Origin of the sequence: Tamlana sp. s12, assembly GCF_016767215.1 — a bacterium.
GTDB lineage: Bacteria > Bacteroidota > Bacteroidia > Flavobacteriales > Flavobacteriaceae > Pseudotamlana > Pseudotamlana agarivorans.
Genome location: NZ_CP068547.1, coordinates 3171931 through 3229601 on the forward strand (window position 1 = coordinate 3171931; position 57671 = coordinate 3229601).

Consider the following 57671-nt stretch of genomic DNA (forward strand, 5'->3'; position numbering starts at 1 on the left):
ACGCATACGAATATGCTCTTTCCAATCTAATGAACGAATATTGTCTTCGGTGTAGTTAGAGTTTTCTGCCATTAATAAGAGGTGTGGTTAAGATAGGATGCTAATATAGCACATGCAATTAAAAAATAAAATAGCATTGCAACAAAGTAATTAACAATGAAAACATTTTTCATTGTTAATTACCTCTATTTACTCACTTCCCTTTCTTTAAGGATACTATTAATATTCCTGCAATAACTACCAACGCACCAAACCACTGTAAACCCGTTAAAATTTCATTTAAAAAGATTGCCGCTAATATGATTGTTGAAATTGGCCCTATTCCCGCCACAATAGCAAAGTTTGAAGAGCTAATCATTTTAATTGACGCAGAGACTAAAAACGAAGGTATTACGGTTGCAAACATGGCTATTACAAATCCTAAGACATAAACTTGCCATGAAAAACTAAACAAATCCACTTCTGAAACCAAACTGTAATGCACAAATACACAAATGCACGACACAATCATAGCGTAAGCGGTAAACTGCACCACGCCAAATTTCGGAATTAACCAGCCGCTACCTACTAAATAAGTGGCATATGTAATCGCACTAAGCAATACAAAAGCCGCACCTATGAAGGTTTCAGTTCCTGATAAAGTTACTTCATCCCAAAACGTTATCACAACGCCTAAGTAAGTTAAAGCGATAGCCATAGCTTGAATTTTAGTAATAGGCCTTTTTAAAAACACACGGTTTAAAATTAAAACGATAGTAGGGTATAAAAACAAAATAATACGCTCTAAGCTGGCCTTAATATACTTTAGTCCGACAAAATCAAAATAACTCGCCAAATAATAGCCCACCACACCGAAGAAACACAACCATAAATAGTCCTTCTTCACCAAAGTGGCCTCAGTGTTTTTATTTCTATAAGCGATAGCAATACCTACATAAATTGGAAAAGAAAACAGCATTCTTAACAACAGAATACTTATCGTATCGACATTATAGCCATAAGCTAATTTAACCATAACCGCTTTTGATGAAAATAGGACGACCCCTAAAATACCAATAAGCACTCCGTACCAAAATTGTTTTTTTGTTGTTTCCATACAACGAAAATAACTACCTAGAGTTTTTGAAATTATAGGAAATTTCTGAAAATACGATGTTCAAGAATAAATAAAGAGTACTTGAAGTTATATACCCTAAAACAAGAAACGCAGTAAAATTGTTAAATCCTTAAATAAATAACAGCTGCATGATGAATCGCCGTGAATTATTCCAAAAAATAATGCGACATCTCTGGCGTCGATGTTGATTTTTCAAATACAAACCCAAGCATATTTAAAACATATCAAACGCATCCGAGACATCGCATTCGAGCAAAAGTATTTCTTTTAATTTTTAGACTAACTTCAATAATATTTGATTAAAAAAACACTTCTATTTGACTAATACTTTCTTTTCAAAACTACTTTTAGGAGCCTCACAAAGGGAACATTCATAAGTATCCTCTAATTTTTCAAAAGGGGTGTTAGGCGCAATATCTTGTGTAACATCGCCATAAACCTCATTATACACTGTTAAACATTCCGAACATTGATAAACCTCCTCTTCGCTACGTTCCTTTTTAATAACGCTCACCTCTTCCTCTTCACGTTCGGTTCCTAATTGTTCGAAGTACAACTGACTTAATTCCATTAACAGTCCTGGTAATTCCACCTTATCCACATCTTGAACATGCATGATATATTGTTGCGTGTTCGGATCGAAATTCTTAGCATATAATAAATTATAGGTATCTCTAATTTTAAAATCTCCTATAATATCTGGTTGTTTGTTTTTTTCAATAACAATGGAGGTAAAATTATAGGTATCACTTTCGTAACTTGTAATTCCGAAAGTGAGTCCGTAGGTACTAATATCATTTTGGTCGAAATTAGTTACCAAGTATTTTTTAAGATTTAAGGCTTCTCTATCGTTCACTGGTAAGTGCCAGTTCATTTCCAGCATAGAATGACGCACATTGATTCCGAACTTCCCTAAAAACTTTTCCCATTGTAATTTCGCTTTCAACGGAATACCTTTTACGATAAAGGATTTCCATGGTGTGATCGAGATTTTACCAATCTTATTTTCCGAACACAGCTCACACATCGCCTTAAGGAATTTTAAATCATAGCGATTATTTCTCCAATACAAGCCTAACCAATAACGATCGGTACCAATACGGTTCATCCCTTCATAATAAGGGAAAGGATAGAAAGGCACTTCTAACGGCTTGTCAACTGTTCTATTATTCGTATCGACAGCATCACTTACCAAATCGAAAACCGTTTCAATGGTTTCAGGCTCCTCTTGTAATATATTTTCAATGGCGATTTCAATTTTATCCATATCCCAGCTATAAATAAGCGCAGGATACATCAATGTTTTTTTCCAACCTGGAAGTCTAACATATAAATACCAATAATCTTCATGATCGGAAGCGATAAAATTCACATTTCCAGTAAATAAAGGCACCAGTCGCTGTCTAGGGTCGGTAATATTAACCCTTAGTTTTAATTTATGCTTAAACTGCTCTAAAATATACAGATAACGGTCACTTGTTAACCAAGAGGTGCTAGGTAATATTTCGGCCGACACATAAGATGAAGCGATATTCTGGATACCATCGCGTTTTGGTTTTATAAACTGGATTTTACTAAACTGATCGAATTTACTTTCATCAATTTGCTCTGGAAAAATAATATCTTGGCGAGAACCAAATGAAATCGCATCTAAGCCTAAACTTTCGGCTGCTTCACAAATATATTTTAACTCACCTGGAGACAACACACCTCCATTTATCTTAATTCTGTATGGTTCTTCCATTATGCTAACACTTTTGAATTATGAAGTATTTCACGCACTTCTGTTTTACAACTTCCACAACCTAATCCAGCACCTGTTTTACTACACAACTCAGTAAAGTCGGTACACCCTTTTGCAATAGCCTCTTCGATGTTTCCTTCACCTACTTGACTACAAGAACAAACTAATTTACCTACAACAGGCGTATCGTTTGAAGCCCCTCTAAGTAAGGTATTACGCTTATCAGCCATTTCGATTTTGCTCTCGATCATGGTTTTAAACTCAGCAAATTCATTTTTATCGCCCATTAAAACCGCACCAACTAATAAATCGTCTTTCACAATACACTTCTTGTAGTAGCGCTTTTTAATATCTGTAAAGATGATTTCTTCATAGCTTTCATCATTTTCTGGCACACTAATATCACCTATGCTACAAAGGTTTAAATCGTTGAATTTTAAGATATTCATTAACACCGAACCGTTATATGCGCAGCTAATATCACCGGCAATAAAGTTGGCTAGAATACCCGCTTGCTCTTCGGCTGCCGAAGTAATACCAAACAATTGGTTATTGTATTCGGCAATTTCTCCAATGGCAAAAATATCTTTGTAAGAAGACTCTAAATGCTGATTTACTTTAACCCCACGACTACAAGAAATGCCGTTTGCTCTTGCCATTTCCACGTTAGGAATGGTTCCTATAGCATATACAATAGCATTCGCTGTAATGAATTTTCCACTTTTTAAAGTGATGTTTAATTCACCTGTATCTTCATCATCGAAAACGGTACTTACTTCATTATCAAAGTAAATTTGAATACCACGTTCTTGTACATCTAGAGCTAATAACTTACTTGAAACTTTGTCTAACTGACGTTCCATAAGTCGAGAAGCACGTTGGATAATGGTAATTTTAGCGTTTTTATGCTTCATGGCAGCTGCCAGCTCTAAACCTAATAATCCACCTCCTACGATAACCACATGTTGTTCTTCTGGTGGTAAATTGGTAGCATCTAAATAGGCTTTAAACCTATCGGCATCACTTTTATTACGCATGGTAAAACGTCCAGGTAAATCGATTTGAACATCTTTAGGAATAAAAGCTCTACTACCGGTTGCTAATATTAACTTATCGAAACTATGGATTTCATTGTTACTATCGGTAACCTGTTTATTTTCTTTATCTATTTTAGAAATTGACGTTTCTGGATGTAAATGAATATTTAGCTTACCAAGTTCTAATTCTTTAATTTTAAGCAACTGTTCCCAAGTCAACTCTTCGGTAACATATTCTGGTAACAAAACCCTATTGTAAAACAAATTAGGCTCTTTGGAGAATACATGAATTTCATCAACCTCATTATATTCTCTATAATTTTGAACAAAACGGAATGCCGCTGCTCCAGCCCCTACGATAATAATTTTTTCTACAGGCTTTTTATATTTTGAAACCGCTACACGGGTAAATTTAAAATCTGGTTCTTTAGATGTCGGATCGACATGCGTATTGGTTAAATTATTGGCACGATTTAAATCACTTTGTAATTGTTTACCCCAGTGCATCGGTAAGAAAACAACACCCTTTTTAATGGTATCTGTAATTTTTGCACGCACACGAACTTCACCATTTTCACCTTTAATTTCGGTGATATCACCATCTTTAATTTTATTCAAGAAGGCATCAACAGGGTTGATTTCTAAAACAGGTGTTGGGTAATGTGTTTTTAAACGAGAAACCTTTCCGGTTTTCGTCATGGTATGCCATTGATCACGTACACGCCCTGTGGTTAGAATTAACGGATAATCGTCGTTAGGCTGAACCGACGTATTTTCAATGGTGCTAGGTATATTGAATTGTGCCTTTTTTGAAGGCGTGTAAAACTTTTTATCTTCAAACAAACGCGGTGTTCCTGGATGTCTGTATTCTGGAACTGGCCACTGAAAAGTACCTTCATTTTTTAATCGATCGTAATTCAGGAAAGATACATCGATATTCGTGCCTTTGGTCATCGATGCATATTCATCATAGATTTCGCTGGCATTATTAAAATTGAAACCCCTGAAGCCCATACGCTGTGCGAAATCACAAAAGATTTCCACATCTGGTCTAGCTTCACCTGGTGCATCAATTTCTTTAGGCAGGTATGAAATACGCCTTTCAGAATTCGTCATAGTACCTTCCTTCTCAAGCCATGCTGCTGCAGGAAGTACTAAATCAGCAAAATCTACGGTATCCGATTTATGAGATATATCCTGAACCACAACAAACTTCGCGTTTTTCATGGCACGTTCAATACGATTTGAATTCGGTAGACTCACTAACGGATTAGTACAAGCAATCCAAATGGCTTTTAATTTTCCACTTTCAAGAGCGTCAAACATTTCGGTAGCAGTAAGTCCTGGTTTCGGATTAATTTGATCAACCCCCCAAAACTGAGCCACTTCACGACGATGCTCTTCATTCATTAAATCCTTATGGACTGCCAATAAATTAGCCATCCCTCCTACTTCACGACCACCCATTGCGTTTGGCTGACCTGTAAGTGAAAATGGCCCTGCACCTGGCTTTCCAACCTGACCTGTAATAAGCGATAAGTTTAATAAAGACACGTTTTTATCGGTTCCTACCACACTTTGATTAAGCCCCATGGCCCACATGCTGATAAAACCTTTTGAAAGTCCGATGTACTTGGCAGCCTTTCTAATGTCATCTTCAGAAACTCCACATAAGCTTGAGGCTTTTCGTAATGAGGTTTGGAAAATTAAATCTTTATACTCGGCAAAACCATCGGTATACTGAGCTATAAACTTTTCATCAATTAAACCACTTTTATAAAGGCATCTGGCAATAGCATTGTATAAAATAACATCTGTACCAGGTAACAATTGTAAGTGTAGATCGGCAAAATTAGCAGAATCTGTTTTACGCGGATCAACCACTATAATTTTTACATCGGGATTGTCCTCTTTGCGCTTTTCAATACGTCTAAAAAGTATTGGATGACACCAAGCAGGATTCGCACCAGATATTAAAAACGTATCAGCCAACTCAATATCGGCATACGAAATAGGCACACTATCTTCACCAAAAGTTTTCTTATAACCCACTACGGCCGAACTCATACAAAGTCTGGAGTTGGTATCGATGTTATTGGTACCTAAAAAGCCTTTAGTAAGCTTGTTAGCGATATAATATTCTTCTGTTAAACTCTGTCCAGAAACATAAAAAGCTACACTATCTGGACCGTGTTTTTTTATAATAGATTTGAAAACGCTTGCTGCACGATCAAGGGCATCATCCCAACTCACACGCTCTCTTGGGTGCGATCGGCTCCAGCGCATTTCTGGGTATAAAATTCTATCGGAGGTGTCGTTAGCGACGTAGTGCAAATTCATACCTTTTGAACAAAGCATGCCACGGTTAACAGGATGATCCTTATCACCCTCAACAAGCACCTTGTTATTACTGTCTTTTTTAACAATAATTCCGCAGCCTACACCACAATATGAACACGTTGTTTTTACTTCGTTTTTAATCATTCAGACAAAGATTTTATACTAAATAATAATTTTTAATTTCAGAAAACAAATACTGAATTCATTATTCTGAATACCTATAAAAAAGACACTTTATCTTATTATTTTAATAAAATAAACCATCAATTTTACCGGTTTACATCGCCACTGTTAAATTGCGTTTAAACAATTTCCAAAAAATGGCTTTCATTTTTTTAAGAGCATTGTCATTGATAAAGAAAACTACCGCAGCCACAACCACTATATGGCCCCAATTATGAAATAACCATTAGACACCGCGGTAGCATACACTACCTTTTAAGTAGTCTTTATCACTATTAACTAATCAAATACAAAAATCCGTTTCGTTAATCTTAACACTTTCAATTTTTCAGATTTAACAAGATGTTTTGATTTAAAAAGCCTAAATCACAAACTCTGTTATCGTAAAATTAAGTATAAATACTTAATTTAAAGCATCAAAATTAAGTAATCTGAAAAATTTGTAAGATTAACAATTTAAGAATACTCGTTTTACGGATTTTATAATATTCGTCTAATAATTATTTAAGTTTTATCATTATATCAAAAAGCAACCTACTAAAGCACTATATAACAAACACTTAATAAAACTTAAACGTTTACTCCATTTCCTTTTCAAACTTATCCACCAGTTGAGGCGTTGCTTTATCGGCCATTTTTTGCACCACTCTATGCATCCAAATTAAACAGATAGCTGATAAGAATAACATTAATATCCAACAACTTGACCACAACCCAGTACCTTCCAATAAGTACCCGAATAAAATTGGGCAAACGAAACCACCTAGTCCACCAAGCACACCGACCATACCGCCTACAACACCAACTTCTTCAGGAAAATAGTCAGGAATATGCTTATAAACGGCAGCCTTACCAATACCCCAAATAGAACCTATAATTATCGCAATAATCGCATATATCCATAAATTAGCTTGAAAGAAAATATGTGTATTCCCTTTAGCAATTAGCTGCTTCTTTTTAACCTCATCACCCTTCTGAACAAGTACTTCTTGCCAAGACTCCTTCACAGGAAAAATATGAAAACCTTCATCGACGTTGGCAAGTTTGTCCGTTTTACTTTTCACAGGATATTTAATGCCATTAACTTCGATATAAGTTGCGCTAACATCTGTAACTGTCCCTGCTGATTTAGCCATAATCCCTTTTCCAGCTGCATATATATCCATTTTAGGAACGATTAAAATCGCACTAAAAATTAAAGAAGACCCTAGTACCCAATACATCACTTTTCTAGCACCCACGCGATCGGATAACCAACCACCAAAAGCTCTAATCACCCCAGAAGGCAAACTAAAACATGATGCTAAAAGTCCGGCCGTAGCTAAATCTAAAGCATAAACATTAGTATAATAAGGCACTAACCACCCCGCAAAAGATACAAAGCATCCAAAAACTAAGAAATAATATAATCCGAAACGCCACACTCTAATACTTTTAAGCGGCGCCATCATTCCTTTTAAGCTCTTAGTACTTGAAGCAGGCTTCTTATTTTTAGTCGTTAAGAAAAATATAACCGCCATAAGCACCAATACTCCAGCATAAATTTTAGGCATTTCTCTCCAACCATCTAAATTGGTTTTACCATCGGTTAAGTAATCCAAAAGTTTAGGTCCTACTAAAGTTGTTATCGCTGCACCTGCATTACCAGCACCAAAGATCCCTAGGGCAACACCTTGTCTTTCCTTAGGAAACCATATGGATGAAAATGCAATACCTACGGCAAAACTAGCACCTGCAATTCCAAAACCTAAACTACATAAAGCAAAAGACCAAAAATCGTTAGCATAAGACAACAAATACATAGGAACCGCACACAATAACAATAAACCTGTAAACACAGGCTTCCCGCCTAGTTTATCCGTTAAAACTCCGGCTGGTAATCTGAATATAGCACCCGTTAAAACAGGAATCCCTATTAACCATCCTATTTCAACACCAGACCAATTGAAAACTTGATTGTCTACTAAAAATGTAACCAATATGCCATTTAACAGCCAGGCTGCAAAGCAAAAAGTAAAGGCTAAAGTATTTATAAAGAGTATTTTATTTGCACCTTTAGTTGTATTCATTTCAATAATAGTTTAAAATTAATAATACAGATATAACTAATTCTCGAAACAAAATTAAGTATAAATACTTAATTTTAAACATCTAAAACTACGTAATTAAACAAAAATATGAGTTTGATAATTTAAGTTTAATGATATTGAAGAATCATTAAAAGAAAAGGGAAATTTTAATTGAAATTATCGATTTTAGTAGTTTCCATCAAAAGAATCATTAGTAATTAAGACGCAACCTTTTTTGAAAATCTTCATCTACTAAACAAATACTTAAAATGAAATACAAATATAGTTTCCTACTGCTTCTTTTAATTCTGATCAATTGCGAAAAATCAAATGAACCATTGATTTCTGAAGAGACGTTGATAGTCGGTAAATGGGAACTAACCGAAGCATATATAAGTGCTGGCGGCCCCCAATACTGGATAGATGTTGAAAACGGCCATGACATTAATTTTTTGGAAAACGGAACATTTACCTCTAGTAGATTTACCGAATGTACTACTGGAAACTTTTCAATAAATGAAAACAAATTACTTCTGAAATATAACTGCCAGGATTTTCATAGTGAATCTGAAAACGAACAAGGCTATATAACTTATGATTTGGAATTTTATTCTGATTACTTTATCGTTTCACCCACGAGCGGCCCCATTTGCAATGAAGGTTGCAGTTATAAATATCAAAAAAAATAACTTTTTCCAACCATATATCACTAAGTAATCACTAATGTGTAGTTAGCAGCTTTAAACTACCAAGAAAACAGGCATCGCTTTCCATTTTTAAAAAGTACACCCGAAACTTATACTAAATCGAATTCCTTAGCCTTATTGCTAAGTTCCATCAAATTTTTGACCTCTAACTTTTTCATCAAGTTAAAACGATGTACCTCAGCGGTACGTTTGCTGATTTGAAGTTCTTCAGCAATATCCTTATTATTTTTAAGTTGCAATACTAAATTAAGTATTTGCTTTTCACGCTTGGTTAGTTTAAACGGATCTTTTACAACCTTTTTTTCTGGAACCACTGCAGCGCTCGTGTTGCCGTTAACAAAGTTATTCATAATGATGGCAGACACATCACCAGTAAAATACTTACCACCAGACGCCACATTATTCAGCGCTTTTATAAACTCTTCTTTACTGGCTCCTTTTAACAGGTAACCATCGGCTCCAGCCTGAATAGCTTTTAACACATATTCCTCGGAATCGTGCATAGATAATACTAAAGTACGAACATCAGGGTATGTTTTACTGATAACACCAACCACTTCAATACCGTTCATTTCAGGCATTCTAATATCAACAATTAGCACATGTGGTTTAGTCTCTGCAACAATCTCCAAAGCTTCCTTTCCATTTGAAGCTTCAGCAACAACTTTTACTCCAGATTGATCTTCTAAAAGTGCTCTTATTCCATCTCTAACCAAAACATGATCATCGGCAAGCACAACATTAATAATATCCATAACCTTTAATTATAGCACAAAAGTAATAAAATTAAGTAAAACTACGTATTTATCCTTTTAGTGCTGTTATTTGAATTTCAATTTTCATTTTATCATCGGCCAAACCCGCTGAAATCATAGTTGCTGCAGGTTTTATGTCGCCAAAATACTTATTTAAAACGGGCCAACAGGCTTTAAAATCTTCTGCTACAGGCAATATATACGTAACTCGAACCGTATCTTTCAAACTAGCCCCTGCTTCCTCTAGTGCTTTTATGATATTCACAAAACATTGTTCGGTTTGCTCAACAACATCATCACTAATACGCATCGTTTCATAATTATATCCTGTAGTTCCCGAAACGAACACCCAACCATTCTGAACAACCGCCCTAGAATAGCCTATCTTATTTTCGAAATCGGAGTTTGAACTGATTAATCGTCGTTCCATATCTTTATACCTTTAAAGCATTAAAAAGTAAGCCTTATTTCTCCTTCAATGGAATATTTAGGGTTACACGTGTACCTTTACCTGGTTCAGAATTTATAAAAAATCGACCGTTAATGTATTTAATACGTTCTCTCATAAAGGTCATACCCATACCTCCATCACCATTTTTAATATTTTTAACCTTACTCGGATTGAAACCAATACCGTTATCATCAATAACAATACTCAAAATATCTTCACTATGGGATAATGATACCAGAATATGTGAGGTTTCAGCGTATTTAATCGCATTATTAATAGCCTCTTGGGTAATACGGTAAATATTAATTTCGGTTAAAGAATCTAAACGCTGATTAAAATCGGTTTTATTAAACAGCATAATTTGTTTTCCTGTAAGCTTAGCCAATTCTTGAGTTAACTTCGTAATGGCTGGTACGATACCATGATCGGTTAATTCTGGCGGTGTTAAATTAAAGGTTGCCGTTCTAATACCTTTAATAATATCGGAAGCGAGTACTTTGAGGTTTTCAACTTTAGCCGTGGCTTTTTCCACATCAGTGGTATCAATACTTTCTAAATTATATTTTAACCCCGTAAGCATTTGCCCTATGCCGTCATGTACATCTTTAGCGATTCGGTTTTGCTCCTTTTCTTGATTTTCAATAATCTTACTAGAAATGATTTTTTGCTGATTCATTTTCTCCTCGAAACTAGCCGCAGTAAGTCGGTCGATTTCAAGTTGCGCTTCTTTTCTATCGGTGATTTCGGAAGCGATAATGAGCAACTCCGATTTGTCTTCGGTAGGACTATATGGAATGATGGCCATTTCCAACCATACATCTTTTCCAGCTTTGGTTGTCGCTTTTACTTCACCCTGCCAACCTGTTTTTTTATACTTTACAACCAACTCTTCAATTAGTAATTGCTCGTTTTCAACGGTTGACAACACTTTCCAAAACAAGCCTAAATCGTTAAGTTTAGAATAGGTAAATAAGCGTGAAAACTTATTACCCATATGTACGATTTGGCCATTTTGTAAAATACGCGCAAATAATAAGGTATCGTCCATGGCGCGACTTAAAGCACGCAATTCCTTAATGGATTTTTCTTTAGCCAAACTAAGCTCATCGGCATCAAAAGCCATTTTCTTAGCACGTTTTTCAGCATACAATAACTCAGAAAGCGTGGATCTCACAGATTTCGCTGCAGGCCAGAAAATGAATAAAAATTCCGCCAACAATATAAGTAAAGTCAAAGCTGTAAGCCATGATTCTAGTCTACGCAGCCAAGAGACTTTTTTCTCAGCCTCAAGATCGTACTGATTTACGATATCGTCCATCATCAAGAGAAAATCACCTTCATTGTCTCTTACAATGTTCACCTCGGCATTTAAAGCAGCTAAATTTAAGTCAGGTGACTGTTCAATTTCCGAAATAATGGTTTGCGTAGCGAAACTCATTTTATCAAAAACGGGATTCAGTACAGCAAAACGAGCTCTTACATCGGCCGAATTGGTATCAGGAAGACCTAGGCTATCATTACCATTTTGAAGGGCATGATGCGAAAGCTCCCAAACATTAAGCGTTTCCTTTATTCTATTTTTTAAGGCTATCCGCTCTTCAAGCGATTTTTCTGAAGTGAGTGACACGACGTTTTTAGTCAGTTTCTGACTTAACATACGTTGTCGCCCTGCAACATTTATAACCGAAGAATCTGTTTCCTGATTAGAAAGGTGATTACGAATTAGAATTTGACTAACAATGACAGAGACCGCGATGGCACTTAAAGCAATAATATAAAGCCGGCTTAATTTATCAAACGTACTTTGGTCTAATGAATTTCCGTGCTTCGTCATATATTACATCTTATGAAATTGCTTTTTTAACGAGTTCAAGACTTTTCTCTGAATAAGGTAACTTCAGTGCGGCTTGATGTCCGTCCTCCGACATTTTAATCCAAGTTTTCTGAAGAATATCTATAATTTTCTCGTCGTCATGTTTCGCTGCGAATTCTTCGAAATAATAATCTAAAAACACCAAGCAGATGGTATCTTCTAGAATTTGAGTTTCTTCATTCTTTTTAATGAGCTTTTTATTTATTAATAAAGACACTCTATCAATAAATTGTTGATCGTAGCCTACTTGCTCTAAAATTTCAGCAGTAATTTCGGCGTGCATTTTCTTTAAAGTTTCACGCCATTTTAAATACCCCACACGATCCATAGGGTACTCATCTCTTGCTATTTTCCAGCGGCAAATGTGTTGTGCTCTTGCCGCGATTTGAAGTGCCTTTGAAGCATTAGGGTTAAATTGCAGTAACTTCCTTGTCATACGCTGTGAATACAGCAATTCTTTAGGGTAGTCTATACCTGCAACTTGGTATGTATTAGTATCTTCGGCGTTTTTTTTATCTATTAAAGCTATTGCGGTTTCAAATCTTGTAGGCTTCATATGTATATATTGTATTACTTTCCATTATTCTGAAAAGCCAATATACACATTTTCTCCTTCAATTTTTACTGGATAAGTAGCAATAGCATCCATATCTCCATTTAAATTTTCGCCATTCTCTAATGAGAAAGTTTTTTTATGCAATGGACAAGCTACTTTTGGAATTCCTTTATCATCTCCAATCATACCTCGTGATAAAACCATTTCCATTTTATGCGGACAAACATTTTGGCAAGCATACCATTTGTCCATTTTTGCGAAATTGAAAACAGCTATTTGCTTGTCTTTATATTTCACACAAGCCCCTCCATCTTGAGGAAAATCGTTTACCGATGCGGCTTTAAACCAAACCTTGACATCTTCTACTTTGGTTGTTGCGTATTTATCTAAAACTAATTCCATACTTACTTAAATTTTTATTACTATTAATTCCAAGGTTCTGGCATTTTTTGATCTCTCATAGGGACAAAAACCAAGTTATCATCTTCGTCTTCACTATTTACAAAGTGATTGAAACGTTTCATCATTTCAGGATCATTAACCGCTTGTGTCCATTCGCACTCAAACTTATTAACAAGGGTTTCCATTTCTTTTTCTAAATCTTCAGCAATCCCTAATTTATCGTCTATAATCACTTCTTTTAAGTAATCCATACCACCTTCTAATCGCTCTTGCCATGCAGCAGTACGTTGTAAAGGTTTAGCTGTTCTCATATAGAACATTAAGTATCTATCTAAATATTTAATAACAGTTTCATTATCGATTTGCTCAGCTAAAAGTTCGGCGTGACGCGGCGTTGCTCCTCCGTTTCCACCTACGTATAGATTCCAACCTCCGTCAACAGCGATAAGTCCGAAATCTTTTCCACGCGCCTCAGCACATTCACGAATACATCCAGAAACTCCACCTTTAATTTTATGAGGCGCACGAATACCTCGATATCTGTTTTCTAATTCGATACCAAAACTTACACTTTCATCCATACCATAACGACACCATGTAGATCCTACACATGTTTTTACTGTACGTAACGATTTACCGTAAGCATGACCACTCTCGAAACCATGACTAATTAATTCTTTCCAGATTAATGGTAACTGTTTTAATGTTGCACCAAATAAATCGATACGCACACCACCTGTTACTTTAGTATATAAATCGTATTTCTTAGCAATCTGTCCAAGAGCAATAAGTTTATCTGGAGTAATTTCTCCTCCTGGCACACGTGGTACAACAGAATAGGTTCCGTTACGTTGAATGTTGGCTAAGAATCTATCGTTAGAATCTTGAATAGCGTATTCTTTATTAGCCGTATCGGCATGAATAGAAGCCATTAACGATGCTACTAGAGGCTTACAAAGCTCACATCCGCAACCTGTTCCATGGTTATCTATAACTTCGTTAAAAGTTCTATAGCCTTTAATTTTAATAATATCGTATAATTCTTGTCTTCCTAATTCGAAGTGCTCACAAATGGTATCTTTAACTTCAATACCAAGCGATTTTAAGGTGGCATCGGTAAGATCTTTAACCATTGGCTTACAACCTCCACAACCAGTTCCTGCTTTAGTACAAGACACCACATCTCCTAAATCTTTAGCCTCGCCACTTTCAATAACACCACAAATCTGTCCTTTTGTAACACTTTCACAAGAACATATTTGAGCCTCGTCTGGTAAATCCATCACATCACCAAAAGCGCCACCACCTTCGGTAGCTGGTAAGATTAATTGCGCAGGATCTTCTGGAATAGCCATACCATTTAGGTAGATTTGGTGTAACATGCTATAATCTGAAGCATCACCAACTAAAATCCCTCCTAAAAGTGATTTCCCGTCTAGGCTAACGTTAATACGTTTATATAAATACTGTGTTTTATTTTCAAAAATAATGGAATGTCCTTTAGATGGTGGCATAAACGGCTCACCGAAACTCGCTACATCTACACCAATTAACTTTAATTTGGTAGACATGTCAATATCTGCAGGCATTAATTTTTCGGTATTCCCGATAATTTGATTTACAGCAACCTCAGCCATATCGTAACCAGGCGCAACCAAACCGTAAATCATTTGATTGTACAAAGCGATTTCACCAATGGCATAAATATTAGGATCTGACGTTTGCATTTTGTTGTCAACAACAATGCCGCCACGAACACCCATTTCTAAACCACAGGTTTTTCCTAGCTCATCTCTTGGTCGAATACCTGCCGAAATAACAAGCATATCCACATCTAGAACATCATCTTCGCCAAATTCCATTCCTGTGATACGATCATCACCTAAAATCTGATTGGTTGCTTTACTTAAGTGTATATTTAAACCAATAGACTCCAATTTAAGTTGCAGTACTTGACTACTTCTCAAATCTAATTGTCTTGGCATTAATTTATTTGCAAACTCTACAATATGTGGCTCTAAGCCCATATCTTTCACCGCTTTACCAGCCTCTAAACCTAATAAACCACCACCTAGAACAGCTGCTCTAGCATTTGGATTTTCAGCTTTAATTTTAGCAGCGTAAGACAACATGCCTTCTAAATCCTCGATGGTTCTGTATACAAAAACCCCTTTTTTCTCTACCCCTCTAATTGGCGGTACAAAAGGTGCAGACCCTGTTGCTAAAACTAAATAATCATAAGAAAATACGCGATCACTTACCGTAGTAATTGTTTTTTTCCCTCTACTTATATCTACGACACGCTCGCTAGTTACTAACTCGATACCGTTTTCCTCATACCATGATCTAGGAGCCATCTCTAAAGCTTCGGCGTCTTGGTTTTCAAAAAACTCACTTAAGTGAACTCGATCGTAAGCAGGTCTTGGCTCTTCTCCAAAAACCGTGATCTTAAAGTCTTTACTTTCTTGGGTTGCTACAAATTTTTCACAAAACTTATAACCAACCATTCCGTTTCCAACTACAATTATTTGTTTCATAATTACGTATTTGAAAACAAAACTAAGTATTTATACTTATTTTACACTGTGTTTTTCTAAGAAATTTTCGTAGAAAGCCGATTATTGTCGATTTCTCAAATTGATTTACGATTAATTGCTTTTTAAGAAAATTAAAGGATGAGTTTTAATGAAAACCCTAAAGAATCTCAATTGTAACACGGATGCTCTTGGATGCGGGCGTTTTGGCCGTATGCGCAAAACTATCTAGCGGCACCAATACATTCGTTTCTGGAAAATAAGTAGCACAGCAGTTTTTAGGAATATCGTAACCAACAACTTTAAAACTACGTACTTTTCTAGTTATTCCATTGAATTCAGACTTCAAATTAACCACCTGATGCTCGGTTAATCCGCGTTCTTGCATGTCTTCACGGTTCATAAACACAACACGACGGTCGTTAAACACACCACGGTAACGATCATCTAAACCATAAATTGTGGTATTAAATTGATCATGACTACGTATGGTCATCATTACCAATTCATCGTGCTTTAACTTCCAGTCTGGCATTTTATTAATGGAAAAGTTAGCTTTTCCTGTAGAAGTATTAAATTTTCTAACCCGCGCTCCATTAGGTAAATAAAATCCTGAAGGATTATTTAAGCGCTTATTATAACTATCGAAACCAGAAACTACCTCTTCAATATCGTTTCTCACCAAAGTATAGTCGTCTTTATACGCTAACCAATTAATTTTAGAGCGTTCCTTTAAAGTGGCGTTTGCGATACCACAAACTACAGCCACTTCACTTAACAGATCCTTAGAGCAGGGTTCTAGAACACCTTTAGTTGAAGACACCACACCCATAGAGTTTTCGACACTTTGAATTTGAAGCCCCGATTTCTGATAATCCTTTTCGGTATGTCCTAAACAAGGAAATATGAGTGCCTCCTTTCCTGTTACTAAATGAGAGCGGTTAAGCTTGGTACTAACATGCACTGTTAAGTTGCAGTTTTCTAACGCTTTCGCGGAATATAGAGTATCGGGTACCGCCGAAATAAAATTACCACCCAAACCAAAAAACACTTTGGCCTTTTTCTCGTACATGGCTTTTATGGCCTCGATAACCGAATAACCGTGTTTGGCGCTAGGTTTAAATCCGTATTTATCTTCAATTTTATCTAAAAACGCCTGTGGCGCGGCTTCAAAAATCCCAACCGTTCTATCGCCCTGAACATTTGAATGTCCACGAACAGGACAGGTTCCTGCGCCTTCCTTACCAATGCTTCCTTTTAAAAGCAGAAGATTAACAACTTCACGTATATTATCAACTGCATTTTCATGTTGTGTTAAGCCCATAGCCCAACAAATAATGATTTTCTTTTTGTTTAAAACCAAATCAAAAACCTGATTAAAAATATCTAACGACACCCCTGAAGCCGCTAAACAAGCTTCAAAATTGTAAGTTTTTAAATCTGCTATAAAAGCATCATATCCATGGGTAAATTCATTTATAAATTCCCTATCGAATACACCACCTTGACTCTCTTCAGCTTGTAACAACTTTAATAGTATGGCTTTAAAAAAAGCCACATCACCGTTAATGGTAATTGGCACAAATACATCGGCAATTTGTGTTCCGCCGGTTAATAATTTTATAGGGTTTTGCGGATTGGTAAACCTAACTAATCCTGCTTCTGGTAGCGGATTGATAGCCACCACTTTTCCGCGGTTATTTTTACATTTCTCTAAAGCGGTTAACATTCTCGGGTGGTTTGTTCCTGGGTTTTGCCCCACGACTAGCACCAATTCTGCCTTGTATAAATCGTCTAAAGTTACCGAGCCCTTTCCTATGCCTAAGGTTTCAGACAAGGCGCTGCCACTCGCTTCATGACACATATTTGAGCAATCGGGCAAATTAGAAGTTCCAAACTCTCGAACGAACAATTGGTATAAAAAAGCCGCTTCATTAGTCGTTCTTCCCGAGGTATAAAAGACTGCTTCATCTGGAGAATCTAAAGCATTTAAATGCGCACCAACCTTATTAAAAGCATCTTCCCAGGAAATCGACTGATAATGAGTGGCACCTTCAGCCAGAAACATCGGTTCCGCTAATCGTCCAGATTTTCCGATTTCAAAATCGCTCCATGTGGCTAATGAATCAACGCTGTGTTTCTTAAAAAAATCGGCGCCAATAGTTTTATTCTGAGCTTCTTCAGCTATAGCTTTTAATCCGTTTTCACAAAATTCGCCTAATGAAGACCTATCATCATCCGGATCTGGCCATGCACACCCCGGACAATCGAAGCCACCTTTCTGATTCATTTTTCGCGCCAACACAAAAGTATCTTTAAGATTCATGTACTTTGATGTTTGCTTAAAGGCTGCTACTATACCTCCAAAACCCACACTGTTTACTGGTGGTTTTGTGGTTTTAAGGGTTTTAGACTCCTCTGGCGTCAATGCTTTTTCTTCCGCAGATAAACTCATTTTTCTTGTATTTAACTCAAATATCGTTTTTTTTAAATGAATATTATAACAGTAATGAATGGACTTCGTTATCATCAAAAATTATTGTACTAAATTGTACACCTATTTCCTTTCTTTTACATGAAAAAAAGAATTACTTTAAAAGATATCGCTAAAAACTTTAATGTCTCGATAGCCACAGTTTCTAAAGCGCTAAAAGACAGCCATGAGATTAGTCCGAATACTAAATCTAAAATAAAAGAATACGCCAAACTCCATCACTATAAACCTAATGTAACAGCATTAAATCTATTAAATAAAAACACTAAAACTATAGGCGTGGTCATACCAAACATCATGAATACTTTTTTTGCCAAAGTGTTTATGGGTATCGAGCACATTGCTTCCCAAAAAGGCTATCAATTGGTATCGTGTATTTCTAACGAGTCTTACGAAAAAGAAGTAAAAACCATCGATTTATTAAAGCACGGTCATCTAGATGGTATTATCATTTCTTTAGCTGAAGAAACTCAGGTAAAACAGAATGTCACCCACTTAAAAAACACGCTAAATGAAGGTGTGCCAATCGTGATGTTCGATCGTGTTTCGGATGAATTAGAATGTGACAAGGTGATTGTTAACGATTTAGAAGGCGCCTATCACGCTACCTGTCATCTTATAAAATCAGGCTGTAAAAAAGTGGCCCTCGTTTCGGTTATCGATAATTTGAGTGTTGGCAAACTACGTGTTGAAGGCTACAAAAAAGCATTAAAAACTTTTAATATACCTATTGAAGAACGCTTAATTGTACGCATAGGGCATCATGAAGATTTTGATACCATCATGAAAATTATTTTAGCTGATAAATCTATTGATGGTTTGCTATGTTTAGAAGAAAGTGCCGCTGTTAATGTGCTGCACTTGGTAAAACGCATGACGTATAAAATTCCTGAAGAATTATCTATCGCCTGTTTTACAAACGGAAAACTCCTGCAACACCTCTCTCCTTCCATTTCAGCTATTAGTCAGCATGGCAAATACATTGGCGAAACGGCTGCTAAAATGCTTATTGATCGTATTGAAAATGAAGACCAACCGAAACCTTATGAAACCAAAATTATTAAAACAAGTTTAATTGAACGCGAAAGCACCAAGCCATTGGATTAACTATGCTGCTTTTTGAATTCGCTCGGGTTTACCCCCTTGTACTTTTTAAATAGACGGTTAAAATGACTAGCATCCACAAAACCAAGTTTTTCAGCGATTCCACTAATACTCAAGTTTGGCTGCTTCAACAAACGTACAGCCATATCTATTTTCGTTTGAATAACGTACTGCTGCACTGAAATCCCGATGTGTTTCTTTAAAAATAAACTCACATAATTTGGTGACATATAAAAAGCCTCGGCGATAGTTTTAATGCTAATCATCTCTTTATTTAATACATTTTGCCTGATATAGGTCAGGATGTTTTCTATTTTTTCTTCATCTGAAACTAATTCTAATGAGCTAGTTTCCAAACTCGATTTTAAATTACGAGATAAAACGACCATTAAAGCACCAAACAATTCTGATAACACATAACGATTATAAAGCATGCTACTATTTATTTCATGCTTGATTAACTGGTACAATCCATTAATTTGGATTTTATCTGATTCATAACGCACTATGCTTTCGGCTATAATATTTGAATGAAAAATAACAGTTTCTAAATTTTTGCGCCAATACCTACTGGTTGAAAAGGATGATTTCTCAAGAAACAACTGCTCTGTGAATTTGATGATACCAAAGGTTGTGGCTTCTGAAATAATAAATTCATGCTCATCCTTAGGCGTTAAAAAGAAAACATCACCCGATTGATAATCCACAATATTATCATTTAACAAATGTTGCCCCTTACCTTTTAGCACTATCGTAAGTTCAAAAAAAAGATGCTTATGCCTGGGGTACCCCCATTCACTAACGGCTTCAAATTCAATAACATCTAAATCCTTTGTGATATAAAAACGCTGTACCATATTACTATATAATTATACAAATATACAATGGATTTATACAACATTAACTTTTAACTCTCCCTGTACCTTTGTCATATCATTTAAAACTTAAACCATGATTAATAAAACTGACATATTAGAAGCTTACAAATTTAGACATGCCTGTAAGTTATTTGACACCAATAAAAAAGTGAGTGATGACGATATGAATTTCATACTTAAAACTGGCGTGTTATCTCCAAGTTCTTTTGGTTTTGAGCCTTGGCATTTTGTTGTCGTTCAAGATCCTGAATTAAGAAACAAATTAAAAGAAAGCGCATGGGGAGCCACCGCAAAGTTAGATACTGCAAGTCATTTTGTTTTAGGGCTAACTATGAGAGCACCTTTAACAAAATACGACAGCAGCTATATTAAAGAGTTTATGAGAGACATTCAAGAATTACCCGAGAATGTAATTGAACAAAAAGGCAGCATGTATGAGGCCTTTCAAAAAAGTGATTTTGATTTATCTGACGACAGAAAACTTTTCGATTGGGCTTCAAAGCAGTGTTATATTCCTTTGGCAAATATGATGACAAGCGCCGCTATGATTGGCATTGACTCTTGTCCTATTGAAGGGTTTAATCAATCTATAAGTGAAAAAATATTAAAAGAAGATTTAGGGATAGATACGAATTTATACGGATTATCTTATATGGTCGCTTTTGGCTACCGTGTAAATGAACCGCGAGAAAAAACCAGAAGGACTCTAGAAAACGTTGTAACATTTATATAACAAACCATGAAAAGAATAACACACATTACATTAGCGACAACCCTTATTTGTTTACTAGCATTGACTTCATGCAATAACAATGCATCTAAAGAAACAGTTATGAAAAATACAGCAACAAACACAAAAACATATTGGCCAAATGACGCCCAGTTGGTCATTTCATTTTCTATGCAATTTGAAACCGGTGGTCAACCCGAAGGTGCCGAAAGTCCGTTTTCTGGAAACCCATTACCTAAAGGCAATCCTGATATGCCTGCCGAAAGTTGGTTTAGATATGGTGCCAAAGAAGGCGTTTACCGCATGTTAAATCTTTGGAAAAAACACGATATAAAAGTGACTTCTCATGTGGTTGGTGAAGCGGCTATAAAATACCCTGAAGTCGCCAAAGCTATTGCCGATGGCGGTCATGAAATAGCGGCCCACGGCATCTCGTGGAGCGATCAATGGGATATGAGTTATGAAGATGAATTAGAATTCATAAAAAAAGGCATCGATACCGTTGAAGCCATTACGGGGCAACGCGGCATTGGTTACAATGCCAATTGGCTAAGAAGAGGACCAAATACCCTTAAAGTTTTACAAGATTTAGGGTTCCTATATCACATAGACGATTTAAGTCGCGACGAACCATTTATTACTAAAGTACGCGGTAAAAACTTTGTGGTGATGCCCTACACCTTAAGAAATAACGATATTGTAAATATAGAAGGAAAACAATGGAGTCCCGATCAGTTTTTGGCGCAACTAAAGACTGAATTCGACCAATTATATGAAGAAGGCAGTACAAGAAGACGCATGATGAGTGTAAGTTTACACGACAGAATTGGAGGCGCACCAGCCGTGGTTCATGTGGTTGATGCCTTTATTAAATATGCAAAATCTCATTCTGGTGTTGTTTTTATGCGAAAAGATGCCATTGCAAACATGGTAAAAAACGACCCAAACACGCCTATTGATAATTCTGAAATCGAATTTAATAAGTAATAAAAGAGTTCCAATCCGTTCATTTTATAAGCTAAATGATTAATTTAGAATGTAGATAACAATTTCTAATTTAATTAAAACATTATAAATCATGAATCATAAAAAACGATATAAAATCATTCTTGTTACCATGTGGGTTATTTATTTAGCCTATGAAGCCTATTTATATTTCGTCTGGGCTCCAAAAGAAGTTGGTGCTATTATTAGAGTTGATTTATTCATTTTATGGCCCGTACTTTTTTTCGTAAGCATATATCTACTGTATAAAATATTCAAAAAATAACATGTCTCATACAATCAATTTATTTTCAGCATACCAATCGAAAGATTTAGATTTAAAAAACCGCTTTTTAATGGCTCCCATGACACGTTCTAGAGCTTCCCAACCTGGTGATATGCCTAATGCCTTGATGGCTGAATATTACGGACAAAGAGCTGAAGCTGGCATTATTATAACGGAAGCCACTCAAGTTTCTTTACAAGGAAAAGGTTACGCCAACACTCCAGGTATTTATACCCAAGAACAAATTGAAGGTTGGAAATTAATAACCGATGCAGTTCATAAAAAAGGCAGTAAAATATTTTTACAATTGTGGCATGTAGGACGGGTTTCTAGCTCGAAAGTTAATGGCCTACAACCCATTGCGCCTTCTGCCAAAATAGCCAAGGAAACTAATGTATATATTTTTGATGGCGCACCAAACGGAGATGCTACGTTTGTGCCGGTTGAAGCACCTAGAGCCATGACCAAAGCAGACATAAATCAGGTGATTGAAGCATTTAAAATAGGCGCAAAAAATGCCATTGAAGCTGGTTTTGATGGTGTTGAAATTCACGGTGCAAATGGTTATTTAATCGATCAGTTTTTAAGAAGTAATTCCAATGAAAGAACCGATGAATATGGCGGAAGCAAAGAAAATCGTGTGCGATTATTAACCCAAATCACTCAGGCAGTAGCCGATACCGTAGGACCAGAAAAAACAGGGGTTCGACTATCACCTTTCATCAGTTTTAAGGATATGAACGACCCTGAAATATTGGAGACCATTAAAATCGCTTCTAAAGCCTTAGAAAAAATTGGTGTGACATACATTCATTTATGTGAAGCCGATTGGGATGACGCTCCAGAAATCCCCGCTGATTTCAGAGTCACCTTACGTGAAAATTTCACGAATACCATTATAGCCACAGGAAACAAAACGCCAGAGCAAGCTAATGCCTTATTAGGAGAAAACTTGGTAGATTTAGTAGGTTTTGGAAGGAACTTTTTAACCAACCCCGATTATCCTAAACGTGTAAAACTAAATGCAAAATTAAATACCATAAGTGATACACATACCCTATTTGGTGGCGGTACAGCTCGAGGGTATACCGATTATCCATTTTTGTAGGCAAAAAAATTAAACCTCTCAGTTATTTACCACCGAAATACCGCTGGTATAAAGTGATATAGTCTTGTTTAGTGTCTATATCCAAATTTTCAAAGGGCATATTAATCGACTGTACAAAAGGCTTATGATTTTTTATAAAATGATGTGCGCCGTTTTGAGAAGATAATTCGGCTAAGCCTTTAAAATAACAGGCATCAAACAGGGCGGGCACCCCTTTTTTACCATCCTTGTATGTAGAAGTCAAAATACATTTTTGATGAGGTTTAAAATTTTCAATCATCATATTTATATATTCTGAGCTCACTAAAGGTTGATCAGCTAATAGAAATAGTGCAGCTTGGTAGGCTTTATTTTCTTTCAGAAGATATTGAGCAGCACAGACTATAGATTGACTTAGTCCTGCTTGCCAATTTTGATTGTGTAAAACAGTAATAGGAAAGTCACTGATGGTATGATGAACAGCCTCAAAATGCGCCCCTAGAACCACCATGACTTCTGAAGAAGACGTACTAAGGGCTTGTTGCACCACATGTGTAATAAGACTCCCATCACCCCATGACAATAGTTGCTTTGGACTTCCCATTCTTGAAGCTTCCCCTGCGGCTAAAACAACGATGGCTATATTTGAATCTGACTGAAGCAAAGCCTTATTTTTCTTGATGGATACGCCCCTGTTTTTCACTCAAGGACATGGGATGTTTATTCCTGGTGATAGCTAAAATTTCTGAAACAATAGACACAGCAATTTCTTGAGGCGTTTCAGAGCCTATATTTAACCCTGCGGGACCATGAACTAAATCCAAAAATTCGGTATCCAACTCAAGACAGTAAGTCATGAGTTGCGATAACAAATCTTCTCGCCGTCTGGCTGGACCTAACACACCGATATAATTAGGATGACATTTTGAAAGTGCTACTAAATACCTTAAATCGTAGGCGAAATTGTGAGTCATAAGCACAACAGCTGTTTGTTGATCTACCAAACTAAAATCTACCGTTTCTGGTGTTGTTGTCCATAACGTTTCCGCACCAGGAAATTCTTTTAATGATTTAGCTTCTTTTATATTAGATACAATAATGACCTCCCACCCTGTTAACGCAGCATATTTACACAATTGTACAGCATCGTGTTCGGCACCAATAATAATCAGCTTAAAACATGGCGGCATGGTTTGACTAAATATTGATTTATTATCTAGTTTCTGATTTTCCAAATGAGGGTTTAAAGGATACAATTCATTATCTATATGAACCACAGTTCCGAAGGCCTTTGACATTTTCACCTCTTTTTCGTAATACGATTTTAGCTGAAAAGACTTTCTAAGCATTAAACAGGTTTTAAAAACACTTTCAAAAGAAACGTGCGGTTCAAATGGCTCAATTAAAATATACAAAACACCTTCACAGCCTAGGCGGTATCTACCATCATAGGTCATTATTTTTGCTTCACCTGTTTTAAAAACAGATTCGGCTTGCAATACAATTTCTTTTTCAACACAACCACCACTTACCGCTCCTGTTAGCGTGCCATTTTCAGTAATAAGCATTCTAACCCCAGGCCTGCGATAAGAAGAACCATCTAAATCTACAACAGAAGCTAACACCGATTTTAATCTGCGTTTCTTCGCCTCGACAGCTGCTTTTACGATATTTTTAAATTCGTGAGTCATAAAATGCTTTCCGTTAATTAGCTCAATGCCTTTTCTTCCTCATTAAAATGTTTCATAATGGGGAACTTATAAATTCGTTTTCCTGTTGCGGCATATATGGCGTTAGAAACCGCAGCGCCTATTGGCGGCAAAGTAGGTTCGCCTAGTCCCGTTGGTGCCATATCGCTTTCAACAAAATGCACATCAACTTTTGGCGTTTGCACCATTCTTATTAATTGGTAGTTATTAAAATTATTGGATTGTGGCACGCCGTCTTTAATCGATAAATCGGCGTACATAGCATGCCCAAGACCATCAATCACCCCGCCTTTAGCTTGTTGCAAAGCCCCAGTAGGATTCACCACAATGCCGCAATCTACAGCGCAAGTTACTTTTTTAACTATCGGATTGCCATGTTCTAGAACAATTTCAGCTATTTCGGCAACATGGGTGTTATGACTATAATACACTGAAAAACCTTGGTAAACACCTGGTTTTGTTTGTCCCCATTTTGCTTTTTCGGCAACCAATTTTATAACACCCTCTAAACGCTCCGGACTGTATTGAATACGCTCGTCTGTGGTGCCTTTTACGTTTTGAATTAAATTTAAGTGTAACTGAATGCGATCTATGTTCAACTCCTGAGCCAATTCATCGAAAAAACTCTGTTCAGCACTTGCCAAAAAATTCGTGTATGGGGCTCGCCATGCCCCGGTGGTAATACTGTTTTTATAGGTTGCACTATCCACTTGATAATTTTCTATGGCGCCAGCTGGAAAAAAATCGGCAATAATACCATACATACTGCCATTAGCACAGGCCTCTTTAAGGTGATAGCCTGTAATTTTTCCATTTTTAATGGCTGCAGCAATGCGATATTTCACCGCAGGTCTGTATACTCCCGTGGTCATATCGGTTTCTCTAGCAGATACCATTTTTATGGGTTTTCGAACAGCATCGGCAATTTCGGCCACTTCAAAAACAAAATCTGTATAAAGCCTTCTTCCAAAACCTCCGCCAATACGTGTCATATTAACCTCTACAGTTTCCAAATCCCGCACCAATAGTTGAGCGATACTTTTTGCTGCCTCTTCAGGCGTTTGCGTAGGTCCAATGAGGCGTACTTTTTCATCGGTAACGTGTGCAAAAAAATTCATAGGTTCAAGACAGTTGTGTGGTAAGTATGGTGCCTCATAGGTACGTTCTATCACTTTATCTGCTTCCGCGAAAGCTTTTTTAACATCACCATCTGATCTTCTGGTATTGAATTTATTACCTTCTAACAAGGCTAACAATTTAGCGTCGTAATCTTCGGTACTTTCTAAAGGCGACTCCTCTACCCAATTGGCTTTAATTGCTTTTAAACCACGAAAGGCATCCCAAGTGGTATTAGCAATAACCACGACTTTATCACTGCTGCTTAATTGTGCTGCCCAACTCTTATGTCCGGCCGCTTTGTAAGCCCTATATTTTTCCCCAATAGTAATTACATCGACAACACCGGGCAAACTTTTAGCTTCAGAAGCATCATAAGATTCCAATTTTTGACCGAATGCCGGTGGCCTTAAAACCGAGGCGTAAAGCATGCCATCTTCGGAATAATCCATACCATACAAAGGCTTCCCAACTACAATTTTATCGACATCAACATTCCCTTTGCCTTTACCTATAATATTAAAATCTTTAGGATCTTTTAAGCTAACATTTTCTGGAATCTCTAAGGTTGCTGCAAGTTTTACGACATCACCGTAACCTAATGTATCGCCTGTTCGATTGGAAATAACCCCCAATCTAGCGGTACATTCCTCGGGGGAAATCTGCCACTCCTTTGCTGCGGCATTAATGAGCATTTGTTTAGCTGTAGCGCCCGTTTGTCTTAATGGCTCCCAAGAACTCCTTATAGATTGGCTACCACCAGCAACCTGTCGCGTGTAATTTTTTGTATCTAGAGGCGCTTGTTCAACATAAACGTTTTCCCAGTCCACATCCAATTCTTCAGCAATAATCATAGGCATGGAGGTTTTAACCCCCTGACCGATTTCAGGGTTTGGAGAAAATATGGTAACGATACCTTCATCGGAAATTTTAATGAAGGCATTAAAATCGTTAAAGTGAATTTTACTGATATCAACAGGCACCTCAACATCTGTTTTGCATGCTTGAAACAAATTAAAACCAATTAACATACCTCCGCTAGCTAATGCTGAAGATTTTAAAAAAGCCCTTCTACTAAATACTTTTTTGTTTGAAGTTTTCATGTTTTTAGAACTGGTTTAGTTTATTGTTTTGAAGCTAACTTAACAGCTTCTTCAATGTTATTATAAGCTGCACAACGGCAAATATTACCATGCATAGCGTTTCTTATTTCTTCATCTGTGGGATTCGGATTTTTTTGTAAAAAAGCAGAAGCTGTCATAATTTGTCCAGCCTGACAGTAGCCACATTGCGGTACATCCATGGTTTTCCATGCTTGCTGAACGGGATGATCACCATCTTTGGAGAGGCCTTCAATGGTTGTAATTTCTACATTTACAGCAAAAGGCACCTCTAACAAACAGCTACGTGTTGCCGTACCATTAATGTGTACCGTACAAGCGCCACACTGCCCAATACCGCAGCCAAACTTGGTGCCGATAAGTTTTAAGTGATCTCTTAAAACCCACAAAAGTGGCGTATCCGGCTCCGCTTCAACGGTATAGGTTTTACTATTTATTTTTAACTGATAGGTTGGCATTTTTCTTTTTTGTTTGAAGTTAGTAAAAATTACAGTCTCAGAAAGGCTAACTTATAACATTAACAAGTGCCCAACTGTAATAAAATTAACCAAAGACCAACCTATTTTACCATAGTTTGCACAAACTCCAATGCCCGTTTTTCGTTGTAATACACATTTTTTTTAGAAATAAACCCCACATGCCCGCCATATTTAGGCATTTCTAAATGTAGAAACGGATTGTTTTTAGCTTCTTTAACGGGGTAACACTCATGAGAAAGAAACGAGTCGTTTAACGCATTTATAATAAGCGTTGGTGTTTTTATTTTGGGAAGAAATTGCAAACTGCTCGCTTGCTCGTAATAATCTAATCCGTTTTTAAAACCATGAGCGTTTGAAGTGTATATGTTATCAAAATCGAACAAGGTTTTTATGCTTTCAATCTGCTCCAAACTTAAATCTTCTTGGAAGCGTTTTTGCTTATTTTTTAAGGCTTTGGAAAGGTGTTTCAAAAACCTATCATGATATAATTTATTCTTGATGGTATGCAATTCTTTCGCAGAACCATATAAATAGCATGGTGCAGAAACAGCAATGGCCGCTTTAATTTCTTGAGGAACCGCTTCGCGCTCACCCAAATATTTAAGAATCATGTTTGCCCCTAAACTGATGCCTTTTAAATAAACGTCGGTATACTTTTCTTGATTTAAAACATGTGAAATCACATCTACCAAATCTTCTGTAGCTCCCGAATGGTAACTTCTAAATTTTAAATTGGTTTCACCACTACAACCTCTAAAATTCACACAAACAGCATCGATACCATTTTCATTAAAAAGCTTTGCAGCCCCCGTCATATAAGGTCTGTTTCCACTACCTTCCAACCCGTGAAGCAAAATGATGAGTTTATTAGTTTTCTCCGTAGCATAACTCCAATCTAAGTCTAGAAAATCACCATCACTTAAAGTTATGCGTTCCCGCTCCTGTGTTAATTGTACACGACGAAATAACCCAGAATACACCGTTGAAACGAAACCGTTTTTAAACAGAAATGAAGGCTTGTATGTGGATTCGATTACGGGCATGTTGGATATAAGATATAAGTAAAATTAACTTTTTATTACTAACTATGAAACTCTTCAACTTTTAACTGTTAACTGTTAACTAAGAAACTATTCAACTTTGAAACTTTGTAGCTCTGTAGCTCCAATATTAGCTAATTCAGGAATGACATTTAAAGATTCCTCCTTTCGTCGGAATGACAATGCGTTTTCAAACAAACTTTTAACTAGTGACTGTTGACTAAGAAACTATCCAACTTTGAAGCTTTGAAGCTTTGAAACTTTGAAACTTTGAAACTTTGAGTCTTTATAACCTTTTAACTTTCCACTTCCAAATCAACAAACTTAAAATGCGTTCCATCAAAAAGGCCTTTGTCGCTTAATTTTAACGACGGAATTACCAATAATGCCATAAAGGAGAGCGTCATATACGGTGCATTTAAGGTGCTGCCTAATTGTTTGGCCATTTTATCGAGTTCGGCATAGTATTTACCTACCGTTTGGCCGTCTTGATCGCTTATAATACCAGCCACAGGGAGTGGTAAAATTTTTGAATTTGAATTAGAAACAGCACAAACACCACCTTTATGTTCAATAATTAAATTAACGGCTTTGCAAATCGCCTCATCACTAACACCAACCGCAACAATATTATGGGAATCATGCCCCACTGAAGCTGCAATAGCGCCTTCCTTTAAATTAAAATTTTTAATAAAAGCCAAAGCTGGAGGCTGATTTTGGTAACGGTTGACAACCGCCATTTTTAGAACATCTTTATCTGTATTTGAAACTAAATTTCCGTTTTCAATAGTTACAGATTCTATAATTTCATTCGTGATTAACTGCCCTTCTAAAGCTTCAATAACACGTATTTCTTTAGCAGAAGACATCACTTTAAACTCTGAAACCTCTTTTAAATCGCAATTGAAGTTATTCAAGTTTTCAAATGAAACTGGTGAAATTAATGATCTGCCTTCATCAAATACCAAAGTCCCATCGATATAAGTTTGGAGGGTTTTAAAATTCACCAAATCTTCAACAACGATACAATCGGCTGCTTCACCAACTTTCAAAGTACCCACATCTAGTTTATAATGTTTAACCGGATTTATGCAGGCCATTTGTAAAATCTTAAACAGATCGATATCCTTTTTCACTGCCCGAGCACACAACTGATTGATATGACCAAGCATCAAATCATCGGGATGTTTATCATCGCTACAAAACATCATATTTTCAAAATGTTCTGGCACCAAATCGATTAATGCATCGAAATTTTTTGCAGCACTACCCTCACGAATTAGGATTTTCATTCCTTTTTGAAGCTTTTCAAGGCCTTCTTCATAGGTAAAACTTTCATGATCGGTTGAAATTCCAGCGTTGATGTATTTGGTTAATTTATCTCCAACCAGTCCTGGCGCATGGCCATCAATAGGTTTATTAAAATGCTTTGCCCAGGCAATTTTTTTAAGTACTTCTTCATCATCAAAAATCACCCCTGGGTAATTCATCATTTCGGCTAAATATTTTATATCCTCTAGCTCTAAAAGTTTTTTGATGTCTTCAGAATCAATTTCAGCACCAGCCGATTCAAAACTGGTAGCTGGCACACAAGATGGTGCTCCGAAATTAAATTTTAAGGGTACTTTTTCACCATTTTCAATCATGAACTCCACGCCTTCAACACCTAAAACATTAGCGATTTCATGTGGATCGGAAACCGTAGCTACCGTACCGTGAGCGACAGCCATTTTTGCAAATTCGCTAGGCACTAACATGGAACTTTCAATATGAATATGAGCATCTACAAATCCAGGAAGTATATAATGATTCACCTCATGATCCTTTTCAACTATAGAAACAATTTTTCCAGATTCGAAGGTTATTTCCCCTTTAAAAATTCGTTTTTGATGGATGTCGACAATCTGCCCTTGTAGTTTCAAAATGATTTAGTTTTTAATTTCTATTTTTAAAATGGATGAGGTGTTTAAGGTCACTTTAAAGCGGTTATCGGCGCGTTTATTGACTACCCAAACAATAGCGTCTCCACTGCACAACAACCAGACATTTTCTTTATCTAGCAAAGACATTTTTTCGTCTTTAAAATACTTACTCAATTTCTTTTTGCCCTTCATTCCCAAGGGATAAAACACATCGCCTTCCTGTTTTTTTCTTAAGGTTAAAGGATATTTCAATAGGTTTTGATCAACATAAATCACTTCTGGTGAGGTTTCCAGCACCGCATCAACCTGACTAAAAACCAAAGTTCCAAAAGGCGTTTCCTTAGTCCGTTCTTCTTCGGAAATTGAAATATTTTCGCTTGCATCTTGCTCTATCTCACTCAGCAGTAAATGATCCCTATTTTTAATTAAGCGGTATGTATTTGATAGCACTTGTTTTCCTGTTTCGGCATCCAGCAGGTTTAAAATATCGTCCCAGGCTGTGAAACCAAAATCTTTAAAAGTTTCATACAAAAACGCTTTAGGTTGTGCCTTTTTTTTGAATTCTGAAATTTTAAATTTTACGGTGGTATCGTCAATATTCTCAATCGTTTTACTCAGAAAATCATTTATAGACTCATCTATAATATCGGAAGCACCTTGTAAATTATGAAGCGTATTTTCAAAACTATTTAACAAACTCGGATTGATTTCTTTTAAAATAGGAATCACCTCATGGCGTAGTTTATTCCTAAGGTATTTTACTGATGCATTACTACTATCGTCGCGCCAAGCGATCTGGTTTTCCTCGGCAAAATCGTGTATCTGAGCACTCGAAAACTTCAATAAGGGTCTTACAAACTTTTGGTTGACTTCGGGAATACCTGTTAAACCTTCAATACCAGTTCCTCTAGTGAAATTAATTAAAAAAGTTTCCAGATTATCATCGGCATGATGGGCAGTTAAAATATAGTCGAAACCCAATTGTTCCGACAATTCATTAAACCAATTATAGCGCAATTCACGAGCTGCCATTTGCATGGAACGCTTTTCATCTTTGGCGTACTTTTCAGTATCAAAATGCTGTACAAAAACCTCCAAATTTAGCTTATCTGCCAATTGTTTCACAAAAGATTCATCGGCATCGCTTTCTTTTCCGCGCAAGTTAAAATTACAATGCGCCATAGTAATATTTAGGCCTGATTTATCACATAAATGTGTTAAAACCACACTATCTATACCTCCTGAAATGGCGATAAGCAGCTTCTTCTCTTTTAAAAAATGAAAATGATTTTCAATGTGTTTTTTGAATCCTTCTAACATAACACCAAATATACAATTAGTATGGTTATTTGTTTAACCGCATTGAAGATGAATATGCGTTAATCGATATGCCAGAGCGATATTTTTATAATCAGTAGCATTAAAATTTAATGGCTGTTCGAGTCCAAATTACAGAGCGTTTAGCCATTCAAGATTTCTTTTGTCCATGGCTTCTTGAGAAATTAGCTTCCCATTTTTGATATCCTGTTCACTCATTTCCAGCTTATTTTTTTGCGCTTCAATCAATTCAATAATATCAGATTCCGAAGTACTAGAAGTAATTAACTTGTCAAGAGCGACTAAAAAATCTTTATTTTTAATAGATAGTATTTTGTCTATCAATCCGTTTCGTATGTTATCTACAGTTGCCATTTTCCTTGAATTTAAGTTATAAGTATCCGAAAATTTGCCCGTTTTTCCTAATGTTCCCAACCGCGAAAGACATTTAATGGGTTTTGTTATCTTTTTCCAAAGCCTCTCGCATCGCCTTAGCTTTTATCAAGCACTCTTCATATTCACGAAGGGCGTCACTTTTAGCTGTAATCGCACTTCCCACCGAATAAGACACATAGCCATTACTTTGGTTATAAAGAATACTTCGAATAACCACATTAAAGTCGAAATCGTTTTGCGGGGTAAAATAACCAATCGCTCCAGAATAGACGCCGCGTTTGGTTTCTTCGAGGTTTTCAATGATTTTCATGGCTGATATTTTTGGAGCCCCCGTCATACTTCCCATTGGAAAGCTACTCTTAATAATATCAACTGGGTGCGTGGTGGCTTCAACCGTTGAAGTTACCGTAGAAATCATTTGATGAACTTGCTCGAAAGTATAAATCTCACACAGTTCTTCAACCTTTACACTGCCTTTTATGGCGGTTTTAGATAAATCGTTGCGCACCAAATCGACAATCATAATATTCTCGCTGCGTTCCTTTTCGTCTTTAGACAAATCGCTTTTTAGCTGTTCGTCTTTTTCCTGATCCTTAGAACGTTTAGCCGTTCCTTTTATAGGTTGTGAAATGACATGTACTCCATCCTTTTTCAAATAACGTTCAGGCGAGGCACTTAGCACAAACTTATCGTTCATTTTAATGAAAGACGCAAAAGGTGGTTTGGAGATGCTATTTAATTTTTTATAAGTTTCTAAAGGATTGATTTGCGTGTTTTCGGCATAAAACTCCTGACAAAAATTAGCTTCATAAATAGCACCGTGCTTAATATGTTTTAGCATGGCATTCACTTTTTCGCAGTATGCATCTTTATGAATACGTAATTTTATTTTGAGGGCTTCAGATGCCTTGTCCTGACTCTTGTCTTCAAATTTATGAATCGCTTTTATATCGGTTTCAAGCTCGTCATCAACTGCTTTTAAATACTGAATTTCAACTGATTCACCTTTAAAGAGAAACAGTTTTTTAGGTTGAAAAAAGTATAAATCTGGGAATCCTAAGCCGTCGTAGTTTTCAGATTGGAGTACTTCAACATCATTTTTTAAATCGTAAGTTAAATACCCAAAGATCCAGTCTTTAGTTAAAGTCTGATATTCCTTTAGTTTTTCAAAAGCCTGAAAATAATCGGTTTGAATACAAGTAAAGGCATCAACTGCTAAAACCGCATCGTATTTTGAATATTTTTCATCATACTGATTAGAATCTAGCCAGACCAAGTCGTCGTATTGCAAACTCCACTGCAAGGCTTTTTCCTTAAATGAAGCGACATCATCTAAATGATAAATTTGTTTTGTTCTCAAGCTTAAAATTTATGCTGTAAAGTTACTTAGAATACTTAAAAAATTGCAAGATTTGTAACTTAGTTTAAATAATCTGTCATGTTTACATTAGAAAATGAATACCTGGAAATCGCTGTAAAAAAAACAGGTGCCGAATTATGTCTAATACGCTCTAAAAAACATCAAACTGATTTTATGTGGGATGCGAACCCTGAGGTTTGGTACAGTTATGCGCCCAATTTATTTCCGATTATTGGCGCCTTAAAAGATGGTACATATATGTTTGAAGGGCAATCATTCCAGCTACCAAAACACGGGTTAGTTAGAAACAACCCTGATGTAACGCTACATAAACAATCTGAGAACAGCTTAACTTTTAAACTGGGTTACAGCGAAAAATCGTTAAAAATCTATCCGTTTAAGTTTGAATTCTATCTCACCTACACTTTAGAGGAAAACAAAATAACACTTACGCACGAGGTTAAGAACGTGGACTCCAAACCCATATATTTCTCGCTTGGCGGACACCCTGCTTTTAAATGTCCTGTTTTTGAAAATGAAGATTACCAAAATTATACCTTAGAATTTGAACAAGAAGAAAACACCAAAACCCATGTGATAAACATGGAAAACGGACTGATTTCTTCTGAAACTAAAACCATATTCAACAACACAAAAACACTACAGCTAACTCATGATTTGTTTCGTGCCGATGCCCTTGTTTTTAAAGATTTAAAATCGAAAAAAGTAGCCTTACACAGTAAGAATCACGGCTCCATTTTAACGGTTAACTACCCTGACTATCCGTATTTAGGTATTTGGGCAAAACCTACGGGCGACTATGTATGCATCGAACCATGGCTAGGCATTGCAGACCATGAAAACACCAATCAGGATTTTAAATCCAAAGAAGGGATTATAAAACTGGAAGCCCAGAAGTCTTACTTAGCAAGCTATTCAATTGAAATTGCCACAACGCATTTAACATAAATAGAATAATAAGCGTAACTTTGCCAGCTAAATAGTACGCTAAAACCTTGTTTGGTTGGCACAATAATTACGGAAACCTTCTTTTTATGGCAAATTTTCAAGATTTAAACTTAAACACACCATTATATAATGCCCTTGATGATTTAGGTTTTACAACCCCTACGCCCATCCAAGAGCAAGCCTTTAATGTGGTGGCTTCAGGAAAAGATGTGATTGGTATTGCACAAACAGGTACAGGAAAAACCTTTGCCTACATGCTACCTATTTTAAAGAACTTAAAATATTCCAGACAAGAAAATCCGAGGGTTTTAGTTTTAGTCCCTACCCGTGAATTGGTTGTACAGGTGGTTGAAGAAATTGAAAAACTTTCCAAATACATTAATAATCGTGTGCTTGGGGTTTATGGCGGTACCAACATTAACACGCAAAAACAAGCCATTGCCGAAGGTTTAGACATATTAGTAGCCACGCCAGGCCGTTTATACGATTTAGCTTTGAGTCGTGTGTTACAACTTAAATCCATTCAGAAATTAGTTATTGATGAAGTGGATGTGATGTTAGACTTAGGGTTTAGACACCAATTAATTAATATTTTCGATATTCTTCCAGAACGCCGACAAAACATTATGTTTTCGGCAACTATGACTCAGGATGTGGATTTATTAATTAATGATTTCTTTAAAAATCCAGAACGTGTATCCATTGCTGTTTCTGGAACACCACTAGAAAACATTAATCAAGTACGTTTCAAGGTGCCTAACTTTTACACAAAAGTGAACCTGCTTACAAACTTACTGCAAGACACCGAGCAGTATAACAAAGTGCTTATTTTTGTAGCATTTAAACGTATGGCAGACCGTTTATTTGAGCAATTAGACGAGTTTTTCAAAGAAGAATTATGCGTGATTCACTCTAACAAAACACAAAATTACCGTTTACGAAGCATCGAACAGTTTAGAGAAGGTCACAACCGTATTTTAATTGCTACCGATGTGATGGCTCGTGGATTGGATATTGATAATGTATCCCATGTTATTAATTTTGACACCCCAGAATATCCTGAAAACTATATGCACCGTATTGGTAGAACCGGTCGTGCTGAACGTTTGGGTGAAGCTTTAGTTTTTACAACTGAAAAAGACCAGGATGCTATTGAAGGGATTGAAAGTTTAATGAAAATGCAAATTCCTGTATTGGAAATGCCTGAGGAAGTGAAAATTTCAACAGAACTAATTGAGGAAGAACGTCCGCAAATAAAAGAGCGTAACAACCCTACAAAGCGTAAAGACGAGGATGTCCCTGGACCAGCTTTCCATGAGAAATCAGCTAAAAACTCTAAAGAAAATTTAGGTGGTTCTTATAAGTTTAAAATCGCTGCTAAATACAAAAAGCCTAAAACTAGAGGCGATAAAAATTACAATAAGCGCAATAAGAAAAAGTAATTTTTCCCTTTATTTATTGTAATTTTAATCATCCTTTTCTAATTAACTAGAGAAGTCAGATTATGTTACAAAAAATAAAACATAGCTTAATGTATGTCAGATTCTGAAAAGTTTGCTAAAACTGCCCATTTACTTTTAGAAATCGCATCCCTCTTAATGGTTTCTGGAGCTAACACCAGTAGAATCCAAAGAAGTATTAATCGTTTTGCCGCTGCTTTAAACTTTACGGTTCATACATGGATTCATCAAAAAACCATTATTATGACCTTAACGGATGAGTCCTCTAAAGTTAGCGACACCAGAGTATTCAATTTACCTCCGCATGCCATAAACTTTAAAACCATTTCGGAAATTAGTAAAGCCAGTTGGAAAGCACAGCGCGAAGACTGGGACATCGACAAAATAACAACTGAAATTGAACGCATTAAAGGCTTAGACAAATACCCCAACATTGTCGTTCTAATTGCTGTAAGTTTTGCTGTAGCTGGGTTTTGCAATATTTTTAAAGGCGATTACCTTAATATGACCGTCGCTTTTGTGAGCGCTTTTATAGGGCTATTTGTTTCACAACAAGTACATAAAAGACATTACAATTTATACGTTCGTATATTTTTGGCTTCACTCACGGCTTCGTTAGTGGCTTCATTGGGTATTGTATATGATATTGGGGCTAATCCACAAACTGCTTTGGCCACTTCCATCCTATTTTTAATTCCGGGAGTGCCTCTAATCAATTCGTTTACAGATTTATTAGAAAACAATATTTTGAATGGACTGGCTCGTTTTGCTGTTGGATTGATGATTGTTTTAGCCATTGCTACAGGTTTGTTTTTGGCCATGTCTATTTTTTCAATAAACCGCGTTTAAAGTATGACTGAAGTTTTATTACATTTATTAGAAGTTTCCTTTTGGTCTGGCATAGCCGCTGTAGGTTTTGGTATTTTGTTTAACGTACCCAAACAAACCATTTTAAGCATTTTTATCTTGGGGTTTTTAGCCGGTTTAATCAAATTTAGCATTTTACACCACGGTCATCATATTGCATTGGCTAGTTTGGCCGCTGCTTCATTTGTAGGATGGGCAAGCATTCCTATCGCCCATAAAATTCATCATCCGCCAGTAGTTTTCTCTATTCCTACCATGATTCCCATGATTCCCGGTTATTTTGCCTATGAAACCATTTTATCTTTAATGAATTTTGTGTTTGTAGAAACCGATCCCGAAAAGCGCCTTTTACTCATAGACGCCATGTTCTCTCACGGATTTAAAATGATTTATGTATTAATGGGATTAACTTTTGGTGTGGCGTTGCCTCTATTAGTTATGAATAAAGGGAGTATTAAACAGTTGAGATAAGGCTGAAGACGACTTCATTATCGTTAACACAAAATTGTTGTTCATAAATATAACCAAGGTCTTCGGAGTCGAGAAGTTTTGGCTTAACTGAAACTACTTTGTTCTCGACTCCGCTCGAACACCAAAAGTTTGCAACTATACAGACCTATTCGAGCTTTCTTAAAGATGATACACTCAAAAACAAGGCTATCGTAAAACGTTACACAGAGTCTCGCCGAGGATTCACAGAGTTCCTCAGAGGTTTATTTGGAATGAGGTATTTAACCTTTTACGTTCTTCGAGCGGAGTCGAGAAGTAATAACTTAACTGAAATTACATTGTTCTCGACTCCGCTCGAACACCTAAAATTTGCAACTATACAGACCTATTCGAGCTTTCTTAAAAATAACAAAACAAAAAAACGAGGCAGCTTCAATGAAACTGCCTCGTTTTATATGTTAGAATAAAATCTCTAAAAATTAAATATGAAGCGCACGATCTTCAGTAGCTGCTAGAGCTGCTTCTTTAATCGCTTCAGTAAATGTAGGATGCGCATGAGACATACGAGAGATGTCTTCCGCGGAAGCGCGATACTCCATAGCCACAACCGCTTCAGCGATCATATCGGCAGCACGAGCACCAACCATGTGTACCCCTAAAATTTCATCTGTATTTTTATCGGCTAAGATTTTTACAAATCCGTCTAAATCCATACTCGCTCTACTTCTACCTAAAGCACGCATTGGGAAAGATCCTGTTTTGTAAGCCACTCCAGCTTCCTTTAATTGCTCTTCAGTTTTACCAACTGTAGCAACCTCTGGCCATGTGTAAACCACACCTGGAATTAGGTTATAATCGATGTGAGGTTTTTGTCCTGCTAAAGTTTCGGCAACAAAAACACCTTCTTCTTCAGCTTTGTGTGCTAACATCGCTCCTTTTACAACATCACCAATAGCATAGATATTAGAAGCACTTGTTTGTAAGTGATCATTTACTTCAACACGACCTCTATCGTCTAATTTCACACCAGCAGCTTCAGCGTTAAGTCCGTCTGTATAAGGACGACGCCCCACAGAAACTAAACAGTAATCCCCTTTAATTTCAACCTCTTCGCCTTTTTTGTTATCTGCTTTTACAACAACCTCATTTCCTACGGTTTCAACAGATTTTACTTTATGAGACAAGTTCATTTTAAACTTCGACTTTTTAAGTACTTTATTAAGTTCTTTAGATAAACCAGCATCCATAGTTGGGATAATACGGTCCATATACTCAACCACAGTAACCTCGGCACCTAAACGTTTGTAAACCTGACCAAGCTCTAAACCAATAACACCACCACCAATAACAACTAAGTGTTTAGGGATTTCTTTTAATTTTAAAGCTTCAGTAGAGGTAATAACACGTTCTTTATCTAATTTGATAAACGGTAAGCTCGATGGCTTACTTCCTGTAGCAATAATCGTGTTTTTAGCTTCAATTTCGGTTGTTTCTTCACCAGCAATAGTAATGTGTGTGGCATCTTTAAAACTTCCCAAACCTTGATAAACATCAATGTTATTTTTCTTCATTAAGAAATCGATACCGCCTGTAGTTTGATCAACAACCGCTTGTTTACGAGCGATCATTTTTTCCAAATTCACTTTAATGTCACCTGGAATTTCAATACCATGTTCTTCAAAATGCTTTACGGCATCTTCATAATGGTGTGAAGAATCTAAAAGCGCTTTACTTGGGATACATCCCACATTTAAACAGGTTCCGCCAAGCGTTGCGTACTTTTCTATAATGGCCGTTTTCATGCCTAATTGTGCGCAACGAATCGCTGCTACATATCCTCCAGGACCCGAGCCAATAACGGCTACATCGTATGAATTCATAATATATTTATTGTAATTATCTTAAATTAATGTCAGAATCAAAAATACGAATGTTTTACGCTTCAACAATAAAAAACAAGGGTTTATAAGTTGAATTGGCAATTTCTAAATTTAAGATGATAAATTTTCCTAATTATCTTAATAATCATTCTAAATACCAAAATATTTCTATAACGTTTTCGTATGTGATTTGTTTAAAATTTTAACATAAAGACTACTACTTATCCGATTTACGAACTAAAAACCAATATATTCATCAGTTTTTTCATATTTTATATGTATTAATTCTTAAAAAAATCATTTATCATGGAAGATCATATTTATAAAATTATCGAAATTGTAGGAACATCAAACACATCTAGCGATGACGCCGTTTCTAATGCTTTAGCAAAAGCTTCAAAAAGTATTCAAAACTTAAGATGGTTTGAGGTGACCAACACCCGTGGAAATATTGAAAACGGCAAAGTGGGTCGTTGGCAAGTGACGCTTAAAATTGGCTTTACCATGAACGATTAAAGTAAGGCCGCTTACAATTTATGCAATGAAAAGGCACAATATTTAAGACACAAATTAAAAATTGTTTAGTTTTGTGCTTCATGCAGAAAAAGATAAACATACAGAATAAAAAGGCACGGTTTCAATATGAAATTTTAGACAAGTACACGGCAGGCATAGTACTAACGGGTACCGAAATAAAATCGATTAGAAACAGTCGCGCGTCTATAGCCGAAAGTTTTTGTGAATTTAATGACAAAGGCGAACTCTTTGTGATTAATATGACCATTGAGGAATATATTTATGGCACCTACTACAACCATAAACCCAAAGCCGAACGCAAACTTTTATTAAATAAGAAGGAGCTAAAAAAGCTGAATAAGGAAGTTCAAAACACAGGACTTACTATTATACCTCTACGCATGTTTATTACCGACAAGGGTTACGCTAAGCTAGACATTGCTTTAGCTAAGGGTAAGAAGTTATACGACAAACGTGAAACAATTAAAGATCGCGACAACAAAAGAAACCTTGATCGCGTTAAAAAAATATACAAGTAGTGCTGACTTTTGGCTTTAAATTTGATGCGGATAAAAAAATCAATTCTAACCTCATGTTAAAAAATCTATCCTTACTTTTTGTTTTTGTCATAACATTTAGCTTACAAGCCCAAGACGCTACCAAAACGGATACTACTGCTGTAAAAAAAGTAGAATTCAAAATAGATAAAGAAGCCGTGTTAACTCTAGACGGCACCATAAAAAGTTTTTATAAAGTCATTTCTGCTAAAAAGGACACGGTTAGAAACTGGAAGCAATTCAAGTATTTATTTAAAAAAGATGCTAAATTAATTCCTTGCGGAAAAGACAAAATGGGGGTTTACCACGTGGGATATTTATCGCCCGATGAATACAAGAAAAAATCTAGTGATTGGTTTAAAAACAACGGTTTCATCCAAAATGAAATTCACAGAAAAACTGAAATATATGGTAATATGGCCCACGCCTTCAGTACGTTTGAAGCCTACCATAAAACCTCAGACGAAGAACCTTTTTTAAGAGGCATTAACAGCATTCAACTTTTATACGATGAAGAGCGTTGGTGGATTATCAATATCTATTGGACCCATGAAACTTATCGCAACCTCATCCCAAAAGATTATTTGCCGCCTCGAAAAAAAATCTAGTTTTTATCTTCTAACAAGGGTACGAATCTAAATTCTCCAAATTCTTCTTGTTCGAATTCTTTTGGACCTTTTCTTGTAAACATGGTCATGATTTGCACATCATCGCCCACAGGAATGACGAGCCTACCTCCTACTTTTAATTGTTTCAATAACGGTTTAGGTACAAAAGGAGCTCCGGCTGTTACAATAATGCCATCGAAAGGCGCTTCTTCCTCCAACCCAATATAACCATCACCAAAAATTAACTTTTTAGCACGATATCCTAATTTTGGTAAAAAACGACTGGTTATTTTAAACAGTTCATTTTGACGCTCAATGCTGTAAACTCTAGCACCTAACTCACATAAAACAGCTGTTTGGTAACCGCTTCCGGTGCCTATTTCTAAAATTTTATCGCCACGTTTTATTTGAAGTAATTCCGATTGAAAAGCTACAGTATAAGGTTGCGAAATGGTTTGATCGGCCGCAATTGGAAAGGCTTTATCTTGGTAGGCATGGTCTAAAAAGCTAGAATCCATAAATAAATGACGTGGAATATTTCCTATCGCCTTCAATACATTTTGATCTTTTATGCCTTTGTTAATTAAAACATTGACAAGCTGTTGTCGTAAACCTTGATGTCTGTACGTATCTTTCAAATTGGTTGGGAGTTTGGTCTACAAAAATACGCGAAGCTGCTTAAGTGCAAAACCATTTTTTGTATTTTTATTTTTACTTTTTATCAGACCAAAAAATAAACCTAAATCCCACTATCATACTTTAATTATCTTATTTTTGTTGAAAACCTAAAAAATTATGCTAAAAGCTGGAGTACTAGGTGCAGGACACTTAGGTAAAATTCATTTAAGACTTCTTAATCAATCTGAAAAATATAATCTTGTTGGTTTTTATGATGCCAATGAAGAAAATGGTAAAAAGGTTGAAGCGGAATTTGGATATAAATTTTTCAACTCAATTGACGCGCTTATAGATGCTGTAGATATCGTTGATATTGTTACCCCGACACTTTCGCATTACGATTGCGCTAAACAAGCCATTTCCAAAGGCAAACATATATTTATAGAAAAACCCATTACTAATACCGTAGAAGAAGCCGAACACATTCGTGAACTACTGGCTGAACATAATTTACGCGGACAAGTAGGTCACGTAGAGCGATTTAATCCAGCGTTTACAGCGGTTAAAGATCATATTAAATCGCCCATGTTTATCGAAACACATCGTTTGGCAGAATTTAACCCTCGAGGTACCGATGTACCTGTGGTTTTAGATTTAATGATTCACGATATTGATATTATTTTAAGCATTGTAAAATCTAAAATAAAACACATTTCGGCTAGTGGTGTTGCCGTGATTAGCGAAACACCAGATATCGCGAACGCCCGACTAGAATTTGAAAACGGCTGTGTTGCCAATTTAACGGCGAGTCGTATTTCACTTAAAAAAATGCGTAAGGCCCGTTTCTTTCAAAAGGATGCTTACATCTCGGTAGATTTTCTAACTAAAAAATGTGAGGTCGTAAAAATGAAAGACGCCCCAGAAACTCCTGGAGATTTCGATATGATTCTTCAGAATGCTGAAGGTGTTAAAAAACAAATCTACTTTGATAACCCAGAGGTTCCAGACAACAATTCGATTTTAGACGAATTAGAAACCTTTGCTGATGCTGTAAATAACAACGAAACGCCAATCGTATCTTTACACGATGGCACCGAAGCGCTTCGCGTCGCTACTCAAATTATAAATTGTTTCTAGATGAAAAATGTAGCAGTTATAGGTGCAGGAACTATGGGCAACGGTATCGCACATACCTTTGCACAAAGCGGTTTTAATGTACAATTGATTGATGTAAATCCAGAAGCCATTAAAAAAGGCATGCAAACCATTTCTACCAATTTGGACCGTATGGTTGCTAAAGAAAAAATTACAGAAACCGATAAAACAGCTACCCTAGACCATATAAAAACCTTTACAAATCTAAGAGAAGGTGTTGCTAAAGCCGATTTAATCGTTGAAGCGGCTACCGAAAATTTAGATTTAAAACTCAAAATATTTAAAGAAATAGACGAAGCAAGCTTAGAAACAGCCATTCTAGCAACGAATACTTCATCCATTTCCATTACGCAAATCGCAGCGGCTACTTCAAACCCAGAACGTGTTATTGGCATGCATTTCATGAATCCTGTACCAATTATGAAGTTGGTTGAGATTATTCGTGGGTATAATACCAGTGACTCGGTTACTAAAACCATCATGGATCTTTCTGAAACTTTGGGCAAAGTACCAGTGGAAGTTAATGATTACCCTGGTTTTGTTGCCAACCGTATTTTGATGCCTATGCTTAACGAATCGATTGAAACCTTATACAATGGCGTGGCAGGTGTTTATGAAATCGATACCGTAATGAAACTCGGCATGGCACACCCTATGGGACCTTTACAATTAGCCGATTTTATTGGTTTGGACGTCTGTTTATCCATTTTAAATGTGATGTACGACGGCTTTAAAAACCCTAAATACGCTCCATGTCCCCTATTAGTTAATATGGTGCGTGCTGGAAAATTAGGCGTTAAGTCCGGCGAAGGCTTTTACGATTACTCGGAAAGTAAAAAAGCCGAAAAAATTGCTACTCAGTTTTTAAAATGACCTGAACTACAATATAAAAAATAATATATTTTAAGTTTTTTGTCATTTCGAAGGAAGGAGGAACGAAAGACGAGAAATCTCACTATATAGAGATTCTTCCTCATACTTCGTCTGAATGACAGCTAAACTTTAAAACCCTTGTTGCTTTTACTGCTTCAAGAAAAAAAAGCTAATAATGACTATTTCAGAAAACCTGAAACACATACAATCAACCTTACCAAAGCATGTCACTTTGGTAGCGGTTTCTAAAACCAAACCTGTAAGCGATTTAATGGAAGCTTACGATGCTGGACAACGCATTTTTGGAGAAAATAAAATCCAGGAAATGGTTGAAAAACACGAAACCATGCCTAAAGATATTCAGTGGCATATGATTGGTCATGTGCAACGTAATAAAGTGAAATACATGGCTGAATTTGTCAACCTAATTCACGGTGTCGATAATGTAAAGCTATTAAATGAAATTGATAAGCAAGCCAAAAAACACGACCGTATTATTGATTGTTTGCTTCAAATAAAGATAGCTTCGGAAGATTCAAAATTTGGCATGACACCAAGTGATGCTGAAGCGATTTTAAAATCGGAAGCCTTTTCAGCATTAAAAAACATTCGAGTAACCGGACTCATGGGCATGGCAACATTTACGGAAGATGAAAACCAAGTAAAGACAGAATTCAGCACCTTAAAATCGGTGTTTGAATCCCTAAAACACATAGAAAACGAAAACTGTAAACTGCAAACCATTTCCATGGGCATGAGTGGCGATTATCAATTAGCTATAGATTGTGGCAGCACTATGGTTCGTGTTGGAAGTAGTATATTTGGACTTCGATAGTGAATAGTGAACAGTTAATAGTTAATAGTTAAAAATGCAAAAAACAGTTTATGAGGGAATCTATTTTAAAGAATAAAAGTTATCATTTTGCTGTTTTAATTGTGAAAACTTATAAAATCATTTCATCCGAAAAGAAAGAATATACTTTATCTAGACAACTTCTTAAAAGCGGAACATCTATTGGTGCTAATATTAGAGAGGCGGAGTTTGCACAATCGAATAAAGACTTCATTAATAAAATGAGTATTGCTTTAAAAGAAGCAAACGAAACCGAATATTGGCTATTATTACTTAAAGACACTGAATTTATAAAAATAGAAGATTTTAACCTCTTAATTAACCACAACAAGGAACTGATAAAAATGTTAGTTTCTACAATCAATACCATGAAGTCTAAAATTTAGTAACTTCCAACTTTTAACTTTTAACTTTTAGTTTTTAACTTTCATCTTCTAACTTCTAACTTCCAACTTTTAACTTATAACTTATTTTTATTTGTACGCAATATTAGACATAGAAACAACGGGAGGTAAATTTAATGAAGAAGGCATTACCGAAATAGCCATCTATAAATACGACGGTCATGAAGTGGTCGATCAATTTATAAGCTTGATTAATCCGGAACGTGAAATTCAGCCCTTTGTAGTGAATCTTACCGGAATAAACAGCAATATGCTACGGAATGCACCTAAATTTTACGAAGTTGCCAAACGTATTGTTGAAATTACCGAAGATTGCATTCTAGTGGCTCATAATGCCCAATTCGATTACCGCATTCTGTGTACAGAATTTAGACGTTTAGGTTTTGAGTACGAACGCAGATCCCTGTGTACTGTAGAATTGGCAAAAGATTTAATTCCCGGACAAGCTTCATATAGCCTCGGCAAGTTAGTGCGTTCCTTAGGCATTCCTGTTACCGACAGGCACCGTGCCTCGGGTGATGCTTTAGCAACGGTGAAATTATTCAAATTACTATTGGATAAAGACACCAATAAAACCATCATTAAAAACGCTATAAAAACAAGTCCGAAACAAAAACTAGAACCTAAACATCTAGATATTATTGCTGATATGCCGGCCATTACGGGCGTTTATTACATTCACCAAGAAGATGGCGAGATTATTTACATAGGCAAAAGCAACAATATTAAAAAACGCATCAATCAGCATTTTACAAATACCAATACCAAAGCAAAACGAATTCAAGCTAAAGTAACCTCGGTAACCTACGAAGCCACAGGTAGTGAATTGGTGGCGCTTTTAAAGGAAAGTGAAGCTATAAAACGCTTAAAACCCAGATTTAATCGTGCTTTACGTCGTTCAATATTTAATTATGCCCTTTATCGTTTTGTAGACGAAAACGGTTATATCAATTTAAAAATAGACAAGGCCGATGGTCGAAAAAAAGCCATAACCACTTTTAGTAACCTGCAAAGCGGTAAAAGCTTTATTACCCGAGCCGTTGAAGAATTTCAACTCTGCCAGAAACTTGCAGGTATATACAAAACTAAAACCAGCTGTTTTCATTACGATATTAAAAGCTGTCATGGCGCCTGTATTCAAGAGGAATCGCCAGAAGATTATAACAAACGTGTGCTAGCCTTAATAGAAAAATACAGTTATGCTAATAAAAACATGGTTATTGTAGATCGCGGTCGCGAAGTTGATGAGCGCAGCGCTATTCTTATTGAAAACGGACTTTTTAAAGGCATCGGATTCTTCAACTTAAATTACCAAATTAATAATCTCGAAGTTCTCGAATCCATTATCACGCCCATGGAAAATAATCGCGATACGCAGCATATTATTCAAAGCTATATGCGAAGAAACAAGCGTTTAAAAATTGTAGTCATAGACAAATAGCAAAACCTACAATTCTTTTCTTATTTTTGATGTTATGACGACTCCTAAAAAAAATTGGAAAACCAAGCTTTTTGTTATTATCTACGGTACTAACACGCCTGCAGGAAAACTGTTTGATGTTGTTTTACTCTATACCATAATCGCTAGTATTTTACTAGTTATGTTAGAGAGCGTAAAAAGCATCGACGAGCATTATCATACGTTTTTAAATATTTCTGAATGGATTATCACCATTCTCTTTACCATAGAGTACATCCTTCGTGTGGTGACAGCAAAAAGACCTTGGCAATATATTTTTAGTTTTTACGGACTCATCGATTTACTGTCTACCATACCCAAATACATCTCTTTATTCTTTGGTGGGATTCATGCTTTGGCAGCGTTACGTGCCTTAAGATTGCTTCGTATTTTCAGAATTTTAAAACTCGGCAGGTATTTAGGAGCTTCTCATAACCTATTAAATGCTTTAAAAGCCAGTCGTGCCAAAATATCAGTATTCCTCTTTGCCGTACTCATCATTGCTGTTATTCTAGGTACCATTATGTACATGGTTGAAGGTGAAGAAAATGGTTTTACAAACATTCCTAAAAGTGTGTATTGGTGTATCGTAACCCTTACCACAGTAGGTTTTGGTGATATTGCGCCACAAACCCCATTAGGACAATTTATTGCAGCCATGATTATGATTTTAGGTTATGGCATTATTGCAGTTCCAACAGGTATCGTATCTGTAGAATACAGTAACCAAGCATCGAGCACAAAAAAAACGAACGAAAAGACGCCAGAAACACCTCAAAAAATTTGTCCCAACTGTTTGGCTGAAAGTCATCGAGAAGGCGCAAAATTTTGTTACCGATGTAGCGAAAAACTTTAGGGTCTTTTGGGCGTTACCCCGCTCTGGCGGGGTCAGGCTTTCCGCTGAAATCTTTTTAAAAAAATTGTTTTAACATCATTATTTTCCACACCCAAGCCTCATTTTTTTTGCATTAATAAATCATCTAACCAAGTTTAAAAAGGATTTCCACTTCAATCCTTAACGCGGGCGTTCAGCTGTGGTTAGAGCTTTCTTAAAAATACAGGCATAGAAATCAAATTACTAATTCTTAATCTTCTTAGGTAGTGTTGTCCTTTAGAGGTGACCACAGGGGTATTTTTAAACAGAACATCTTAAAAAGTTTCGACAAGACCAACCTTACAACAAATTCTGTAATCAGCTTTAGTATTAAAATGAAATTTCTAGACATCAATTTAAATCAAAACACAAATAGAAGTTCTCTTGTCACACTAGCCTGTCGAAGTACATTTTTAAGTTATTTTCAGAACCCAGTTCACAAATTATCTCGAAACCTTTGTGCAATCCCTTTTTCAATATAACTTTACAAAATATTTAAACGCAAACGTCATCAATTCAAAAGCCAAATATTTAATTGCTGTTGTTGGACCTACGGCCATAGGAAAAACGGCGTTAAGCATTAAGCTCGCGCAACATTTTCAAACCGAAATCATTTCGGCCGATTCACGTCAGTTTTTCAAAGAAATGAGTATCGGAACCGCGGCTCCTACCCCAAACGAACTTGCCGCAGCACCTCATCATTTCATTCAGCATAAATCCATTCAAGAAAATTACAATGTTGGTGCTTTCGAAAAAGAGGCTTTAAGTTGTTTGAATGACTTATTTCAAAAACACGATGTCGTGATTATGGTTGGAGGTTCAGGCTTATATGTCGATGCCGTAACTAAAGGCTTGGATTATTTTCCCGAAGTCGATCCCAGTATCCGAAAAAACCTGAATAAAACACTGGAAAAAGAAGGTTTAGAAGTGTTACAAAACAAACTTAAGGACTTAGATCTAAAAAGCTACAACACCATCGCGATTGACAATCCGCATCGCGTGATTAGAGCCTTAGAAATATGTATTGGCACCAATAAACCATATGCATCATTTTTAAATAAAGGCAAAGAAAAAAGACACTTCAAAACCATAACCGTTGGCTTAACCGCCGATCGTGAAATTATCTACGACCGTATCAATAAACGTGTGGATATTATGATGGAACAAGGTTTACTAGAAGAAGTGAAACGTTTGCAAGAATATCAAAGCTTAAACGCTCTAAACACGGTTGGTTACAAAGAAATATTTAATTATCTAAATGGAGAATGGCCTTTAGATTTTGCTATTTCAGAAATCAAAAAAAATTCACGCCGTTTTGCTAAACGCCAATTGACTTGGTTTAAACGAAATGAAGAAACTTTGTGGTTTGATTATTTAGATCCTTTAGATACTATGCTTAAAGCTATTGAAAAGACACAGGTTGAAACTCTAGAATAAACATCTATTGATGGAACTACTCCTCCATCTCTACCGTACTAAACTTCGCATTAACCACAATACTTTTTCCGCTGTCGAGTGACCCTGCTGAAAAAGTAGAAAGGTTTTCTTTAGCCGATTTTTTAGGATGAGAAAAGCGAGATCGTGTGCCTTTATATTGGAAATGACATGCGGTTTCAGGTAATTTTATTTTGGCGTTAGAATTTTGAAGGATCACATTAACACTAGAAAACTTATCATTAATATTTAAAATTTTCAAATCACCAATATTTCCATCAATCACAGCGCTTTTAATCAAATTATCAATGGTGATTTTAGAAGAGTTTAAATTTAAAGTCAGGTGATTCACGGCATGTAATTCTGCTTTATCTACATAATTTAATTGCAAGGCTCCAGCATTCCAGTTGGCGATATAAATTGGCGAATAAGAAGCATTGATGGAAGTTAAACTCCCATCAATACCTTGTGCTTTAAGTTTGGTATAATCTAAATCTGCTTTTAAATTTTCTACATTATCGGCAAACTCGATTTCACCATATTTTACTTTCACCTTTAACTTTGAGTTTTTAGGCATTTTTATTTTAATCGTCCTTTTAACTTTTGCATCGGCGTGCCCTTTAACCATACGTTCTATTTTACGCTGTCTATCTTCTTGCAAAATAATACGCTCTTCGGTTTGCGTGGCATGCATTCTTGCTCTTTCGGCCATTCGTCTGGCTTGCATAGCTTCCGCTCTTTTTTGCTGAGCCTCAATCCTAGCGGTTTGACTCTCCAATTGTTTGGTGATGCGCTCGCTCCAGGCTTCCATTTTTTCAGCATATTCTTCAGAGTTCATGCGTGCTTCAAACTCTTCTGCCCAAGCCTCCATTTGTTTTCCGTATTTTTCACCCCATTCTTTGCCAAACTTTTCGCCCCAAGCTTCCATTTTTTTAGCAAAGTCATCGCCATATTTCAATTCAATTTTTTTTGAGTATTTATCTAAATACTTATCACCTTCTTTTTTATACGCCTCGTAATCAAAACGTACATCGGTAATACCTTCAGGTAATTCTGGAAGCTCCGGGAGTTCTGGCAATTCTGGTAATTGAGGCATTTCAGGAAACCCAGGAGGCATTGGTGCATCGGGAACTCGTGGCACTTCAACGTGAATATCTACATCTGGAATATCGGCCAATTCATATTTTAACTCCTTTATAATGGCTTCAACAGCTTCATCATCTTCATAAGCGGTGGTATTTACCACCCAAACCTGAGGTCCGCTACCTTTTGTACTAATACGCACTTGATCGGTAGATGCATCGACATCAATATTCCAAGCCTTTAAAGCTTTTTGTAAATCTTCAGCGCTAAGTTGATCGCCTTCAATATAAGCTTCAATTTCAACGGTATCCTTATTCCAAGTATCGAAAACAATGTTACAATGACTGGTGTTCAAATCGATTTTAACATCTTTATTGACTTTAATCGCTTGAGATACTTTGGTTAATTTTTGTTGTGCAAACAAGTTTCCTGTTAGAAACAAGCACAACATGATTACAATTTTATGTTTTATGATTCTGTTCATTTTTTGATTTTTAAATGTGTTGCTGCAAGACATCCTTTTTAGTCTCAGCACTTTGTAAGTCCTTCAGTTGGCCCTTCAATCGGTACAATAAGTTTAATCGCATTTTTAAATTATCGATTAAAGCATTTATGGTCAATTCACTAGGACCTTCTTCCGTAAACTCTAAAAACAAATCTTGATAAGCTTTATCTAAAGCATCAATTTGCTCTAAATAACTATCTACCAATTCTTTGGTTTCATCAGTATAAGTCATTTTCGAGAGTTCCAAATTGATACTCGCTAAGTAATAATCCTCCACTTTTTTAAGTCCAGGAGAAATATCACCTAAAGTCTTAGTTTCAACAGGTTTTGTATACGCCACTTGAACAGGCACCGTATTTTCTGTACCACTGAAAAACTTAAAAAGGCCAAAAGTCAACCCCAAGAGCACCGTAATACTCGCCGCTATTTTAAGTCCTAAAAACCTATTCGGTTTAGGTTGCTGCGGCAAGGCCTTGTCTAGCTTTTCTAGAAACCTGACTTGATGATTTTCAGGCATTCGTTCATTACTAACTACATGATCTTTAAATAGGTCTTTAATATCTCGCGCCATTTTTTTTAAGTTTTAATAATTCTTGTAACTTCACTTTTCCTCTTGATAATTGCGTTCTAGAGGCCACCTGAGAAATGCCCAATATTTCGGAAATCTCTTGATGGTCATAGCCTTCTACTAAAAAAAGCATCACAACATATTGATATTTGTCTGGTAATTTTTCTATGGCTGTTTTTACATCAGCAAATGTAATCGCCTCGTCAACCAACCATTTGCTGTCTTTTTCGGTATCGACGACTTTGAGGTGCACCTCATCTAAAGCCACAAAATCGGCTTTTCTAGCTTTAATGAAATCGATACTTTTATTAACAACAATACGTTTTAACCAAGCCCCAAAAGTCACTTCTGCATTGTATTGATGAAGTTTTGTAAAGGCATTTATAAATGCTTCTTGTACAACATCTTCGGCATCGGCAGCATCTTTCAAAAACCGTTTAGCTACAATATACATACCATCGCAGTATTGGTTGTACAACTGCATTTGAGCCTTGCGGTTATTTTTCTTGCACTGTTCAATAATATCAATATGAAACATGCTAATGCGACTTTGTTTTTTGGTTAGTTCATATTAAAGACGATAAAAAATGGGGAGTGTTGCAAAAAGCGTTTACTTTTTTTGTCGATTTATAACAAAGCTAAATAAATCTGCGTTTGCATTTTAGTAGTCATCCCAATTAAATTATCTTTATACCCTAAAAATCTATTTATGAACACCTTTTTAAAACGTATCCTAATTCTCTTATCTATAGTGGCTTTAGGATTATTTTTATATTCTGTTTTTGTTGAAAATATTTTCGCGCCACGTTTAAGTCCGAAAGACACCGTGGAGTTTAAATTAAACGATTTAGAATTAGAAGTTTTTTATAATAGACCTTTTAAAAAGAACCGTGAAATTTTTGGAGCCTTGGTTCCTTACAATCAGGTTTGGCGTACGGGAGCAAACGAAGCGACCACTTTTGAAACCAATGAAAACCTTGAAATTAACGGTATGCCATTACCTCCAGGAAAATACACGTTATGGACGGTGCCTAAAGACTCCACTTGGACCGTAATATTTAATTCGAAACAATACAAATGGGGTGTTAATGCTGAAATGCAACCCATGTGGGATCCTAATTACGATGTGATCACTACCGAAGTTCCTGTTCAAAAATTAGATAATACGGTAGAACAGTTTACTATCGCTTTTGATAATTCTACCGACAACCTCTTTTTAACCATGGCTTGGGATGATGTAAAAATCGCCTTGCCATTGAAATAGAATATTCTTCCCATAGAAAAAAATGTTACTTTTAGACAAACTATTGGCGTGTCTAAACCTAAAAAAACATCCATTCTAGAAAATGAAGGGGTTTCAATTTCTGAAATCACAAACCCCGAGGCCATAGAGCGCTTTAAATCCAGACGTAACAAAACCATTAATGTTGATGATTTAATTTCGAGTCTTCTCAATAAAAATATATCAGCTCTTAGTCGTGCCATTACTATCGTTGAAAGCGAACATTCCAAACATACAGCACAGGCAAGTGCCATTATAAAAGCCTGTTTGCCCAAGGCTAATAAATCCATCCGTATTGGTATTACTGGCGTTCCTGGTGTAGGGAAAAGCACATTTATTGAAGCTTTTGGTCATTACTTAAGTCAGCTTGGCAAACGCGTTGCCGTACTCGCTATAGACCCCAGCAGCAGCATTACTAAAGGCAGTATTTTAGGAGATAAAACCCGTATGGAGGATTTGGTAAAAAATGAAAATGTTTTTATTAGACCGTCTGCTTCGGGTAATTCTTTAGGTGGTGTGGCAAGAAAAACGCGCGAATCTATTATTTTGTGTGAAGCCGCTGGTTTTGATGTAGTTATTATTGAAACCGTAGGTGTTGGACAAAGTGAAACTACCGTGCATAGTATGGTCGATTTCTTTTTATTACTGAAACTTCCAGGGGCTGGTGATGAGTTACAAGGCATAAAACGAGGCATCATTGAAATGGCCGATGCCATAGCCATTAATAAAGCCGATGGTGACAACCTCAAAAAAGCTAAAGTAGCGCAAACCGATTTTAAAAATGCACTACACCTCTACCCCAATAATAAATCGGAATGGCAACCCCAAGTTAGTCTTTGTAGTGCTTTGAATAAAGAGGGTATTGATGCGATTTGGCAACAGATTTTAGACTATGTTCAAATCACTTCAGCTAACAATTATTTCAACGAAAAGCGCCAAGAGCAAAATAAGTATTGGCTCATTCAGACGATTGAATCCCAATTAAAAGCAGATTTCTTCAATAAACCAGAAATAAAAGCGGCTTTGAAAGAACAGTTGCAACTTCTCGATCTTAATAAAACCACACCTTTTGCAGCTGCAGAATATCTTTTGAAACTAAAGCATTAATCTCTAGCATAGCGCTTGAGTAAAAACTGTGCAATTAAATAAAACAAGGTACCTCCAAAAACTCCAAAGGTTAATCCGCATAACAAGTCTAAAGGATAATGCACCCCAACATAAATTCTACTATAGGCTACAATTAAACTCCAAACTATTAGAATACCCATCAAATATTTGTAATATGGTTTTAACATTAATCCTGCAAAAATAGCGGCTGCCATAGAGTTTGAGGCATGCCCAGAAAAAAATCCGTATTTACCACAGCGAACAGCAATAAAACGTAACTGATCGGCAATACTAGGTTCTCCACAAGGACGTAAACGCTGGAAGCCACGCTTAAACACATTGGTTATTTGATCTGTAAAAGTGATCATTAAAGCAATAACAACAACGAGAATTAATAATGATTTTAAACCTAATTTCTTATAAATTAAATACAATAAAATGGCATAAAGCGGAACAAAGGTAAGTTCGGCTGTAATGAGTAACCAGAGCTGATCCCAGGTTTCAGACCCTAAATTGTTTAGATATAAAAAGAGCTCGGTGTCGTACTTTAATAATTCGTCAATCGTCATAAAAAGTTATTCTTCGTATTTAGCGACTTCACTATCATAAAAATCGGTGGCCAATTTAATGGCTAACTCGGTTTCACTAGCCAATTCCTTTTCGTCTTCAGCATCAAAATCTTCAAACCATTCCACCTCATCATTTTCAAGATTTATAATGAAACGCGGAAATTCGGTATGAATAACATAGATCGCATCAGGAAATTCGGTATTATCACCTAGAATAAATTTTGGAAGACTCATTTTTTATGATTTGTTGTTTGACAAAATTAACCTTTTCGTTAAATAATTAAACCTTATATACAATAAAATCGCAGCGGTGGTTAATCCGGCTAGAAGTCCAATCCAAATTCCAAAACTCCCATAAGCCTCTTCTTTACCTAAAAACCAACTTATAGGAAACCCTACCAACCAATAGGAAATAAAAGTTATTACCGTTGGAATTTTCACATCCTGTAACCCACGTAAAGCTCCCAATACAAGCACTTGAATACTGTCACTAATTTGAAATATGGCCGCTGCAATTAATAATTTGGAAGCAATACCAACCACTTCTTTATTATCGGCCAGGTTTTTAGCATCGTCAAAATCGACATATATTTTAGGCAGATACTCATGAAATACAGAGAAAAATAAAGCAAATAAAACCGCTAACAAGGTCCCCATTAAAAATAATGAAAAGGCAATGCGACGAAGTTCAAAATAGGCTTTAAGTCCTTTTTGATTTCCAACACGAATCATAGCTGCTACACTCAAACCTGTAGCCACCATAAAGGTCATCGAACTTAAGTTTAAAGCAATTTGATTGGCTGCCTGGGGGTTTTTCCCTAGTAATCCGCTTAACCAAATGGCTGCCGTAAAAATAGCTACTTCAAAAAACATTTGCATGGCACTAGGAGAACCTAGATGCAGCAACTTTTTAATCATCAATTTATCTAGTACAAAAAACTTGATATTTGTAACAAAAGCTTTCGATTTTTCTTTCCCTTTTAGTAAGTACCAGATGTACCAAACCATGAGAATTCGAGACACTAAAGTTCCATAGGCCGCTCCAACTATACCGAATTCTGGAAAGCCAAACTTTCCAAAAATCAAGACGTAATTCAATACAATATTAATCACATTCCCCACTAAAGTGGCATACATGGGGTATCGTGTCATAGACATCCCATCGCTAAATTGTTTAAAGCCTTGAAATATCACTAAGGGAATTAAAGATACGGCTACCAAATCCAGATATGGAATGGCCAGCTCAACCACCTCAACAGGTTGCTTCATGAAGTACATGAGTGGTTTGGCGAAGTAAACGATAAAAAATAAGATGATACCAATCACCGTACATAAAAACAAGCCATTTTTAAAAGCCGATTTCCCTTGTTTGAAATTATTAGCGGCATCCGATTCTGCAACCACAGGTGTTATTGCTGTTGAAAATCCGATACCTAAAGACATGGCAATAAACATAAAACTATTCCCCAAAGAAACGGCTGCTAATTCGGCTGTACCCAATTGCCCAACCATGATATTATCTACAAAACTCACAAAGGTATGACCAAGCATCCCCAACATCACTGGCGCGGCAAGTTGCCAATTGTATTTAAACTCTTTGGTGTACTGTGATAAATTCATGCTGCAAAAGTAGTCCTATTTTATGGTAAAAAAGTGACCCTAAAACAAAAAAAATACCGAGAGCTTTCACCCTCGATATTTTCATCCTCACCTTAAAAAGATTCTATTAAAATCTCCGAAATAAAATATTAATTACGATTAACAATTAATGTTTTTGAAAAAGTTGTTTGATTTCCTACAATATGAATTAAATACACTCCAGAAGGAATATGACTAATGTTTATGGTTCCACTAGCTTCTAGCTTCCCTATAAATCTACCTGTGAAGTCATAAAGTGAAATTTTTTCGTCACCCTTTAGGTTTGTAATATTTAACACATCTGAAGCTGGGTTTGGGTAAAAACTAATAGCATTGGTTTGAACCTCATCCACTGAAAGGTGTCCGCCACAAGGCATATTAGCGGCATAATCACTAGGTACTTTAATAAGTTCAATTTTATCTAAATTCCATTGCCACACATCTGCCCCTGTTGCTGTCACTTTAAAAGTTTGGGTTCCGGCATTTACCTGTAGTGGAGCACATGCAATATGTGTTCCTGGGGTCGTCCATTCACCAGTAGATTCAAAAGTATCCGTAGAAAAATCGGTACCATTTATAGTTCCAGTAATTTCAGTATTACTTCCTGGAGTTGCATAATGGTAGGTCACTTGATAAAATCCTGATTCAGGAATATTAACCTGGTACTCTGCCCAATCTCCTGTGTTTCCGTAATCAATCCATTCTCCATTGACTCTAAACCCGAATCCTGGACCTCCCCAAGAGCTATCATCTTCTGTACCGCTAGTAGATGTTAAATCTTCAGCTTCAATAATTAAACTGCTGCTAGGATCAACAAAAGTAATGACACTTGAATCTTGTAAACCACCATCCACGGCCGTAGCAGTAATCGTTACTGTACCACTTGAAATGGCTGTAACTAATCCGTTAGCATCAACGGTAGCAATATTAGCATTTGAAGTGGTCCAATTAACCGTTTTATTACTCGCATCTGCTGGTAAAACTTTGGCTGATAATTGAATAGCATCCGATGTAACCGCATAAGCAGAACTTGGAGAAACCGTTACACTTGTAATTGTTGTAGGCTGATTAATGGTTATGTCATTATCACATGTTGATATGATTGTGGTACCATTTGTCAATTCCGCACGTAATTTATAGCCCGTACCTGGTGCTGGTGCATTTGCTAAGGTGAAAGACACTGGAACCGTTTCTAAGCCTTGAGCATTTAAATTTATGGTGTTACTCGCTAAAACATCGGCACCTTTAACTAATGCAATATATAACTCACGAGCTCCATCGATATTAACGTTTGCCGTAAAGTCGATATTAGTAGTCGCATCAAAATTAGTTGGCAACGCATCACAGAAAATCGTCTCTTGTCCAGCAATTCCAACGGTAACAACAATATCATCTTTAATAGTAGTTCCTTTTACAGTCGCTGTAATTGTTGCTGTTTCACCTACTTTTTTACCAATAATGGTTCCGTTAGAAACAATTTCCACAACACTATCATCTGAAGTAGTCCATTCCACTTCTGGTGCCACCGTAGGTGTCGGTGTAAATTCTATATTCAAATCGGTATTTGTATAATGCGCTACGGTTAGGGCATCACCTTCAATTATTGAAATAGCTGTTACAGTTGAAGCTTGATAAGGCATAGCATTAATTGTGATGGTAGCAGCAATCGAGTTATCAGCCGTACTTGTAGCAGTAATTACTGTGCTTCCTGAATCGGCAACTGCTGTTACTACGCCATTTTCATCTACAGTAGCCACGGCTTCATTAGAAGATGTCCAAGTTAAACCTTTATCTGAAGCATCTTCAGACGTAAAAATAGGTGCTAACCCTAAAGTTTCACCATTCATAACATCTTCAGTAGCTGAATTAAAAGCAAGACCAGTAATCGTAGATCCGCCATTTGTTCTACCCGGATCGGTAGTCATATCGAATACCTGAATCATTAAAGTTGTAAACTCCGCTGCTTGATATCTTTCAAAAGTTACAGTGTTATTGCCATCTTGAAGATACTCAATTGGACATTCTAATTCTAATACACCAAACCATGCCCCTTTAAAGTTTCCTAATCCATATCCACGTGTATTGGCTATAAAATTATCGGCTTGTACAATAACGTCATTTCCGTTTACGGTAAGTTTTTTAATTTTCATA

At 36.3% G+C, this 57671-nt stretch carries 53 protein-coding genes (2 of these 53 only partly in view); 22 read left to right on the forward strand and 31 right to left on the reverse strand.

Going from position 1 to position 57671, the window contains the following annotated elements; all coding sequences use genetic code 11:
* The 5 genes from JJL45_RS13655 to JJL45_RS13675 all read right to left on the reverse strand — a co-directional run.
* Positions 1 to 72, reverse strand: partial view of a DNA topoisomerase IV subunit B gene (locus JJL45_RS13655; RefSeq protein WP_067145881.1) — the 5' end (the start) only. 1779 nt of this gene lie to the left of the window's left edge; the window shows 72 of its 1851 coding nt (coding positions 1–72); its start codon is at positions 70 to 72; the stop codon falls past the left edge of the window.
* A gap of 121 nt (positions 73 to 193) precedes the next feature.
* Positions 194 to 1096, reverse strand: a complete 903-nt coding sequence (locus JJL45_RS13660) for a DMT family transporter (RefSeq protein WP_068601971.1) — start codon at positions 1094 to 1096, stop codon at positions 194 to 196.
* Positions 1097 to 1430: 334 nt separating this feature from the next.
* On the reverse strand, positions 1431 to 2861 hold the full coding sequence (locus JJL45_RS13665) for a rubredoxin (protein ID WP_068601969.1): 1431 nt from the start codon (positions 2859 to 2861) through the stop codon (positions 1431 to 1433).
* Entirely contained in the window at positions 2861 to 6382 is a 3522-nt protein-coding gene (locus JJL45_RS13670) for a nitrate reductase (RefSeq protein WP_202664173.1), read from the reverse strand. Before JJL45_RS13670 ends, JJL45_RS13665 begins: the two co-directional genes overlap by 1 nt.
* Positions 6383 to 6999: 617 nt before the next feature.
* On the reverse strand, positions 7000 to 8490 hold the full coding sequence (locus JJL45_RS13675) for an MFS transporter (RefSeq protein ID WP_202664174.1): 1491 nt from the start codon (positions 8488 to 8490) through the stop codon (positions 7000 to 7002).
* A 269-nt stretch (positions 8491 to 8759) separates the two neighbouring features.
* Between JJL45_RS13675 and JJL45_RS13680 the strand changes: the two genes are divergently transcribed.
* Positions 8760 to 9179: a lipocalin family protein gene (locus JJL45_RS13680; RefSeq protein WP_068601962.1), complete on the forward strand. Its 420-nt coding sequence runs from the start codon at positions 8760 to 8762 to the stop codon at positions 9177 to 9179.
* A gap of 107 nt (positions 9180 to 9286) precedes the next feature.
* Here the strand turns inward: JJL45_RS13680 and JJL45_RS13685 are convergent, their stop codons facing one another.
* The 7 genes from JJL45_RS13685 to JJL45_RS13715 all read right to left on the reverse strand — a co-directional run bounded on the left by JJL45_RS13685 (position 9287) and on the right by JJL45_RS13715 (position 18223).
* Complete coding sequence (locus tag JJL45_RS13685) at positions 9287 to 9952, reverse strand: response regulator transcription factor (protein WP_068601960.1); 666 nt, start codon at positions 9950 to 9952, stop codon at positions 9287 to 9289.
* Between the two features lie 49 nt (positions 9953 to 10001).
* Positions 10002 to 10382, reverse strand: a complete 381-nt coding sequence (locus JJL45_RS13690; RefSeq protein ID WP_202664175.1) for a RidA family protein — start codon at positions 10380 to 10382, stop codon at positions 10002 to 10004.
* A gap of 34 nt (positions 10383 to 10416) precedes the next feature.
* Positions 10417 to 12237, reverse strand: coding sequence for an ATP-binding protein (locus tag JJL45_RS13695; RefSeq protein WP_068601957.1), 1821 nt, complete (start codon positions 12235 to 12237; stop codon positions 10417 to 10419).
* Between the two features lie 10 nt (positions 12238 to 12247).
* On the reverse strand, positions 12248 to 12832 hold the full coding sequence (locus JJL45_RS13700; protein ID WP_068601955.1) for a DUF4202 domain-containing protein: 585 nt from the start codon (positions 12830 to 12832) through the stop codon (positions 12248 to 12250).
* A 24-nt stretch (positions 12833 to 12856) separates the two neighbouring features.
* Positions 12857 to 13234 carry a nitrite reductase small subunit NirD gene (gene nirD / locus JJL45_RS13705; RefSeq protein ID WP_067145862.1) on the reverse strand — a complete coding sequence of 126 codons (378 nt, stop codon included), beginning with the start codon at positions 13232 to 13234 and terminating at the stop codon, positions 12857 to 12859.
* Between the two features lie 23 nt (positions 13235 to 13257).
* On the reverse strand, positions 13258 to 15771 hold the full coding sequence (gene nirB, locus JJL45_RS13710) for a nitrite reductase large subunit NirB (protein WP_068601953.1): 2514 nt from the start codon (positions 15769 to 15771) through the stop codon (positions 13258 to 13260).
* Positions 15772 to 15928: 157 nt separating this feature from the next.
* Complete coding sequence (locus JJL45_RS13715) at positions 15929 to 18223, reverse strand: FdhF/YdeP family oxidoreductase (RefSeq protein WP_068601952.1); 2295 nt, start codon at positions 18221 to 18223, stop codon at positions 15929 to 15931.
* Between the two features lie 120 nt (positions 18224 to 18343).
* On the opposite strand from JJL45_RS13715, the gene JJL45_RS13720 reads away from it, so the two are divergent.
* The gene (locus JJL45_RS13720) at positions 18344 to 19369 is read left to right on the forward strand and encodes a LacI family DNA-binding transcriptional regulator (RefSeq protein ID WP_068601950.1); all 1026 of its coding nucleotides are present in this window, start codon (positions 18344 to 18346) and stop codon (positions 19367 to 19369) included.
* Here the strand turns inward: JJL45_RS13720 and JJL45_RS13725 are convergent.
* Positions 19366 to 20223 (reverse strand): helix-turn-helix domain-containing protein, encoded by an 858-nt coding sequence (locus tag JJL45_RS13725; RefSeq protein WP_068601948.1) that lies wholly within the window; start codon positions 20221 to 20223, stop codon positions 19366 to 19368. The two genes, JJL45_RS13720 and JJL45_RS13725, sit on opposite strands and share 4 nt — an antisense overlap.
* A 94-nt stretch (positions 20224 to 20317) precedes the next feature.
* Between JJL45_RS13725 and JJL45_RS13730 the strand changes: the two genes are divergently transcribed.
* The 4 genes from JJL45_RS13730 (at position 20318) to JJL45_RS13745 (ending at position 23352) form a co-directional block, all read left to right on the forward strand.
* Positions 20318 to 20977 carry an NAD(P)H-dependent oxidoreductase gene (locus tag JJL45_RS13730; RefSeq protein ID WP_068601946.1) on the forward strand — a complete coding sequence of 220 codons (660 nt, stop codon included), beginning with the start codon at positions 20318 to 20320 and terminating at the stop codon, positions 20975 to 20977.
* A gap of 6 nt (positions 20978 to 20983) precedes the next feature.
* A complete protein-coding gene (locus JJL45_RS13735; RefSeq protein WP_068601944.1) occupies positions 20984 to 21961 on the forward strand; it encodes a polysaccharide deacetylase family protein in 978 nt (325 codons plus the stop codon).
* A gap of 91 nt (positions 21962 to 22052) precedes the next feature.
* Positions 22053 to 22244, forward strand: coding sequence for a hypothetical protein (locus JJL45_RS13740; protein WP_067145850.1), 192 nt, complete (start codon positions 22053 to 22055; stop codon positions 22242 to 22244).
* 1 nt (position 22245) lies between these two features.
* The gene (locus JJL45_RS13745) at positions 22246 to 23352 is read left to right on the forward strand and encodes an alkene reductase (protein ID WP_068601942.1); all 1107 of its coding nucleotides are present in this window, start codon (positions 22246 to 22248) and stop codon (positions 23350 to 23352) included.
* Between the two features lie 22 nt (positions 23353 to 23374).
* On the opposite strand, the gene JJL45_RS13750 is transcribed toward JJL45_RS13745, so the two are convergent.
* From JJL45_RS13750 to pabB, 9 genes are all read right to left on the reverse strand, one after another.
* On the reverse strand, positions 23375 to 23995 hold the full coding sequence (locus JJL45_RS13750; protein ID WP_202664176.1) for an NTP transferase domain-containing protein: 621 nt from the start codon (positions 23993 to 23995) through the stop codon (positions 23375 to 23377).
* A gap of 4 nt (positions 23996 to 23999) precedes the next feature.
* Entirely contained in the window at positions 24000 to 25022 is a 1023-nt protein-coding gene (locus JJL45_RS13755) for an XdhC family protein (RefSeq protein WP_068601938.1), read from the reverse strand.
* 17 nt (positions 25023 to 25039) lie between these two features.
* Positions 25040 to 27259, reverse strand: a complete 2220-nt coding sequence (locus JJL45_RS13760; protein ID WP_068601937.1) for a xanthine dehydrogenase family protein molybdopterin-binding subunit — start codon at positions 27257 to 27259, stop codon at positions 25040 to 25042.
* Between the two features lie 20 nt (positions 27260 to 27279).
* Positions 27280 to 27735, reverse strand: a complete 456-nt coding sequence (locus JJL45_RS13765) for a (2Fe-2S)-binding protein (protein ID WP_068601935.1) — start codon at positions 27733 to 27735, stop codon at positions 27280 to 27282.
* A 101-nt stretch (positions 27736 to 27836) separates the two neighbouring features.
* On the reverse strand, positions 27837 to 28799 hold the full coding sequence (locus tag JJL45_RS13770) for a YheT family hydrolase (RefSeq protein WP_068601934.1): 963 nt from the start codon (positions 28797 to 28799) through the stop codon (positions 27837 to 27839).
* A gap of 293 nt (positions 28800 to 29092) precedes the next feature.
* Complete coding sequence (gene ade, locus JJL45_RS13775) at positions 29093 to 30718, reverse strand: adenine deaminase (protein ID WP_068601932.1); 1626 nt, start codon at positions 30716 to 30718, stop codon at positions 29093 to 29095.
* A 6-nt stretch (positions 30719 to 30724) separates the two neighbouring features.
* Positions 30725 to 32038, reverse strand: a complete 1314-nt coding sequence (tilS, locus tag JJL45_RS13780) for a tRNA lysidine(34) synthetase TilS (protein ID WP_068601930.1) — start codon at positions 32036 to 32038, stop codon at positions 30725 to 30727.
* A 129-nt stretch (positions 32039 to 32167) separates the two neighbouring features.
* Complete coding sequence (locus JJL45_RS13785) at positions 32168 to 32410, reverse strand: hypothetical protein (protein WP_068601928.1); 243 nt, start codon at positions 32408 to 32410, stop codon at positions 32168 to 32170.
* Between the two features lie 73 nt (positions 32411 to 32483).
* Positions 32484 to 33791 (reverse strand): aminodeoxychorismate synthase component I, encoded by a 1308-nt coding sequence (gene pabB, locus JJL45_RS13790; RefSeq protein ID WP_068601926.1) that lies wholly within the window; start codon positions 33789 to 33791, stop codon positions 32484 to 32486.
* A 78-nt stretch (positions 33792 to 33869) separates the two neighbouring features.
* Here pabB and JJL45_RS13795 point away from each other — a divergent pair, with 78 nt between their 5' ends.
* The 4 genes from JJL45_RS13795 to JJL45_RS13810 all read left to right on the forward strand — a co-directional run bounded on the left by JJL45_RS13795 (position 33870) and on the right by JJL45_RS13810 (position 37558).
* Complete coding sequence (locus tag JJL45_RS13795; RefSeq protein ID WP_068601924.1) at positions 33870 to 34760, forward strand: aldose 1-epimerase family protein; 891 nt, start codon at positions 33870 to 33872, stop codon at positions 34758 to 34760.
* 86 nt (positions 34761 to 34846) lie between these two features.
* A complete protein-coding gene (locus JJL45_RS13800; RefSeq protein ID WP_068602462.1) occupies positions 34847 to 36202 on the forward strand; it encodes a DEAD/DEAH box helicase in 1356 nt (451 codons plus the stop codon).
* Positions 36203 to 36295: 93 nt separating this feature from the next.
* Positions 36296 to 37069, forward strand: a complete 774-nt coding sequence (locus tag JJL45_RS13805) for a threonine/serine exporter ThrE family protein (RefSeq protein ID WP_068601922.1) — start codon at positions 36296 to 36298, stop codon at positions 37067 to 37069.
* Between the two features lie 3 nt (positions 37070 to 37072).
* Positions 37073 to 37558, forward strand: coding sequence for a threonine/serine exporter family protein (locus JJL45_RS13810; RefSeq protein ID WP_068601921.1), 486 nt, complete (start codon positions 37073 to 37075; stop codon positions 37556 to 37558).
* A gap of 458 nt (positions 37559 to 38016) precedes the next feature.
* On the opposite strand, the gene lpdA is transcribed toward JJL45_RS13810, so the two are convergent.
* Positions 38017 to 39417 carry a dihydrolipoyl dehydrogenase gene (gene lpdA / locus JJL45_RS13815; protein WP_068601919.1) on the reverse strand — a complete coding sequence of 467 codons (1401 nt, stop codon included), beginning with the start codon at positions 39415 to 39417 and terminating at the stop codon, positions 38017 to 38019.
* 306 nt (positions 39418 to 39723) lie between these two features.
* On the opposite strand from lpdA, the gene JJL45_RS13820 reads away from it, so the two are divergent.
* From JJL45_RS13820 to JJL45_RS13830, 3 genes are all read left to right on the forward strand, one after another.
* Positions 39724 to 39933, forward strand: a complete 210-nt coding sequence (locus JJL45_RS13820) for a dodecin (RefSeq protein WP_067145830.1) — start codon at positions 39724 to 39726, stop codon at positions 39931 to 39933.
* 80 nt (positions 39934 to 40013) lie between these two features.
* Positions 40014 to 40472, forward strand: coding sequence for an SsrA-binding protein SmpB (gene smpB, locus JJL45_RS13825; protein ID WP_067145828.1), 459 nt, complete (start codon positions 40014 to 40016; stop codon positions 40470 to 40472).
* A gap of 53 nt (positions 40473 to 40525) precedes the next feature.
* Positions 40526 to 41098, forward strand: a complete 573-nt coding sequence (locus JJL45_RS13830; RefSeq protein ID WP_068601916.1) for a hypothetical protein — start codon at positions 40526 to 40528, stop codon at positions 41096 to 41098.
* Here JJL45_RS13830 and JJL45_RS13835 read toward each other — a convergent pair.
* Complete coding sequence (locus JJL45_RS13835; RefSeq protein ID WP_068601915.1) at positions 41095 to 41736, reverse strand: protein-L-isoaspartate(D-aspartate) O-methyltransferase; 642 nt, start codon at positions 41734 to 41736, stop codon at positions 41095 to 41097. The genes JJL45_RS13830 and JJL45_RS13835 overlap by 4 nt on opposite strands.
* A 157-nt stretch (positions 41737 to 41893) precedes the next feature.
* Here JJL45_RS13835 and JJL45_RS13840 point away from each other — a divergent pair, with 157 nt between their 5' ends.
* The 7 genes from JJL45_RS13840 (at position 41894) to miaA (ending at position 48771) form a co-directional block, all read left to right on the forward strand.
* Positions 41894 to 42853: a Gfo/Idh/MocA family protein gene (locus tag JJL45_RS13840; RefSeq protein ID WP_068601913.1), complete on the forward strand. Its 960-nt coding sequence runs from the start codon at positions 41894 to 41896 to the stop codon at positions 42851 to 42853.
* Positions 42854 to 43744 (forward strand): 3-hydroxyacyl-CoA dehydrogenase family protein, encoded by an 891-nt coding sequence (locus JJL45_RS13845; RefSeq protein ID WP_068601911.1) that lies wholly within the window; start codon positions 42854 to 42856, stop codon positions 43742 to 43744.
* A 175-nt stretch (positions 43745 to 43919) separates the two neighbouring features.
* On the forward strand, positions 43920 to 44579 hold the full coding sequence (locus tag JJL45_RS13850) for a YggS family pyridoxal phosphate-dependent enzyme (protein WP_068601909.1): 660 nt from the start codon (positions 43920 to 43922) through the stop codon (positions 44577 to 44579).
* Positions 44580 to 44629: 50 nt separating this feature from the next.
* A complete protein-coding gene (locus tag JJL45_RS13855; RefSeq protein ID WP_068601907.1) occupies positions 44630 to 44983 on the forward strand; it encodes a four helix bundle protein in 354 nt (117 codons plus the stop codon).
* Between the two features lie 91 nt (positions 44984 to 45074).
* Entirely contained in the window at positions 45075 to 46442 is a 1368-nt protein-coding gene (locus JJL45_RS13860; protein WP_068601905.1) for an exonuclease domain-containing protein, read from the forward strand.
* 34 nt (positions 46443 to 46476) lie between these two features.
* Positions 46477 to 47316: an ion transporter gene (locus tag JJL45_RS13865; protein ID WP_068601903.1), complete on the forward strand. Its 840-nt coding sequence runs from the start codon at positions 46477 to 46479 to the stop codon at positions 47314 to 47316.
* A 528-nt stretch (positions 47317 to 47844) separates the two neighbouring features.
* Positions 47845 to 48771 carry a tRNA (adenosine(37)-N6)-dimethylallyltransferase MiaA gene (miaA, locus tag JJL45_RS13870; protein ID WP_068602461.1) on the forward strand — a complete coding sequence of 309 codons (927 nt, stop codon included), beginning with the start codon at positions 47845 to 47847 and terminating at the stop codon, positions 48769 to 48771.
* Positions 48772 to 48787: 16 nt separating this feature from the next.
* Here the strand turns inward: miaA and JJL45_RS13875 are convergent, their stop codons facing one another.
* Genes JJL45_RS13875 through JJL45_RS13885 form a run of 3 tightly spaced genes read right to left on the reverse strand, consistent with a single transcriptional unit; the run spans position 48788 to position 51462 of the window.
* Positions 48788 to 50335: a DUF4097 family beta strand repeat-containing protein gene (locus tag JJL45_RS13875; protein WP_068601901.1), complete on the reverse strand. Its 1548-nt coding sequence runs from the start codon at positions 50333 to 50335 to the stop codon at positions 48788 to 48790.
* 10 nt (positions 50336 to 50345) lie between these two features.
* Positions 50346 to 50927 carry a hypothetical protein gene (locus tag JJL45_RS13880; protein ID WP_068601899.1) on the reverse strand — a complete coding sequence of 194 codons (582 nt, stop codon included), beginning with the start codon at positions 50925 to 50927 and terminating at the stop codon, positions 50346 to 50348.
* Positions 50911 to 51462 carry an RNA polymerase sigma factor gene (locus JJL45_RS13885; protein ID WP_068601897.1) on the reverse strand — a complete coding sequence of 184 codons (552 nt, stop codon included), beginning with the start codon at positions 51460 to 51462 and terminating at the stop codon, positions 50911 to 50913. The genes JJL45_RS13880 and JJL45_RS13885 overlap by 17 nt, the downstream gene beginning before the upstream one ends.
* 171 nt (positions 51463 to 51633) lie before the next feature.
* Here JJL45_RS13885 and JJL45_RS13890 point away from each other — a divergent pair, with 171 nt between their 5' ends.
* Positions 51634 to 52188: a DUF2911 domain-containing protein gene (locus tag JJL45_RS13890; RefSeq protein WP_068601896.1), complete on the forward strand. Its 555-nt coding sequence runs from the start codon at positions 51634 to 51636 to the stop codon at positions 52186 to 52188.
* A 48-nt stretch (positions 52189 to 52236) separates the two neighbouring features.
* Positions 52237 to 53313 (forward strand): methylmalonyl Co-A mutase-associated GTPase MeaB, encoded by a 1077-nt coding sequence (gene meaB / locus JJL45_RS13895; RefSeq protein WP_068601894.1) that lies wholly within the window; start codon positions 52237 to 52239, stop codon positions 53311 to 53313.
* On the opposite strand, the gene JJL45_RS13900 is transcribed toward meaB, so the two are convergent.
* The 4 genes from JJL45_RS13900 to JJL45_RS13915 form a co-directional block, all read right to left on the reverse strand.
* Positions 53310 to 53882 carry a phosphatase PAP2 family protein gene (locus JJL45_RS13900; protein WP_068601892.1) on the reverse strand — a complete coding sequence of 191 codons (573 nt, stop codon included), beginning with the start codon at positions 53880 to 53882 and terminating at the stop codon, positions 53310 to 53312. The genes meaB and JJL45_RS13900 overlap by 4 nt on opposite strands.
* Before the next feature lie 6 nt (positions 53883 to 53888).
* Positions 53889 to 54116 (reverse strand): hypothetical protein, encoded by a 228-nt coding sequence (locus tag JJL45_RS13905; RefSeq protein ID WP_068601890.1) that lies wholly within the window; start codon positions 54114 to 54116, stop codon positions 53889 to 53891.
* A 3-nt stretch (positions 54117 to 54119) separates the two neighbouring features.
* Positions 54120 to 55502: an MATE family efflux transporter gene (locus tag JJL45_RS13910; RefSeq protein ID WP_068601887.1), complete on the reverse strand. Its 1383-nt coding sequence runs from the start codon at positions 55500 to 55502 to the stop codon at positions 54120 to 54122.
* Positions 55503 to 55630: 128 nt separating this feature from the next.
* Positions 55631 to 57671 carry the 3' portion of an Ig-like domain-containing protein gene (locus tag JJL45_RS13915; RefSeq protein ID WP_082935850.1) on the reverse strand. It continues 1982 nt past the right edge of the window, so only the last 2041 of its 4023 coding nucleotides appear in the window; the start codon falls outside the window, past its right edge; its stop codon occupies positions 55631 to 55633.

Excerpts from the sequence above, each read along its gene's own strand:
- JJL45_RS13745 (WP_068601942.1), top strand. The coding sequence starts at position 22,246 with ATGTCTCATACAATCAATTTATTTTCAGCATACCAATCGAAAGATTTA.
- JJL45_RS13715 (WP_068601952.1), bottom strand. The coding sequence starts at position 18,223 with ATGAGTTTATCTGCGGAAGAAAAAGCATTGACGCCAGAGGAGTCTAAA.
- JJL45_RS13850 (WP_068601909.1), top strand. The coding sequence starts at position 43,920 with ATGACTATTTCAGAAAACCTGAAACACATACAATCAACCTTACCAAAG.
- JJL45_RS13765 (WP_068601935.1), bottom strand. The coding sequence starts at position 27,735 with ATGCCAACCTATCAGTTAAAAATAAATAGTAAAACCTATACCGTTGAA.
- JJL45_RS13770 (WP_068601934.1), bottom strand. The coding sequence starts at position 28,799 with ATGCCCGTAATCGAATCCACATACAAGCCTTCATTTCTGTTTAAAAAC.
- JJL45_RS13665 (WP_068601969.1), bottom strand. The coding sequence starts at position 2,861 with ATGGAAGAACCATACAGAATTAAGATAAATGGAGGTGTGTTGTCTCCA.
- JJL45_RS13675 (WP_202664174.1), bottom strand. The coding sequence starts at position 8,490 with ATGAATACAACTAAAGGTGCAAATAAAATACTCTTTATAAATACTTTA.
- JJL45_RS13785 (WP_068601928.1), bottom strand. The coding sequence starts at position 32,410 with ATGGCAACTGTAGATAACATACGAAACGGATTGATAGACAAAATACTA.
- JJL45_RS13800 (WP_068602462.1), top strand. The coding sequence starts at position 34,847 with ATGGCAAATTTTCAAGATTTAAACTTAAACACACCATTATATAATGCC.
- smpB (WP_067145828.1), top strand. The coding sequence starts at position 40,014 with ATGCAGAAAAAGATAAACATACAGAATAAAAAGGCACGGTTTCAATAT.
- lpdA (WP_068601919.1), bottom strand. The coding sequence starts at position 39,417 with ATGAATTCATACGATGTAGCCGTTATTGGCTCGGGTCCTGGAGGATAT.
- JJL45_RS13820 (WP_067145830.1), top strand. The coding sequence starts at position 39,724 with ATGGAAGATCATATTTATAAAATTATCGAAATTGTAGGAACATCAAAC.
- JJL45_RS13695 (WP_068601957.1), bottom strand. The coding sequence starts at position 12,237 with ATGACGAAGCACGGAAATTCATTAGACCAAAGTACGTTTGATAAATTA.
- JJL45_RS13855 (WP_068601907.1), top strand. The coding sequence starts at position 44,630 with ATGAGGGAATCTATTTTAAAGAATAAAAGTTATCATTTTGCTGTTTTA.
- JJL45_RS13810 (WP_068601921.1), top strand. The coding sequence starts at position 37,073 with ATGACTGAAGTTTTATTACATTTATTAGAAGTTTCCTTTTGGTCTGGC.
- nirD (WP_067145862.1), bottom strand. The coding sequence starts at position 13,234 with ATGGAATTAGTTTTAGATAAATACGCAACAACCAAAGTAGAAGATGTC.
- JJL45_RS13730 (WP_068601946.1), top strand. The coding sequence starts at position 20,318 with ATGATTAATAAAACTGACATATTAGAAGCTTACAAATTTAGACATGCC.
- JJL45_RS13880 (WP_068601899.1), bottom strand. The coding sequence starts at position 50,927 with ATGGCGCGAGATATTAAAGACCTATTTAAAGATCATGTAGTTAGTAAT.
- JJL45_RS13740 (WP_067145850.1), top strand. The coding sequence starts at position 22,053 with ATGAATCATAAAAAACGATATAAAATCATTCTTGTTACCATGTGGGTT.
- JJL45_RS13830 (WP_068601916.1), top strand. The coding sequence starts at position 40,526 with ATGTTAAAAAATCTATCCTTACTTTTTGTTTTTGTCATAACATTTAGC.
- JJL45_RS13720 (WP_068601950.1), top strand. The coding sequence starts at position 18,344 with ATGAAAAAAAGAATTACTTTAAAAGATATCGCTAAAAACTTTAATGTC.
- JJL45_RS13905 (WP_068601890.1), bottom strand. The coding sequence starts at position 54,116 with ATGAGTCTTCCAAAATTTATTCTAGGTGATAATACCGAATTTCCTGAT.
- JJL45_RS13725 (WP_068601948.1), bottom strand. The coding sequence starts at position 20,223 with ATGGTACAGCGTTTTTATATCACAAAGGATTTAGATGTTATTGAATTT.
- JJL45_RS13910 (WP_068601887.1), bottom strand. The coding sequence starts at position 55,502 with ATGAATTTATCACAGTACACCAAAGAGTTTAAATACAATTGGCAACTT.
- nirB (WP_068601953.1), bottom strand. The coding sequence starts at position 15,771 with ATGAAACAAATAATTGTAGTTGGAAACGGAATGGTTGGTTATAAGTTT.
- JJL45_RS13685 (WP_068601960.1), bottom strand. The coding sequence starts at position 9,952 with ATGGATATTATTAATGTTGTGCTTGCCGATGATCATGTTTTGGTTAGA.
- JJL45_RS13700 (WP_068601955.1), bottom strand. The coding sequence starts at position 12,832 with ATGAAGCCTACAAGATTTGAAACCGCAATAGCTTTAATAGATAAAAAA.
- JJL45_RS13760 (WP_068601937.1), bottom strand. The coding sequence starts at position 27,259 with ATGAAAACTTCAAACAAAAAAGTATTTAGTAGAAGGGCTTTTTTAAAA.
- tilS (WP_068601930.1), bottom strand. The coding sequence starts at position 32,038 with ATGTTAGAAGGATTCAAAAAACACATTGAAAATCATTTTCATTTTTTA.
- JJL45_RS13755 (WP_068601938.1), bottom strand. The coding sequence starts at position 25,022 with ATGACTCACGAATTTAAAAATATCGTAAAAGCAGCTGTCGAGGCGAAG.
- JJL45_RS13680 (WP_068601962.1), top strand. The coding sequence starts at position 8,760 with ATGAAATACAAATATAGTTTCCTACTGCTTCTTTTAATTCTGATCAAT.
- JJL45_RS13890 (WP_068601896.1), top strand. The coding sequence starts at position 51,634 with ATGAACACCTTTTTAAAACGTATCCTAATTCTCTTATCTATAGTGGCT.
- JJL45_RS13735 (WP_068601944.1), top strand. The coding sequence starts at position 20,984 with ATGAAAAGAATAACACACATTACATTAGCGACAACCCTTATTTGTTTA.
- JJL45_RS13865 (WP_068601903.1), top strand. The coding sequence starts at position 46,477 with ATGACGACTCCTAAAAAAAATTGGAAAACCAAGCTTTTTGTTATTATC.
- JJL45_RS13660 (WP_068601971.1), bottom strand. The coding sequence starts at position 1,096 with ATGGAAACAACAAAAAAACAATTTTGGTACGGAGTGCTTATTGGTATT.
- JJL45_RS13845 (WP_068601911.1), top strand. The coding sequence starts at position 42,854 with ATGAAAAATGTAGCAGTTATAGGTGCAGGAACTATGGGCAACGGTATC.
- JJL45_RS13805 (WP_068601922.1), top strand. The coding sequence starts at position 36,296 with ATGTCAGATTCTGAAAAGTTTGCTAAAACTGCCCATTTACTTTTAGAA.
- JJL45_RS13670 (WP_202664173.1), bottom strand. The coding sequence starts at position 6,382 with ATGATTAAAAACGAAGTAAAAACAACGTGTTCATATTGTGGTGTAGGC.
- JJL45_RS13900 (WP_068601892.1), bottom strand. The coding sequence starts at position 53,882 with ATGACGATTGACGAATTATTAAAGTACGACACCGAGCTCTTTTTATAT.
- JJL45_RS13885 (WP_068601897.1), bottom strand. The coding sequence starts at position 51,462 with ATGTTTCATATTGATATTATTGAACAGTGCAAGAAAAATAACCGCAAG.
- JJL45_RS13690 (WP_202664175.1), bottom strand. The coding sequence starts at position 10,382 with ATGGAACGACGATTAATCAGTTCAAACTCCGATTTCGAAAATAAGATA.
- JJL45_RS13840 (WP_068601913.1), top strand. The coding sequence starts at position 41,894 with ATGCTAAAAGCTGGAGTACTAGGTGCAGGACACTTAGGTAAAATTCAT.
- JJL45_RS13795 (WP_068601924.1), top strand. The coding sequence starts at position 33,870 with ATGTTTACATTAGAAAATGAATACCTGGAAATCGCTGTAAAAAAAACA.
- JJL45_RS13875 (WP_068601901.1), bottom strand. The coding sequence starts at position 50,335 with ATGAACAGAATCATAAAACATAAAATTGTAATCATGTTGTGCTTGTTT.